The sequence below is a fragment of the Rhodococcus sp. P4_E4 genome, from assembly GCF_056401575.1.
The window spans coordinates 230,686-286,368 of sequence record NZ_JBFUJB010000005.1; the positions used below are offsets into that span (position 1 = coordinate 230,686).

At 62.7% G+C, this 55,683-nt stretch carries 58 protein-coding genes (2 of these 58 cut by a window edge); 28 read left to right on the plus strand and 30 right to left on the minus strand.

Features of this window, described 5'->3' with window-relative positions:
- Together AC1DVN_RS08420 and AC1DVN_RS08425 are read right to left on the minus strand one after the other, a co-directional pair.
- A protein-coding gene (locus tag AC1DVN_RS08420) for a GNAT family N-acetyltransferase (RefSeq protein WP_317832484.1) crosses the window boundary here: on the minus strand, window positions 1-444 show its 5' portion. 108 nt of this gene lie to the left of the window's left edge; only the first 444 of its 552 coding nucleotides appear in the window; it begins with the start codon at window positions 442-444; its stop codon lies off the left edge, out of view.
- Window positions 441-1,124 carry a TetR/AcrR family transcriptional regulator gene (locus AC1DVN_RS08425; protein WP_080909309.1) on the minus strand — a complete coding sequence of 228 codons (684 nt, stop codon included), beginning with the start codon at window positions 1,122-1,124 and terminating at the stop codon, window positions 441-443. Before AC1DVN_RS08425 ends, AC1DVN_RS08420 begins: the two co-directional genes overlap by 4 nt.
- 102 nt (window positions 1,125-1,226) lie before the next feature.
- On the opposite strand from AC1DVN_RS08425, the gene AC1DVN_RS08430 reads away from it, so the two are divergent.
- From AC1DVN_RS08430 to AC1DVN_RS08450, 5 genes are read left to right on the plus strand one after another with little or no spacing between them, the layout of a single operon-like run.
- A complete protein-coding gene (locus AC1DVN_RS08430) occupies window positions 1,227-2,417 on the plus strand; it encodes a lipid-transfer protein (protein WP_007735955.1) in 1,191 nt (396 codons plus the stop codon).
- A gap of 42 nt (window positions 2,418-2,459) precedes the next feature.
- Window positions 2,460-2,891 carry a type II toxin-antitoxin system Rv0910 family toxin gene (locus AC1DVN_RS08435; protein ID WP_019746343.1) on the plus strand — a complete coding sequence of 144 codons (432 nt, stop codon included), beginning with the start codon at window positions 2,460-2,462 and terminating at the stop codon, window positions 2,889-2,891.
- Between the two features lie 7 nt (window positions 2,892-2,898).
- Complete coding sequence (locus tag AC1DVN_RS08440) at window positions 2,899-3,774, plus strand: MaoC/PaaZ C-terminal domain-containing protein (RefSeq protein ID WP_019746344.1); 876 nt, start codon at window positions 2,899-2,901, stop codon at window positions 3,772-3,774.
- A 41-nt stretch (window positions 3,775-3,815) separates the two neighbouring features.
- Window positions 3,816-4,682, plus strand: coding sequence for an SDR family oxidoreductase (locus tag AC1DVN_RS08445; RefSeq protein WP_007735961.1), 867 nt, complete (start codon window positions 3,816-3,818; stop codon window positions 4,680-4,682).
- A 4-nt stretch (window positions 4,683-4,686) separates the two neighbouring features.
- Window positions 4,687-6,885, plus strand: a complete 2,199-nt coding sequence (locus AC1DVN_RS08450) for an acyl-CoA dehydrogenase (RefSeq protein WP_477993702.1) — start codon at window positions 4,687-4,689, stop codon at window positions 6,883-6,885.
- 19 nt (window positions 6,886-6,904) lie between these two features.
- On the opposite strand, the gene AC1DVN_RS08455 is transcribed toward AC1DVN_RS08450, so the two are convergent.
- The 6 genes from AC1DVN_RS08455 to AC1DVN_RS08480 form a co-directional block, all read right to left on the minus strand.
- Entirely contained in the window at window positions 6,905-8,317 is a 1,413-nt protein-coding gene (locus tag AC1DVN_RS08455; protein WP_172932433.1) for an amidase, read from the minus strand.
- Between the two features lie 89 nt (window positions 8,318-8,406).
- Window positions 8,407-8,565 carry a hypothetical protein gene (locus tag AC1DVN_RS08460; protein WP_020905720.1) on the minus strand — a complete coding sequence of 53 codons (159 nt, stop codon included), beginning with the start codon at window positions 8,563-8,565 and terminating at the stop codon, window positions 8,407-8,409.
- Between the two features lie 144 nt (window positions 8,566-8,709).
- Window positions 8,710-9,360 (minus strand): sterol desaturase family protein, encoded by a 651-nt coding sequence (locus AC1DVN_RS08465; RefSeq protein ID WP_477846185.1) that lies wholly within the window; start codon window positions 9,358-9,360, stop codon window positions 8,710-8,712.
- A complete protein-coding gene (locus AC1DVN_RS08470; RefSeq protein WP_477846184.1) occupies window positions 9,357-10,079 on the minus strand; it encodes a FadR/GntR family transcriptional regulator in 723 nt (240 codons plus the stop codon). Before AC1DVN_RS08470 ends, AC1DVN_RS08465 begins: the two co-directional genes overlap by 4 nt.
- Before the next feature lie 54 nt (window positions 10,080-10,133).
- A complete protein-coding gene (locus AC1DVN_RS08475) occupies window positions 10,134-11,105 on the minus strand; it encodes an ABC transporter substrate-binding protein (protein WP_060938702.1) in 972 nt (323 codons plus the stop codon).
- A gap of 53 nt (window positions 11,106-11,158) precedes the next feature.
- A complete protein-coding gene (locus AC1DVN_RS08480; RefSeq protein ID WP_198538398.1) occupies window positions 11,159-12,049 on the minus strand; it encodes a helix-turn-helix domain-containing protein in 891 nt (296 codons plus the stop codon).
- Window positions 12,050-12,201: 152 nt separating this feature from the next.
- Between AC1DVN_RS08480 and AC1DVN_RS08485 the strand changes: the two genes are divergently transcribed.
- Window positions 12,202-13,215, plus strand: a complete 1,014-nt coding sequence (locus AC1DVN_RS08485; RefSeq protein ID WP_060938701.1) for an ABC transporter substrate-binding protein — start codon at window positions 12,202-12,204, stop codon at window positions 13,213-13,215.
- Window positions 13,216-13,227: 12 nt separating this feature from the next.
- Here AC1DVN_RS08485 and AC1DVN_RS08490 read toward each other — a convergent pair whose 3' ends face one another.
- The 3 genes from AC1DVN_RS08490 to AC1DVN_RS08500 are packed head-to-tail and all read right to left on the minus strand — an operon-like array spanning window position 13,228 to window position 17,211.
- Window positions 13,228-14,679: an amidase gene (locus tag AC1DVN_RS08490; protein WP_060938700.1), complete on the minus strand. Its 1,452-nt coding sequence runs from the start codon at window positions 14,677-14,679 to the stop codon at window positions 13,228-13,230.
- Between the two features lie 33 nt (window positions 14,680-14,712).
- On the minus strand, window positions 14,713-15,975 hold the full coding sequence (locus tag AC1DVN_RS08495; protein WP_477993703.1) for an amidohydrolase: 1,263 nt from the start codon (window positions 15,973-15,975) through the stop codon (window positions 14,713-14,715).
- 27 nt (window positions 15,976-16,002) lie between these two features.
- On the minus strand, window positions 16,003-17,211 hold the full coding sequence (locus tag AC1DVN_RS08500; protein WP_020968083.1) for an MFS transporter: 1,209 nt from the start codon (window positions 17,209-17,211) through the stop codon (window positions 16,003-16,005).
- A gap of 99 nt (window positions 17,212-17,310) precedes the next feature.
- Here AC1DVN_RS08500 and AC1DVN_RS08505 point away from each other — a divergent pair, with 99 nt between their 5' ends.
- A complete protein-coding gene (locus AC1DVN_RS08505) occupies window positions 17,311-18,330 on the plus strand; it encodes an Lrp/AsnC family transcriptional regulator (RefSeq protein ID WP_019746357.1) in 1,020 nt (339 codons plus the stop codon).
- 3 nt (window positions 18,331-18,333) lie between these two features.
- Here AC1DVN_RS08505 and AC1DVN_RS08510 read toward each other — a convergent pair whose 3' ends face one another.
- Together AC1DVN_RS08510 and AC1DVN_RS08515 are read right to left on the minus strand one after the other, a co-directional pair.
- Window positions 18,334-19,047, minus strand: a complete 714-nt coding sequence (locus AC1DVN_RS08510) for a TMEM165/GDT1 family protein (RefSeq protein WP_019746358.1) — start codon at window positions 19,045-19,047, stop codon at window positions 18,334-18,336.
- 292 nt (window positions 19,048-19,339) lie between these two features.
- Window positions 19,340-19,867: a hypothetical protein gene (locus tag AC1DVN_RS08515; RefSeq protein WP_019746359.1), complete on the minus strand. Its 528-nt coding sequence runs from the start codon at window positions 19,865-19,867 to the stop codon at window positions 19,340-19,342.
- Between the two features lie 165 nt (window positions 19,868-20,032).
- On the opposite strand from AC1DVN_RS08515, the gene AC1DVN_RS08520 reads away from it, so the two are divergent.
- The 4 genes from AC1DVN_RS08520 to AC1DVN_RS08535 all read left to right on the plus strand — a co-directional run bounded on the left by AC1DVN_RS08520 (window position 20,033) and on the right by AC1DVN_RS08535 (window position 24,640).
- A complete protein-coding gene (locus tag AC1DVN_RS08520) occupies window positions 20,033-21,382 on the plus strand; it encodes a DUF1254 domain-containing protein (RefSeq protein WP_021342411.1) in 1,350 nt (449 codons plus the stop codon).
- A gap of 156 nt (window positions 21,383-21,538) precedes the next feature.
- Window positions 21,539-22,111: an HdeD family acid-resistance protein gene (locus AC1DVN_RS08525; protein WP_019746361.1), complete on the plus strand. Its 573-nt coding sequence runs from the start codon at window positions 21,539-21,541 to the stop codon at window positions 22,109-22,111.
- A complete protein-coding gene (locus AC1DVN_RS08530) occupies window positions 22,101-23,249 on the plus strand; it encodes an AI-2E family transporter (RefSeq protein ID WP_019746362.1) in 1,149 nt (382 codons plus the stop codon). The genes AC1DVN_RS08525 and AC1DVN_RS08530 overlap by 11 nt, the downstream gene beginning before the upstream one ends.
- Window positions 23,250-23,293: 44 nt before the next feature.
- Window positions 23,294-24,640: a YhgE/Pip domain-containing protein gene (locus tag AC1DVN_RS08535; RefSeq protein ID WP_021342413.1), complete on the plus strand. Its 1,347-nt coding sequence runs from the start codon at window positions 23,294-23,296 to the stop codon at window positions 24,638-24,640.
- Here AC1DVN_RS08535 and AC1DVN_RS08540 read toward each other — a convergent pair whose 3' ends face one another.
- The gene (locus AC1DVN_RS08540) at window positions 24,641-25,264 is read right to left on the minus strand and encodes a superoxide dismutase (RefSeq protein ID WP_003944189.1); all 624 of its coding nucleotides are present in this window, start codon (window positions 25,262-25,264) and stop codon (window positions 24,641-24,643) included.
- A 260-nt stretch (window positions 25,265-25,524) separates the two neighbouring features.
- Here AC1DVN_RS08540 and AC1DVN_RS08545 point away from each other — a divergent pair, with 260 nt between their 5' ends.
- The 3 genes from AC1DVN_RS08545 to AC1DVN_RS08555 all read left to right on the plus strand — a co-directional run bounded on the left by AC1DVN_RS08545 (window position 25,525) and on the right by AC1DVN_RS08555 (window position 28,063).
- On the plus strand, window positions 25,525-26,703 hold the full coding sequence (locus tag AC1DVN_RS08545; protein ID WP_153213331.1) for an acyltransferase family protein: 1,179 nt from the start codon (window positions 25,525-25,527) through the stop codon (window positions 26,701-26,703).
- Window positions 26,642-27,355: a peptide-methionine (S)-S-oxide reductase MsrA gene (gene msrA, locus AC1DVN_RS08550; protein WP_141487985.1), complete on the plus strand. Its 714-nt coding sequence runs from the start codon at window positions 26,642-26,644 to the stop codon at window positions 27,353-27,355. Before AC1DVN_RS08545 ends, msrA begins: the two co-directional genes overlap by 62 nt.
- Before the next feature lie 111 nt (window positions 27,356-27,466).
- Window positions 27,467-28,063 carry an Rv1733c family protein gene (locus AC1DVN_RS08555; protein ID WP_269577427.1) on the plus strand — a complete coding sequence of 199 codons (597 nt, stop codon included), beginning with the start codon at window positions 27,467-27,469 and terminating at the stop codon, window positions 28,061-28,063.
- Between the two features lie 15 nt (window positions 28,064-28,078).
- Here AC1DVN_RS08555 and AC1DVN_RS08560 read toward each other — a convergent pair whose 3' ends face one another.
- Both AC1DVN_RS08560 and AC1DVN_RS08565 read right to left on the minus strand, forming a co-directional pair.
- Window positions 28,079-29,008, minus strand: coding sequence for an LLM class F420-dependent oxidoreductase (locus tag AC1DVN_RS08560; protein WP_070384785.1), 930 nt, complete (start codon window positions 29,006-29,008; stop codon window positions 28,079-28,081).
- Window positions 29,009-29,024: 16 nt separating this feature from the next.
- Complete coding sequence (locus tag AC1DVN_RS08565) at window positions 29,025-30,806, minus strand: hypothetical protein (RefSeq protein ID WP_477993704.1); 1,782 nt, start codon at window positions 30,804-30,806, stop codon at window positions 29,025-29,027.
- Window positions 30,807-31,221: 415 nt separating this feature from the next.
- Between AC1DVN_RS08565 and AC1DVN_RS08570 the strand changes: the two genes are divergently transcribed.
- Genes AC1DVN_RS08570 through AC1DVN_RS08585 form a run of 4 tightly spaced genes read left to right on the plus strand, consistent with a single transcriptional unit; the run spans window position 31,222 to window position 34,740 of the window.
- Entirely contained in the window at window positions 31,222-32,181 is a 960-nt protein-coding gene (locus AC1DVN_RS08570; RefSeq protein WP_477993705.1) for a DUF4328 domain-containing protein, read from the plus strand.
- Window positions 32,178-32,942, plus strand: a complete 765-nt coding sequence (locus AC1DVN_RS08575) for a glycerophosphodiester phosphodiesterase (RefSeq protein ID WP_019746370.1) — start codon at window positions 32,178-32,180, stop codon at window positions 32,940-32,942. Before AC1DVN_RS08570 ends, AC1DVN_RS08575 begins: the two co-directional genes overlap by 4 nt.
- An 11-nt stretch (window positions 32,943-32,953) precedes the next feature.
- Window positions 32,954-33,868 carry a DUF5926 family protein gene (locus AC1DVN_RS08580; RefSeq protein ID WP_024487903.1) on the plus strand — a complete coding sequence of 305 codons (915 nt, stop codon included), beginning with the start codon at window positions 32,954-32,956 and terminating at the stop codon, window positions 33,866-33,868.
- Window positions 33,869-33,921: 53 nt separating this feature from the next.
- Window positions 33,922-34,740 (plus strand): alpha/beta fold hydrolase, encoded by an 819-nt coding sequence (locus tag AC1DVN_RS08585; RefSeq protein ID WP_003944129.1) that lies wholly within the window; start codon window positions 33,922-33,924, stop codon window positions 34,738-34,740.
- Here the strand turns inward: AC1DVN_RS08585 and AC1DVN_RS08590 are convergent.
- On the minus strand, window positions 34,737-35,282 hold the full coding sequence (locus tag AC1DVN_RS08590; protein WP_024487904.1) for a ferritin: 546 nt from the start codon (window positions 35,280-35,282) through the stop codon (window positions 34,737-34,739). The two genes, AC1DVN_RS08585 and AC1DVN_RS08590, sit on opposite strands and share 4 nt — an antisense overlap.
- Window positions 35,283-35,436: 154 nt before the next feature.
- A complete protein-coding gene (locus tag AC1DVN_RS08595; protein WP_477993706.1) occupies window positions 35,437-36,363 on the minus strand; it encodes a cation diffusion facilitator family transporter in 927 nt (308 codons plus the stop codon).
- A 179-nt stretch (window positions 36,364-36,542) separates the two neighbouring features.
- On the opposite strand from AC1DVN_RS08595, the gene AC1DVN_RS08600 reads away from it, so the two are divergent.
- Genes AC1DVN_RS08600 through AC1DVN_RS08610 form a run of 3 tightly spaced genes read left to right on the plus strand, consistent with a single transcriptional unit; the run spans window position 36,543 to window position 38,504 of the window.
- Window positions 36,543-37,172, plus strand: a complete 630-nt coding sequence (locus AC1DVN_RS08600) for a M23 family metallopeptidase (RefSeq protein ID WP_446696472.1) — start codon at window positions 36,543-36,545, stop codon at window positions 37,170-37,172.
- 28 nt (window positions 37,173-37,200) lie between these two features.
- Window positions 37,201-37,560, plus strand: a complete 360-nt coding sequence (locus tag AC1DVN_RS08605; RefSeq protein WP_477993707.1) for a BlaI/MecI/CopY family transcriptional regulator — start codon at window positions 37,201-37,203, stop codon at window positions 37,558-37,560.
- The gene (locus tag AC1DVN_RS08610; protein ID WP_084325528.1) at window positions 37,557-38,504 is read left to right on the plus strand and encodes a M56 family metallopeptidase; all 948 of its coding nucleotides are present in this window, start codon (window positions 37,557-37,559) and stop codon (window positions 38,502-38,504) included. The genes AC1DVN_RS08605 and AC1DVN_RS08610 overlap by 4 nt, the downstream gene beginning before the upstream one ends.
- On the opposite strand, the gene AC1DVN_RS08615 is transcribed toward AC1DVN_RS08610, so the two are convergent.
- On the minus strand, window positions 38,505-39,149 hold the full coding sequence (locus AC1DVN_RS08615; RefSeq protein WP_029254185.1) for a DsbA family protein: 645 nt from the start codon (window positions 39,147-39,149) through the stop codon (window positions 38,505-38,507).
- Between the two features lie 126 nt (window positions 39,150-39,275).
- On the opposite strand from AC1DVN_RS08615, the gene AC1DVN_RS08620 reads away from it, so the two are divergent.
- Window positions 39,276-40,217, plus strand: coding sequence for a cytochrome c oxidase assembly protein (locus AC1DVN_RS08620; protein WP_283310317.1), 942 nt, complete (start codon window positions 39,276-39,278; stop codon window positions 40,215-40,217).
- A gap of 11 nt (window positions 40,218-40,228) precedes the next feature.
- Here the strand turns inward: AC1DVN_RS08620 and AC1DVN_RS08625 are convergent, their stop codons facing one another.
- The 5 genes from AC1DVN_RS08625 to AC1DVN_RS08645 form a co-directional block, all read right to left on the minus strand.
- Entirely contained in the window at window positions 40,229-40,774 is a 546-nt protein-coding gene (locus AC1DVN_RS08625; protein ID WP_020905744.1) for a ferritin, read from the minus strand.
- A 37-nt stretch (window positions 40,775-40,811) separates the two neighbouring features.
- The gene (locus AC1DVN_RS08630) at window positions 40,812-41,282 is read right to left on the minus strand and encodes a hypothetical protein (protein ID WP_020968095.1); all 471 of its coding nucleotides are present in this window, start codon (window positions 41,280-41,282) and stop codon (window positions 40,812-40,814) included.
- 99 nt (window positions 41,283-41,381) lie between these two features.
- A complete protein-coding gene (locus AC1DVN_RS08635) occupies window positions 41,382-42,617 on the minus strand; it encodes an LCP family protein (RefSeq protein ID WP_477993708.1) in 1,236 nt (411 codons plus the stop codon).
- A gap of 148 nt (window positions 42,618-42,765) precedes the next feature.
- Window positions 42,766-43,587 carry a CPBP family intramembrane glutamic endopeptidase gene (locus AC1DVN_RS08640; protein WP_069146677.1) on the minus strand — a complete coding sequence of 274 codons (822 nt, stop codon included), beginning with the start codon at window positions 43,585-43,587 and terminating at the stop codon, window positions 42,766-42,768.
- 10 nt (window positions 43,588-43,597) lie between these two features.
- Window positions 43,598-44,377 (minus strand): DUF2470 domain-containing protein, encoded by a 780-nt coding sequence (locus AC1DVN_RS08645; RefSeq protein WP_019746383.1) that lies wholly within the window; start codon window positions 44,375-44,377, stop codon window positions 43,598-43,600.
- A gap of 139 nt (window positions 44,378-44,516) precedes the next feature.
- Between AC1DVN_RS08645 and AC1DVN_RS08650 the strand changes: the two genes are divergently transcribed.
- From AC1DVN_RS08650 to AC1DVN_RS08660, 3 genes are read left to right on the plus strand one after another with little or no spacing between them, the layout of a single operon-like run.
- A complete protein-coding gene (locus tag AC1DVN_RS08650; protein ID WP_069146676.1) occupies window positions 44,517-45,155 on the plus strand; it encodes a hypothetical protein in 639 nt (212 codons plus the stop codon).
- 31 nt (window positions 45,156-45,186) lie between these two features.
- Entirely contained in the window at window positions 45,187-46,101 is a 915-nt protein-coding gene (pheA, locus tag AC1DVN_RS08655; RefSeq protein WP_097388053.1) for a prephenate dehydratase, read from the plus strand.
- Window positions 46,098-46,766: a histidine phosphatase family protein gene (locus tag AC1DVN_RS08660; protein WP_019746386.1), complete on the plus strand. Its 669-nt coding sequence runs from the start codon at window positions 46,098-46,100 to the stop codon at window positions 46,764-46,766. The genes pheA and AC1DVN_RS08660 overlap by 4 nt, the downstream gene beginning before the upstream one ends.
- A gap of 10 nt (window positions 46,767-46,776) precedes the next feature.
- On the opposite strand, the gene AC1DVN_RS08665 is transcribed toward AC1DVN_RS08660, so the two are convergent.
- The 6 genes from AC1DVN_RS08665 to AC1DVN_RS08690 all read right to left on the minus strand — a co-directional run bounded on the left by AC1DVN_RS08665 (window position 46,777) and on the right by AC1DVN_RS08690 (window position 52,969).
- Window positions 46,777-48,879, minus strand: coding sequence for an acyltransferase family protein (locus AC1DVN_RS08665; protein WP_477993709.1), 2,103 nt, complete (start codon window positions 48,877-48,879; stop codon window positions 46,777-46,779).
- Between the two features lie 40 nt (window positions 48,880-48,919).
- Window positions 48,920-49,672: an ESX secretion-associated protein EspG gene (locus AC1DVN_RS08670; protein ID WP_477993710.1), complete on the minus strand. Its 753-nt coding sequence runs from the start codon at window positions 49,670-49,672 to the stop codon at window positions 48,920-48,922.
- 65 nt (window positions 49,673-49,737) lie between these two features.
- Entirely contained in the window at window positions 49,738-51,006 is a 1,269-nt protein-coding gene (locus AC1DVN_RS08675) for a PPE domain-containing protein (protein WP_477993711.1), read from the minus strand.
- 68 nt (window positions 51,007-51,074) lie between these two features.
- Complete coding sequence (locus AC1DVN_RS08680) at window positions 51,075-51,374, minus strand: PE family protein (RefSeq protein ID WP_046377729.1); 300 nt, start codon at window positions 51,372-51,374, stop codon at window positions 51,075-51,077.
- 134 nt (window positions 51,375-51,508) lie between these two features.
- Entirely contained in the window at window positions 51,509-51,859 is a 351-nt protein-coding gene (locus AC1DVN_RS08685; RefSeq protein WP_007736028.1) for a metallopeptidase family protein, read from the minus strand.
- Window positions 51,860-51,862: 3 nt separating this feature from the next.
- Window positions 51,863-52,969, minus strand: a complete 1,107-nt coding sequence (locus AC1DVN_RS08690; RefSeq protein WP_019746391.1) for a septum formation family protein — start codon at window positions 52,967-52,969, stop codon at window positions 51,863-51,865.
- A 70-nt stretch (window positions 52,970-53,039) separates the two neighbouring features.
- Between AC1DVN_RS08690 and AC1DVN_RS08695 the strand changes: the two genes are divergently transcribed.
- The 3 genes from AC1DVN_RS08695 to AC1DVN_RS08705 form a co-directional block, all read left to right on the plus strand.
- Complete coding sequence (locus AC1DVN_RS08695) at window positions 53,040-53,435, plus strand: ankyrin repeat domain-containing protein (RefSeq protein WP_003945404.1); 396 nt, start codon at window positions 53,040-53,042, stop codon at window positions 53,433-53,435.
- A 65-nt stretch (window positions 53,436-53,500) separates the two neighbouring features.
- Window positions 53,501-54,754 carry a serine--tRNA ligase gene (gene serS / locus AC1DVN_RS08700; protein ID WP_477993712.1) on the plus strand — a complete coding sequence of 418 codons (1,254 nt, stop codon included), beginning with the start codon at window positions 53,501-53,503 and terminating at the stop codon, window positions 54,752-54,754.
- 364 nt (window positions 54,755-55,118) lie between these two features.
- Window positions 55,119-55,683 carry part of the coding region annotated (locus AC1DVN_RS08705) for an Ig-like domain repeat protein (RefSeq protein ID WP_477993713.1) on the plus strand (this coding region is incomplete at its 3' end). 804 nt of the annotated region lie beyond the right edge of the window, so 565 of the 1,369 annotated nt are shown.

Genomic DNA, 55,683 nt, shown 5'->3' on the forward strand with positions numbered 1-55,683 from the left:
TGCGATGTTGTCCGGGCTGATGGTCGCTCGAACGATGTGCACTTCGGATTGGCGACTCGCGACGTCGAGAAGTATCTCGAGTGCAGTTCGAGCGTAGCCCAGTCGCCGGAATGCCGGGTCGATGCGATATCCGATCTCCACCATCCCGCGCGCATCGGGGCGACCGTGGAATCCGGCCAACCCCACCGGCGTCGAGGTGCGGGCATCGACGGCGATGCGGGTGATCCACGCGCTGTCGAGTGGGTTCCCGGTTATCTGCGTGCTCCGGTAGCGCCACAAGCCCTGGCATTCTTCGCCGAGGAGATACGGGGTCAGGAGGTTGGGTTCGAGTTCCATTGCGAGAGTGGCGTTGTCTTCACCCAGTGCGTGTAGGGCGAGTGATGGAACCCGGATCAGTTGAAGTCCACGTCCGTCGAGTGCCCAGGGTAGTTCGGTGACTGTCACAGGTCGGCGATCGGAGTCGACAGAGTTATGTCGACGCCGATGCTCCGAAGGTTGCCGTCCAGAACCTGCCAGATGGAGCGCCCGAGGAACTCGGCCAATTCCGCACTGGTCACATCGGAACCCGGCTGGCTGAGCCAACGGTTGACGCTGACGTCGACCAATCCGATGACGCCGAAAGCCAAGGGCTCCGCCATCTTCGACGGTTTGCCGCGGCTGGCGAGGATCGCGCCCAAGAGGTTCCCCAATTGGACGGCGATGGCTGTCTTGGTTCCGGTCACCACTTTCGAACCGGTTGCCCGCGTACTCGGCGAGCCCTTGCCTAAAAAGTGGTGCAGTCGTGGGTATTTCACAATCCACTGGAGGTAGGTCTCGACTGCCCGTGAGATAGCCTCGCCGACCGTACCCTGCGGCGTGAGGGTGGGTGTCAGGTCGGTCATCATCATCTCGAGGATGCGAACTCGCAGCTGCTCGTCGAGGTCGGCTCGATCCTTGAAGATCCGGTAGACAACGGAACGTGGGACGTCGGCGCGCTCGGCGATCTGCTGGACGCCGACGTCGGCGCCACCTTCGTTGACTGCATCGAGTGCTGCGTCGAGGATCCGCGCTTTGCGCTGCTCCTTGTGATCGTTCCAGCGAGTGCTGCGCCCGTCGGGCTGCGCCGACTCGGCTGTTTTTGTCATAAATCGAACGATACTCACCCCGCCATTGACTGGACAAGATGTCTCACATACTTTGGTGGGACAGCGTGTCACACACAGATACCGTTCTCTTCAGGAGTGGCAATGAGTAACAGGGTTTTTGTCGTCGGCGTCGGCATGACGAAGTTCGAGAAGCCGGGAGCCCGCGAGTGGGACTACCCCGACATGGCACGCGAGTCGGGTACCAAGGCGCTCGAAGACGCGGGTATCGACTACACCGAGGTCGAGCAGGCATACGTCGGCTACGTCTACGGCGAGTCCACCGCAGGTCAGCGGGCTGTCTACGAGCTGGGTCTGACGGGCATCCCCATCGTCAACGTCAACAACAACTGTTCGACGGGATCGACCGCGCTCTACCTCGCCACGCAGGCAGTCAAGAGTGGTCAGGCCGACTGCGCACTGGCGCTGGGCTTCGAGAAGATGCAGTCCGGGTCCCTCGGATCCACCTACGACGACCGTGAACAGCCACTCATGCGGCACCTCCTCGCTCTCGCCGAGCTGCAGGAGTTCGCGATGCCGCCCGCTCCGTACATGTTCGGCGCGGCCGGCGTCGAGCACATGGAACGCTTCGGAACCACTGCAGAGCAGTTCGCGAAGATCGCCGTCAAGAACCACAAGCACTCACTGAACAACCCGTACGCGCAGTTCCAGGACGAGTACACCCTCGAGCAGATCCTCGAAGCACGCCAGATCCACGGGCCGCTCACCAAGCTCCAGTGCTCGCCTACCTCGGACGGATCCGGCGCGGCGATCATCGCCAGCGAAGCATTCGTCGAGAAGCACGGCCTCGCTGCTCAGGCGATCGAGATCGTCGGACAGGCCATGGTCACCGACATGAACAGCACCTTCGAGGACAAGAGCGCGATCAGTCTCGTCGGCGCCGACATGACCCGTAAGGCCGCTGAGAAGGTGTACGCGCAGGCCGGGATCACCGCCGACGACGTCGACGTCATCGAACTCCACGACTGCTTCTCCACCAACGAGTTGCTGACGTACGAGGCGCTCGGACTGTGCGCCGAAGGTGACGGCGGCAAGCTCGTCGACGCCGACGACACCACCTACGGCGGACGCTGGGTGGTCAACCCGTCCGGCGGCCTCATCTCCAAGGGGCACCCCCTCGGCGCAACCGGTCTTGCCCAGTGCGCCGAACTCACCTGGCAGCTCCGCGGAACCGCCGACAAGCGTCAGGTCGACGGCGCGAAGGTCGCTCTCCAGCACAACATCGGACTCGGCGGCGCAGTTGTCGTGACCGCATACAAGCCCTACGCACGCTGAATCACACCCACAACCCGCTAGCTACCCACCAGGAGTTTCATCATGGCTTCCGTTTCCGTCTCCGCTGTACTGCCCGCATCCCCCGAGAAGACCTGGGATGCGCTCTCCGACCTGTCTCGCTGGGAAGAGTGGCTCACCATTCACCAGGGCTGGAAGAGTGAACTCCCCACCCAGGTTGCGTTGGGCGCCAAGTTCACCGAGGTCGTCTCCGTGATGGGTATGGCAAACAAGATCGAGTGGACCGTCGAAGAGGTCGAGGTTCCGAAGATGGTCAAGATTGCCGGTACCGGAATGGCCGGCGTCACCGTCGAATTCGTTCTCTCGGTCGAGGCCGACGGTGCCGGTTCGAAGGCAACCGTCGACGCCAGCTTCAAGGGCACCATGATCGTCGGGCCGATCGGCAAGGCAGTAGCCAAGAACGCCAAGGCTGACCTCGAGGCCTCGCTGGCCAAGTTCGCCGAGCTGGTCGGGTAACGGCTCGATGACGACACCGAAGACCAACGCGGTCGAATTCGATACGTCCGGGCTGGACGTATGGACCGATCCGGAGCACTTCGAGGTGACAGCCGAGCGCATCGCTGAATATGCCGCTGCCACCAACGATCCCATCGAGCGACACCTGAAGGGCGAGATCGCTCCACCGGTCTTCGCGGTGGTACCCGTCTTCATGTCGATGGCACCCGCTGCGCTGTCGGTGGCGCCGGTCGAACTGCTGATGAAGCTCGTTCACGGTGAGCAGGACTTCCTGTTCCACCGTCCGATCTACCCCGGTGACCACCTTGTCGCTCGTGCCAAGCCCATCGGATTCGAGGGCCGGGACAACGGATCCACCGTCGTCATCTATGTCGAAACCAAAACCGACAAGGGTGAATTGGTCAACGAGCAGTGGATGACGGCCTTCTTCCGCAAGGTCGACGCAGGCCCCGGACTTGGCGAGAAGGCTCCCGAACACCGATTCGACGACGCTCTTCGCGCGGGTAGTCCCGCAGCGGTGGTGAACCAGCACATCGACGAGGACCAGACGTTCCGGTACTCACCGGCTTCCGGCGATCCGATGCCGATTCACCTCGACGAGGAGATCGCTCGGATGTCCGGGCTCCCCGGAATCATCAACCACGGACTGTGCACGATGGCGTTCACGTCGTGGGGAGCCTTGACCGAACTGGCGGGCGGAGAGACCGAGCGGTTGCGCCGTCTCGCAGTGCGATTCGCGAAGCCCGTGCTCCCGACCCAGGACATCGAGACGGTGTTCTACAAGTCGGGTTCGGCAGACGGAGCCACGTCGTACTCGTACGAAACCAGCGCGGTCGGCGACCTCGTCATCAAGGACGGCCTCGCGGTCATCGCCGACAAATGAGTCTTCATGTCCGACAACTGAACTGATGGGAATCTGAACTGATGGGAAGTCTCGACGGTCGCGTAGCGATCATCACCGGAGCAGGACGCGGCATCGGCCGTGAGCATGCGCTGCTCTTCGCTCGTGAGGGTGCGAGCGTCGTGGTCAACGATCTCGGCGGCGCAAACGACGGATCGGGCGCAGATGCCGGCCCGGCGCAGCAGGTAGTCGACGAGATCGTCGCCGCAGGCGGAAAGGCTGTTGCCAACACCGACAACATCGCCACCTGGGACGGGGCCGAGGGCCTCGTCAAGCAGGCCGTCAGCGAGTTCGGCCGACTCGACGTACTGGTCAACAACGCCGGCATTCTTCGTGACGCCTTCATCGCCGGTATGGACGAGAGCCAGTGGGACGCAGTCATTGCCGTGCACCTCAAGGGTCACGCGGCGACGCTGCACCACGCTGCCGCGTACTGGAAGGACCAGAGCAAGGCAGGCGAGACCGTCAACGCTTCGGTCATCAACACCGCTTCGGCTTCGGGTACCTTCATGCCCAACGCGGGCCAGGGCAACTACGGCGCCGCAAAGGCGGGCATCGCAGCCCTGACTCTGGTGGCCGCTGACGAGCTCGATCGATACGGCGTGCGTGTCAACGCTATTGCGCCGATCGCGCGTACTCGGCTGACGCTGGCGACACCCGGTATGGGCGCGTTGTTCGCCGCCGAGGTCCCCGAGGGTGAGTTCGACGCGTTTGCGCCGTCCAACATCTCCCCGCTGGTGGCCTATCTTGCGGCAGCGGATTGCAAGCTGACCGGCAAGGTGTATGCCGTTCAGGGTGGGGCCATCACGGAACTCGCCGGCTGGCACGGTGTGAACACCATCGAGAGCGAGGGTCCCTGGACCACCGCCGACCTCGCAGAACGTCTGTAAGCGCATGGCACGCAACGCATACGAACTCGGCCTCGGGCTGAGTGAGGAGCACACCGCACTCGCAGATTCGGTGCGGTCATTCGCCGAGCGCACCATCACTACCGAGCAGGTGCGCGCGGCGGTGGAGTCGAGGACCGAGGACAAGTTCCCCGAGTTCTGGACGGCCCTGGTCGGGCAAGACCTTCTCGGGCTCGCGGTTCCGGAAGAACAGGGTGGTCACGGCGCCGGTCTGCTGACCTTGGCGGTGGCACTGGAAGCATTGGGCCGCACTGTCTCTCCCGGCCCGTTTGTTCCGACGGTATTGGCAAGCGCCGTTCTCGGTGCCGCCGATTCCAAGGCGGGACCCGAGTTCCTGCCGGGTCTGATCGACGGAAGTCGTACGGCAGCAGTCGCCTTGGGTGCACCGTTGACGGCCGAGTCGTCGGACGGCGGATACAAGATCACGGGCGCACTCGACGGTGTGCTCGGCGGTGAACACGCCGACGTGCTGCTGGTCCCGATCCAGTTGCCCGAGGGTGTCTGTTACGCGGTGCTCGAGAGCAGCGCAGTCGCGATCACCGTGCAGGACAGCATCGACGTGCTGCGCGGCAGTGCGCGGATCGAAGCTGACAATGTTCAGATCAGCGCCGAACGGATACTCGACGGTCTCACCGAGGCGCGGGTACGGTCCATTGCCGCAGTCGTTCTCGGTGCCGAAGACGTCGGCGTCATGTCCTGGTGTGTTTCCACTGCGTCGGAGTACGCCAAGACACGCGTGCAGTTCGGGCGACCCATCGGCCAGTTCCAGGGCGTCAAGCACAAGTGTGCGCAGATGGGCATTGCGCTCGAGCAGGCACGCGCCGTTGTGTGGGATGCGGCAAGCGCATTGGACAAGGGCGACGACACGGCAGATTTTGCCGCCGATATCGCCGCAGTCATCGTGCCGGACGCCGCAGTACAGGTAGCGCAGGATTGTGTGCAGGTCCACGGCGGCATCGGATTCACGTGGGAGCACGACGCCCACCTGTACTACCGGCGCGCGCTCTCGATCCGCGGCATTCTCGGTACCCGCGAGGATCGTGCCAACCGTGTTGCGCAGCAGGCACTTGACGGTGTCAGCCGGGCTTCGGTTCTCGAACTGCCGCCCGAGGCAGAGGAGATCCGCGGCGGCATCGCGGCCGAGCTTGCCCAGTTGGTCGAGCTTGACGAGGACGACCAGCTCATCGCGCTCGGCGACGGCGGCTGGGTTCAGCCTCACCTGCCGAAGCCGTACGGGCGCAGCGCCGCTCCGCTCGAGCAGATCGTCATCTCCCAGGAGATCAAGGCTGCGGGTATCTCGATGCCGCAGCTCCTGATGGGCACCTGGGCCGTGCAGGCCGTCGTAGCGCATGGTTCGGACAAGCAGAAGCAGGAATTGGCAATACCGACCCTGCAGGGTGAGCTTGTGTGGTGCCAGCTCTTCAGTGAGCCCGGTGCTGGTTCCGACCTCGCGTCATTGTCCACGAAGGCCGAAAAGGTCGACGGCGGTTGGAAGATCACCGGTCAGAAGATCTGGACCACGGTTGCGCAGTTCTCCGACTGGGCAATGCTGATCGCCCGTACGGACGCCACCAAGCCGAAGCATCAGGGCATCACCTACTTCGTGCTCGATATGTCGACACCGGGCATCACCGTCCGCCCGCTGCGTGAGATGACGGGTTCGGCGTTGTTCAACGAGGTGTTCCTCGACGACGTGTTCATCCCCGACGAGAACGTGGTCGGCGAGGTCAACGACGGCTGGAACGTCGCACGTACGACGCTGGCCGGCGAGCGCGTCGCCCTGAGCCAGAAGATGGAGGCGTACGCCTCGGACTCCGATCTACTGAAGTTCGCGAAGTCAGCAGACCTGAGCCCGATCGGGCGCTACCGCGTCGGCGAGCTGGTTGCCGAGAGTCAGGCGATCGACCTCATCGGCTCCCGCGTTGTGCTCAAGCAACTTTCGGGAATCGACGTGAGTACGACGTCGAGCGTCGGCAAGCTGTTGGCGATGAAGATCAGCCAGTCGATCGCCGAGTTCGTCGTCGCCGAACTGGGTGCTGCCGGAGCGGTCAGCATCCCAGGTCAGCCGAGCGACAAGGCGATGGAGCAGCTCATTTCGGGCCGTGCCACCACCATTTACGGCGGCACAACCGAGGTGCAACTCAACGTGATCGGTGAGCGCATGCTCGGATTGCCGCGAGACTGAGGGTATTTACCGGTGAGGCTCAGTCCTGGATTCTTCTCCAGGGCTGAGCCTCTTCCAGTTCGAAGGCCAATTCGAGGAGCGTGCGCTCGTCGCCGAGATCGGCGGAGAAATGCGAAGCCAACGGCAAACCGTTGCTGGTCTGGTGCATCGGTAGCGAAATCGCGGGACCACCGGAGATGTTGTTCAGCGGCGTGAACGACGTGTACGCGATCAACTTGTCGAAGAGTTCCTCGAAAGGCTGAGCGGGAGAGAGGTATCCGAGCTCGGGGGTGGTGTGCCCCAGAGCCGGCGAGAGCACGACGTCGTACTTCAAGAACATGGCGCTGTACTGCTGCTGGAGCCGTCGCAGGCGGTAGAGCACGCGCGGCGTCTTCACCAGGTTCTTCCGGTACAGCGTGTAGAGGCCCTTCGTGAGATTGTCGGTGCCGGACTTGTCGAAGTCGGGCCCGAGCATCTGTTTGCCACCGGTGGAGATGGCAAACGATAAAAAGCCCCAGTAGATGCTGAAGTCGTCGATGAATTCCGGTCCGACTGGCAATGCCGCGTCCTCGACGTGATGGCCAAGGCCGGCAAGGAGTTCAGCCGTAGCTTCGACGGACTTGCGTGTCTCGTCGTCGGTCTTGGTGACCGTCACGGAATCGGTGATCACGCCGACGCGCAGGCGGGTTGAGCTGGGTCCTTCGATCAGGCGAACCGGTGCGAGTCGTGGATTGCGGTAGTAACTTTCGGCCGCTGACATCCATCGTGCGGTGTCGCGAACCGTGCGGGTGACGGCGCCCTGAGAGATCAGCCGGATCGGCATCGACTTGTCGGCCGGATCGGCGATGGTACGGCCGCGAGTGGGTTTGAGTCCGACCAGTCCGCAGGCAGCGGCGGGAATGCGAATCGATCCACCACCGTCGTTGGCGTGCGCGATCGGGAGGACTCCGGCAGCAACCAGTGCGGCAGCGCCACCCGAGGAAGCGCCCGACGAGTAGGCCGGGTTCCACGGGTTGTGCACGGGTTCTTCTGTCATGTACTCGGTGGACGCACTGAATCCGAACTCGGGCAGTCGGGTCTTGCCGATCGAAATGGCCCCGGTGGAGAGGAACTGATTCGCGAAATCGCTGTCAGCCTTGGCGGGGACTGCTGTGAAGGCGGTGCTGCCCTGCTGGGTGGGAAGGCCGGCGCTGTCGGTGTTGTCCTTGATCGCGGTGGGGACGCCGGCGAAGATGCCCGCGGCCGGCCGGTTGCTCCTGGCAAGGGCGCGATCGAAGTCTGTGCAGGCCAAACCGTTCAATTGCCCCTGCACTGCCTCGGCGCGCGCGATCGACGCCTCCATGACTTCCCGTGCGGTCACCTCGCCTGATTCGATCCGGGCGGCGACGCCGGTGGCGTCGAGATCGCCCAGGGCGTCATCGGTGAATGCGTGGACGGGGGTGTTGGGGCTCATGGGGATCCTTGTCAGGCGGAGGCACTCAGGTCGTCCGTCCAGCATATTGGACGGACGACCCTGAGTGGCGCTATCTGTGGATTGCGGTATCAGCTACCGAAGATCGTCACAGCCTGCTCTGCTGCCTGCGGTGCCTGCTGGAACAGGCCCTGAGGGATGAACTGCTGAGGAATGAACTGCTGGGGACCCAACTGCTGGAAGTTCGTGACCATCGGGTGGATGACGTTGTTGAATACATCGTTGAACATGTGTTGTGTCCTTCGGTTACAGCGTTTTTCGAACTTCTGACTCCATCGACACTAAGCACGGTTCGGGTGGGTTTCAACGAAAATCACTGATACTCAGTCAAGTTCAAGTTCATTGCCAGCTAGGGGCCAGGAATCGGCGTTTCTTCACAGCTTCGACGCGGTGCCATGCAGGTTCTTGGCTGTCGGGGATGTCTCGACGGATTTGGGATCGGGGTACGTGCCCAGTACGCGATCGGCCGTTCCCGCGGTGGTGACGGTGAACCAGTAGTGCTCGTTCTTGAAGTGATGGTTGCGATGGTTGCGCCAAACCGACCGGTAGAGAGCAGTTTTCGGCTTGTAGTCACTGTGGATGAGGAAATGAGTCCACTCGTAGCCGAGACCGAGTACGGAAATGCAGGTCAGGAAGGTCAGCCCGAGTTCGACGCGGGGAAATGCCAGGAGTGCGACGGCAGTCAGGACGGGAATAACGATCAGGAGCGTCTGCCACGGAATGAAGATGAGTGAGACGGTTCGCGGGGCGAAATGGTGCTCCCGATGGCTGCGCGCCAGGCGTGAATCGAGGGTGACGCCGGCAATGGTCCGCGGCTTCCAATGGAGAACGAAGACGTGAATGATCCACTCCACGAAGGGGAATGCGGCAAGCATCACGAGCGGAACAAGAGCGTCGGTGATCTGCCAGTTGCCCAGCGTGAAGCGCGCTACCGCGGCGACCACCAACATCGTGCCGATCATCCAGGGCGTCGGTGACTTACGGAACGTTCGTGCTGCATCGGTCAGAGTGAGAGGCTTGCTCATGGTTTCAGTCCTTCCAGGAAGGTGAGAGCATCGCCGATTGCCGTCGTGCCGGTGTGAAGGAGCTGTGCGGCTGACGCCTCGGCAGTTGACTCGTCGTGTGAAGTGATGGCGGAGGCCAGTTTTCGATACAGGTCGGTCTGGCCGACTTCGGCGACCATGACGGAGGCAAGTGCAGTCATCGCCGGTTCGTATGCAGCGCGCAGGCTGTTGAAGATCAAACGGAAGGCAATGGAATCCGCGCTGTCGACGACGACGTCCCAGAACACCAGAGCGCGGTCTTGCAGCTCCGCCGGATCTTCGGTGGCGCCTAGTTGATCCACGGCCGTGTCGAGTTCTCGGGCAGATTCCGCGGAGATGCGACGGGCGGCCAGCACCGCGATCTGCGGTCCCATCAACTCGCGAGTTTCCAGGACGCTGCGCACCACGGTCAGGTCGGGGACGCCGTCTCGAACCAACAACTGGGGGAGAAGCTCGGGTCCGGCCTGGCGTCGAAAATCTCGCACGGACGTGGACTCGCCCTGGCGGACCTCGACGAGCCCGGCCTGGGCGAGCTTCTGAATTGCCTCGCGGACTGCGGGCCGCGAGACACCGAATGCCTCGGCGAGCTTGCGCTCGCTGGGTAGCGCCTCACCCGCGGCCAACTCTCCGGCCAGCACTTTCACTGAAATCTGGTCGAACACTGCGCCGGAAGCGGAGGTACGTGCAACGGGTTGGAACATGTACCGACCGTAAACTCTAACTGGTGAGAGGTCAAGTGGTATGACCAGTTAGCGTCACTGCAGATTGCGAGTGGTGTCCGCCAACTTGTTCAGGAAGTCCGTGTAGGTGAGTGCGAATCCCACCTTGTCGTCGTAGTCGAGCGGTGCAACATTGCCGGCGGCCACGGCTGGAACACGATCCCACGCCGGGTTGCCCGGCCAGGAGTCGAGATTCTGGGCGACGACGAGATCGGCGTCGGCGAGCACATCCGCATTCTCCCAACCGAATTCGGCGCTGTAGCCGCCGATCGCGGCCGACTGAGCGGCGGTGATCGCGTCGTTGGACAAGATCGTGTAACCGAGTGACGACGCTACGTCGACGGTCAGGTTGTTCGGGGTGTTGAACACGAAGAACTTGTCCTCGATCAGCGATACGAAGGCGATCGTCTTGGTCTGCGCGACGGAACCGACGTCGTCGCGGGCAGTGGCGAGAGCGGCTTCGTACCGCGCCTGTGCTGCCGAGGCGGCGGCGGTCTTGCCCAGTAGTGCCAGTTGCTCGCCCATGAATCCCAGAGGCCCGCCGAGTGATTCGGTCTTCTTGTCGGGCGAGCTGCCGTCCTGGATCACCAGAACCGGTGCGATGTCCTCGAAAGTGAGGTTCTGTGACTTGTAGCTCTCGTACCAGCCGACGGAGATGAGGATCAGGTCCGGGTTGTAGCTCAGCACGTCCTCCTTACTGAGATTGCCGCCCAAATGCCCCGCATCGGCCGGGACCTTGGATGCGAGATGGCTCGACTCGTCGTAATCGAGGGCGACGATCGGGTAATCGGCGAGAAGTGCGAACTCGAGGGACGTCCGGGAGTCGATGACAACTACTCGCTGCGGGTCGGCAGGTATCTGGGCGGAGTACCCCGCGAAGCTGTAGTCGATGGTCTCGGCCGAAGGCGAGGGCTGGTCGTCGGACGAGCTGCACGAGGCGAGCGTGCCGATCAGGATCGCGCCGACCGCGAGTGCGATAGACCTGGCAAAACGGCGGCGGTGGTGCATCTGTGGTGTTCTCCAACGTGTTCGGGCAACATGGTTTGCCTTGCCTAACAACGCTAACGTGTCACCCGTGCGGGTTTGGTGCCATTCTGATGCGGTTTCATGACAGGTGAGAACGAGCGGAAGTACGCGGCGGGGGTGTGGCCGATGACCTGCCTGAACAGGTCGATGAACGTTCCAGGGTTGGCATACCCGAGGCCGCGGGCCACGGCGACGACAGGTTTGCCTGCGGCAATCTCGATCAATGCAACGCGGACGCGCACCAGAATTCGCCATTGAGTGAGCGTCGTGCCGGTGTCTGCCTGGAAGCGACGCATCAAGGTCCGGCCACTCACGCCGATGGTGCGAGCCCAGTCGGAAGTGGTGCGGTCGTCCGCCGGATCGGCGATGATCTGCTGGGCAATCGAAAGAAGGTCAGGCGTTCTCGGCAACGGAATGTCGAGACTCGCGGCCTGAACGGGATGGATGAGGTCGATTGCCACCTGCTGTAGCCGTAGTCGCTTCAGGTCGGGCATGGCGTTGTTCTCGTTGTGTAACAACACCTCCCGAAGTGCACCGGTCATGGGTATGCCGACTATCGAGTCCCAATCGGTGTCGATTCGATCCGGCGTCAGGTACGTCGCGAAGATGACGGCGCCGTCGTCGGAGCGGACACGGTGCGCAGTGCCGGCAGGAATCCAGATGCCGAGCATCGGCGGAACCATCCAGAGGTGTTCGGACGCTTCGAGGGTGACGGTCCCACCTGCCGACCACAGCAGTTCATGTTCGCGGTGGGTATGGAAATCCCAGACGCCAGTTGCCGTGCTCTTGAACCGGATGGTGCTGACGGACCACGGCTCCGCGACGATCCGGTTCGGGGTGGACACCGGCTCGTTCCACGTCGACGGTTCCAGGGTCGGCGCTCCCCACAACATGATGCCGGGGAAGTCCTGTCGCGAAGGCGTCACGAACCAAGAACGTACCGGCTTCCGGCCGTCGACCGAGGGGGTGCGCGTATCGATGGCTCGATCGAAACAGTGGTTGGCCATGACGCTTCACCGTAACAGTGCAGGTGAGAGTAATTTTAGGTAGCCCTAATTCGGATACCGTCAGGAAACCCATGACATCACTTCTCTTGCCTACCGCTGATACCGATGCCGAGTTCGCTCGCATCACCGCAGCACTTACCCGACGCGGTTTCCTCGGGGCCGGTGCCTTGGCGGGGATCGGATTGCTCACGGCCTGTGGAACCAGCTCCAGTGAATCGGCCGAGGGCTCGATGCGCACCATCAACACGGCACTGGGGCAGGTGGAGGTTCCCACCAACCCGCAGCGAGTGGTCAGCGCCGATTACTACACGGGCCCCGCGATGTTCGACGCCGGATTCACGCCCGTCGGATTGCCGGTGGACTACGAGAACGCCGACGGTGTCCCGGAACCGTATGCGTCTGCCCTGCGGTCTCTTCCGAAGGTGGGACGCTGGTACGAGCCCAACGCCGAGGCGATAGCGGCTTTGTCTCCCGACTTGATCGTGATGACCAACCTCCTTTCGGAGAACAACCCGGATCTTTACGAGCAGATCCGGTCGATTGCACCGACCGCAGTTTTTGCCGAAGACGGCCAGTACGCGTGGAAGGAGCGCGCCCTCGGGGTCGCGGACGCACTCAACCAGAGTGCGAAGGTTCAAGAGTTGGCAGACCGGTACGAGGCGCGGATCGCGAAGTTCCGCAGCGACAATGCTGACGTGTTGAGCAAGGTGAAGGTCGTCTACACCACGTACTTCGAGGAGAGTGGTTTCTCGCTGTACTCGCCGACCAAGTATCAGACGACGGTCATCAGCGAGGCCGGGTTCGAGTTCAACGACCGCTCACTCGCAATTCCCGCCGGCAGCAACGAGTGGTTCCCGAAGGAGCAGTTGGAGCTACTCGACGAAGCCGACGTCATAATCACCAACAGTGGCAAGGGTCCCATCAACGAGAAGTTGGCGAACGACACCATCTTCCAGCGTCTGCGCGCCGTCAAGAACGATCAGGTGTACTCGTTCGACTACGAGGGCGTCGCGTCGTTCGGTTGGGCCCTGACGTTCCTCGAGCAGTTCCAGTCGATTGCTGAGGAGATCAGAGCCAAGCTCTGATCTCCTCAGCGATCAAGAGGAAGCCGGCGTCACCACATCCAGCCTCGGTTGATGCTGGTCGGTGTATGCCCACGGGCGGATCTTCTCCAGTGCTTTGCCGATCCGGAACACGGTCGGTTCGTCGTACGTATGGCCGACGATCTGGACGCCCGTGGGAACGCCGTTGTGTGCGTGTCCACTGGGCACCGCCAGTACGGGACACCGATTGGCGACGTTGAACGGCAACGTGAGAAGTGCTTCGGCGGTGGTGTTCACGTGCTGGCCCGCAACCGTGAGGCCGTCGAGCAAAGACTCGCCTGCCGGGAAGGCGATGGTGCCCGAAGTCGGGCAGATCAGCGCATCGAATGGAGCCATCGCCTCGGCGAGCTCTCGTTGCATCTGGGTTTCTTTGCGAAGGCCGTCCAGAAATGACATTTCCGCAGCGCCCTTCGACGTGATCGCGACGTTGTCGAGCGTGTAGTCGGCAAGAAGATCACCGTGGACGCGAGCAACTTCCGCGACGGATGCACCCATGATCGTTCCGAAATGGACTTTCACCGCTGCTGCCATCGAATCACGAGTCCACGGCAACTCGATCTCCTCGACGATCGCGCCGGCATCGACCAACGACTGTGCGAGAGCCCGGGTGTTCGCCTCGATGTCAGGCTCGATGGGGAAGTCACCGAGCCGCAGGCACAGGGCAATGCGCATTCCCTCGACCGACGGGTACTCGTGTGGCAGCATGATCGCCGGCCTCAGGGAAGAATGGTCACGCGGATCCGGCCCGATCAGAACGTTGGCCAAAAGAATTGCGTCGTCGACAGTTCGGGCCATCGGACCGTCGCCACGGTAGGAATCCATGGACAGCGGGGCGACCCCGGGAATGCGGCCGTACGACGCTTTGAGCCCGACGGTGCCGGTGAAGCCTGCCGGGCCCCGCGTCGACCCGCCGATATCGGATGCTGTTGCCAGAGTGGTAGTTCCGGCAGCGAGGGCGGCGCCCGCGCCTCCGGATGAACCGCCGGGACTGTAATCGAGGTTCCAGGGATTGCGAGTCACGCCCCACAGTGGAGAGTGCGTGAACGCCGCAACACAGAACTCCGGCGTCGTGGTGCGTGCGTGAATCAAGCCGCCTGCTGCCAGAACTCGATCGATCACCGGTGCGTTCTCGCGGGCGATGTTTCCGCGTGCCGCCAGCGAACCTTCGGTCAGAGACTTTCCGGCAATAGCGTGTTTTTCCTTGGCAGCTACCGGAATTCCCTCCAGCGGCCGCGGATCGGGTCCGTGGCCGAGATATCGGCTCTCAGCTTCCCGAGCGCCGGTCAGTGCCTCGTCGAACATCTCTTCGGTGAAGGCATTGATGTGAGGTTCGAACTTCTGGGTTCGGTCGACGACTGCTTGTAGCAGCTCGACCGGAGACAATTCTCGCGTGCGAAAGTGTTCAATAGCTTCGGTGGCGCTGAGGTAATGCAGGTCGTCTGACATGGCGTTATCTTCCTGGAGAAGTATGTGTAGGAATCACGCGCTTCGCGCAAGGGCGCCCAGTGCGGCCGCAGTCATAGCCGTGACACCTTCGGGTAGTGCCGCGGCCGGATCCGGCGCGAAGCGCGGTGAGTGATTCGAGGGTGTGCCGGGAGGAATCCGTCCCTCGGCGAGTGCGGCGAGAGCTCTTTCGTCGAAACTCCGAAGCGCCGTCCCGCCGAAATGCCAGAATACGGAGGGGCATTGGGCAGCAGTGCCGAAGACTCCGAAGTCCTCGCTGCCTGAAAGCGGTTGCGGCAGGGTGTGCATTCCCAATCCTGCCCGGCGTAGGTCGGACATCACCGTGGACGTTGCGTCCGGAGTGTTGACCGTGGCCGGAAAGCCGTTGTACGCATGAACGTCCGGCTGTTCGGCGGCGCCTGCTCCGTCCGCTTCTGCGCGAGCGATCCGGCCTACAGATTCGAGCATGTGTTCTCGCGACGATGCACTGAAAGTTCGCAGACTGAGTAGTAGTTCGGCGTCGTCGGCAATGATGTTCGCAGCTGTGCCGGCGTGCAATGCTCCCACCGTGAGCACCGGTGCTGTCGGGGTTGCCGCTTCATGAGCGACCAGACTTTGAATGCGCAGCGCGAAAGATGCTGCCATCAACAAGGGGTCGATGCACGCGTACGGCGAGGACGCATGTCCACCACGGCCGTGAAAAACCACTCGAATCGTGTCGGATGCTGCCATCAAGATGTCGGGTTTGCTGACCAGCATCCCAGCCGGAGTCGGGCCCACGTGTTGTCCCAGGCAGAGGTCCGGTCGCGGGAAGCGGTCGAAGATTCCGTCGTCGACCATCGCACGCGCGCCGGACCCGGTCTCCTCGGCAGGCTGGAAGACCGCGACAACAGTGCCGGTGATCGACGTCGGATCCGCGGAAAGTACTGCGCACGTGGCAAGTAGCGCGGTTACGTGGACGTCGTGGCCACACGCATGCATGACGCCATCCGTCTTGGAGGCGTATGACAACCCGGTGTCTTCTGCGACCGGCAACGCGTCCATGTCGGCGCGTAGCAGGATCACCGGCCCGCTGCTCCCTTGGAGAACACCGACGACACCCGTGCCGCCGACTCCGATCGTGACGTCCCAGCCGCCGATCCGCCGAAGCTCTTCGGCAACAAGTGCGGCAGTGCGAGTTTCGTTGCCGGACAACTCGGGGTGTGCGTGCAGGTCCCGGTACAGATCGAACCAGTGCGGCTCGACGGTTCGCAACCGCGACGGGTCTCCGAATTCAAGATTCGAAAGCAGTTGATTCATGGTCGATCTTCTTTCGGTTGGTGATGATCAGTTGGCGGTTTTCAGTTGCACCAGGTTCAGCATCTTTTCTCGGGTCTGCGGCGCTGCCATTACCGCGATGATCGCCACGACGGGCCCGAGCGCGAGCGATACGAACGCCGCTGACCAGGAGAGATGGTCCACGATGAATCCGAACACCAGCGGCGCGACAATCCCGGCGACCATGCCGCCGAAAATGATCATCGACGAGGCGGCTCCGACCACCGAAGAAGGCAGGCTACGAAGTGGGAGTGCAAAACACGGCATGAAAGCGAAAGAGGCAGCGGCAGATCCGAGGGTGACGAGAACGACGAACAAGGCCGTGTTGGAGGCGAAAGGAACTGAAACGAGCATCACGATGCACGCGAGCATGGACGGCACTACGACGATGCGGCTGTTGCCTGCCAGTCGATCCGAGATTCGGCCGCCGATGACGGTGGTCACGGCGGCCACCACGGTTGCCGGGATGAGAAGGAGGCTCGCACTCGAGAGGGCGATTCCACGTTCGTCATGGAGGTAGGACGGAACCCAGGACGACATCCCCCAGATCACGAAGTCGTAGCCGAAGAACATCAAGGCGAAGAGCCACATCGCGCGGGAGCGAAGTACGGTGCGCATGTTGTCCCAGGAGGAATCCGGACCGTGGTCGATCTCCGCCGGAAGTGCGGGCGGGAGCCACAACTTGATGCTGACGAGCGAGAGTACGCCGAGCGCCGCGACGGCCAGAAACATCCCACGCCAGCCGATCAACGGGAGAAGCGCTGCCGCAACGACAATGGCGAGAAGCGTACCGACGGCGTTGGAACTGTTCATCCATCCGGTTGCGGTGGCACGTTGCTCCGGGATGCTGCGTTCGGCAACCAGCTTTACTGCGGCTGCCGGAAACACGCCCTGTGCGAGACCGAAGAGAAAGCGAACAACCAGAAGCGTCCCGAACGACCACGCAAGGGCGGTGAGGCCGGTGAAGACACTCCACGCCACCAACCCGATCAGAGCCATCCGGACTGCGCCGTATCGATCGGCGAGCAGTCCACCAGGCAGTTGGGCCAGTGTGTATGCAATGAAGAACGTGGAGATGATCAATCCACGCTGGGAGTAGTCGAGATCGAACTCCTCACCGAGCAAAGGGAGGGCGAGGTTGATCGCCAGCCGATCTATGTAGTCGATCGCGTAGGCGACGAACAGCAGCGCGACCGTGACTTTGGTGGAGCGAAGCACTGGGCCTCCAAGTGGTGAACCTGTGAAGTGATTCACATATCTTCGGCAAACCGGCAGGGATCACCGGCCAGAATGCAGTAATCCAGCAATACTTGGCAGATGAAGCCGGAATCCGACGCATTTGTGATCGCGGAATCTGATCTGGAGATCATCAATGCACTCCAACTCAACCCCCGCGCGTCGTGGACACAGTTGTCGTCGGTACTCGACATGGATTCGACGACGATCGCCCGCCGGTGGCGTCGACTCGTCTCGAACGGTCATTCGTGGGTCAACGCGGTCGCAATCGGTCGAACCCACATATTCGGCTATCTCCTGATCAGGACCACTCAGGATGCGGTTGCCGACGTGGGGGAGCGGTTACGCGAGCTGGCCTGCGCTTATCTGTTGGCCAGGACGGAAGGTGAGTACGAGTACTTCGTCGGAGTTGTGGCCGCCGACCAGAAGAGTTTGGACGCCTTGGTGTGTGAGCACCTTGCTGCCGATCCTGGAATCTTGTCGATCAGAAGCCGGGTCGGGGTGAAGGTGTACCGAGACGGCTTCAGTTGGGAGCCGGGCGCTCTGGGGCAAGCAGGTCGCGCTCAGCTGGCAACCGCTGCGGCGCCGGCAGATCCGACAGTGTTCCGTGAGTCCGACGGTGCCCTGTTGGAGGCGCTCGGCCGTGACGGACGTGCCAGCTATGCGCGTCTCGCCGCGATTTGTGGAACGAACGAGACTGCGATTCGACGGCGCTTGGCCCAGCTGACTGCATCGCGACAGTTGATTTTCCGCTGCGATGTCTCGCAACAGGCTGTCGGTTCACCGTTCGAAGTGATCTTCGATGTCGCTGTGGACGGTTCCACCGACGAACTCGGCAATCTTGTGTCGAGTTGGCCGGAGATCAGATTGTTGGTGGCGACTACCGGAACAGCGAACATGTTGATCAGCGTGTGGCTGAGCAGCCTCGCGCAGAGTCTTGTCGTCGAGGATCGACTCCGCCGAATCGGTAGTGTGCGGATCCTCGATCGACGTGTCTCGCTGTACCCGATGAAGCGGTTCGGGCAGCTACTCGGACCGAGCGGAGTGGCGGAAGGTCATGTCCCGGTCGCGATTTGGGGCGCCGGCGACGTTATTCGTTGAGCGTCAGTCGATCGGCGTCCGATTGTCGTCGACGAGGTGTGTATCGGAGTCGGTCGCACGGGAGCGCTTCCAGATCATCCGTGCCAGCGCACCCAGTACGGACACTGCCAGGACAACGCCACCGCCGATGATGCCGGCCGACGAGTCGGGGAAGATGCCCTCGAGCAGCAGCCAGACACCGAAGACGAAGAACAGCACCGCGGCGCCGATCTTGATGAATCCGTCCGGGAGGTGCTTGCCCAGTACCGAGCCGACGATGATGGCGAGAGCGTCGGCCGCCACCATGCCTACCGTCGACCCGATCCAGACGCCGATCCAGTCGTTGTCTGTCGCAAGGGTGATGGTGGCGAGCATGGTCTTGTCGCCGAGTTCTGCCAGGAAGAAGGCAGACGCGACGGCGATGAAGGCGGATCGCGTGACGCGACCGGCTTTGTTCTGCTCGTCGTCGGTGAGATCGTCACCGCGCAGGGTCCAGAGGCCGAAGATCAGGAACGCGATCCCGCCGACGATGGAAATTGCCGCGGTGGGGAGTGCGACGCCCAGGTAGTGGCCGACGGCGACCGAGACAAGGTGAACAAGGGTGGTGGCGACGGTGATTCCGCCGAGGACGACCCACCAGCGATATCGCAAGGCAAACGTCATTGCCATCAGTTGCGACTTGTCGCCGAGTTCCGCGACGAAAATGACGCCGAAACTCAAAAGTATTGCGGCAAGCAAGGTTTACTCCTCCGGTCGGTGTAGGTCGGAGGAAAAATGCGAGCCTCCGGCCTGGGCAGGCGCATAGTGCGCTTGTCCGGCCGAAGGTCTCGCCCACCGAGGCCACAGGACCTTCGGTTCGCCAGGCCGGGTGCTTCGCGATCCACACCAGGCGGAGCGCGTCGAACCAGTATGTCGACACAGGCGATTGGGGGCTACTCCCCTTCGTTGCTACCCACGTTAGCGCGGTCGGCTCGAATTGGCAAAGCGCACAGCAAGTTTGGGAGTCCGAACTTATCGCTTACCGCGGCCGTCACGAAGCGAGGAGCATGGCCAAAACAGCGGTGTCGGGATCGCTGATCAAATCGATGCCGACGCGGCTGATCATGGAGACGACCGTGCCGTCCGGCTCTGCCTCCACCCAGGCCGCACGATGCTCCAAGCCCAGGTAGGGAAGTCCTGGCAGTAGTACGCACCCCGACGCGCTTCCCTCGCATTCCGGCAGGCTGGGGGTAGTTTCCGACGGCGGGTGCAGCATGATCAGCGCCGGCGGCTGATGGTCGGAGAAACGGCCGGGTGTCAGTGCAAAATCGCCGAGCACCGGACCTTCGGCAACCACCAGACCGACAGTGCCGGGTTGCGGATCCTCGGGAACGTCCTCACGCACTCCGAAGACCGTCGTCGTCGGCAACAATCCCGGCATCGAGGCCACTCGGACAGCCAGGGCGAGAAGCTGCGCCCACTCCTGGGTGGTGTCCGGCCAGCGGCCGGAAATGACGAAACCCTGCAAAGACCCAGCGGCTTGGAACGGAGAAATGCCTATTGCTTCGTTTCTGTTCATTTCTGTTCCTCCCTCGGTGCTGGGGCAAATCTCGGTCTGACGCGCATGCGTCGGTCCGGCACACCTCGTTGGGTAATCGAAATATGCACCTATTCGGTACTGGCACACAAGACAGGGAGAGTGCCAGCCAGGTTTGCGCTGGTGAGAGCGGTGGTATGCGCAGGCATGACTCTGTCGAAGAACCGTTCTCGGCTCGAAGACCTGGCAACGCAGGCGTGGATCTTCGGGTATCCCCTGTTGATTGCGGCGGTATCGCGTGACGTCATGACGGCGACGCCGACCCCGGTGGCGATGAAAGCCCCGCTCAACCAGTTCGCTTATGCGCGTACGACGCCCGATGCGAGCTTCACCGATGTCGTCTCGCCGAACGCGGACACTCTCTACTCGTCGGGGTGGCTGGACGTCTCGACGGAACCGCAGGTGCTCTCGCTGCCGGACTTCGGCACCCGGTACTGGTTGGTCCCCATCCTCGACGCGTGGAGCGACGTCTTCACGGTACCGGGATCTCGGACGGTAGGACGCACCGGGGGGCCGTACCTGGTGGCCGGACCGAATTGGAAAGGCAACGTGCCCAAGGGTTTGACGCTGCTGCGGTCGCCGACGGCGATGAATTGGATAGTCGCCCGCTACGCGACGTCAGGGGGAACGGACCTGGCCGAAGTGCACAGCCTGCAGGACCGGACGCGACTCACACCACTGTCGGAATGGACGGGTGACCCGAAGGCCTACACGCCCGGAGAAGTTCCGGTGAACTCCGCTGTCGACACGCGCACACCGCCGGTGGACCAGGTGGCAGCAATGGACGGCGAGGCCTTTTTCACCACGCTCGACGCACTTCTCGACGACAATCCTCCGCGTCCGGAGGATACCGAGATGATGAAACAGCTGTCCGACATCGGAATCGGCTCCTCGTTGCCCTGGAAATCGCGTCCGCAAGAGGTGCGTGATGCCCTCGACCGAGCTGCGCGAACCGGAATGGACGTGCTGAGCGAGATCGCCAAGGAGGCGGAAGGCAACCCGAAGAACGGCTGGACGATGCACCGCGGCTTGGGGCATTACGGAACTCATTACGCTCAGCGGGCGCTGATCGTCTGGCTCGGTTTCGGGGCCAACCTCGACGCAGATGCCGTGTACCCGCACGCCACCACCGACGTCGACGGTAAGCCTCTGACCGGTGAGAAGAAGTACGTACTTCATTTCGAGAAGGACGAGCTCCCGCCGGTCGAGGGATTTTGGTCGCTCACGATGATGAACGAGCGACAGTACTTCGTGGACAACCCGATCGATCGATATGCCATCGGCGATCGAAGTGATCTGGTGTTCGCCGACGACGGCTCGTTGGACATCTATCTCCAGCACGAGTCGCCTGGTGGCGAGAAGGAGCGGAACTGGCTGCCGGCTCCGTCCGGTGACTTCAACGTCTTTCTGCGCCTGTACTGGCCGAAGGCTGCAGTGCTTTCGGGATCGTGGACTGCGCCCGGTATTCGGGAAGCAAGTATTCGGGAAGCAGGCTGAAAGTCCCCTCGCTTCGTACCCGAAGAGCACAACTCGGTATCAGCCGCGCGTTTCGATGGGCGGAAAGGTCACGATAGCCATACGATCTGTCGGTATTGCCCTGTTTGAAAAGCTGTTGAATCGGTCAGAGACACCCGCTTGCTTCGGAGGCTACTGATGGTCACGCAGAATCCGTTCGTGCAGTACGGCAAAGAGATCTGGTGGATGATCCTGATCCGCGGAATCTTCGGCGTGATCTTCGGAATCATCGCGCTCGTGTGGCCGGGAATTACCGTGGTGGCCTTGGTTTTCCTGTTCGGTATCTACTCCATTGTCGACGGCTTGATCACGCTCGTTCGAGCCATCCGGGACCGCGAACACCTGAGTTCGTGGGGATGGTGGGTGTTCACCGGCGTCGTTTCGGTGGGAGCCGGTATCGTCGCGCTGGTCTGGCCAGGCATCACGGCGCTGGTACTTCTGTACATAATTGCCTTCTACGCCATCATGTTCGGAATCTTCGGAATTGTCGGCGCCTTCAAGATGAAAGCGCTGCCAGGATCCAGTTGGGGATGGCTGCTCGCCGCATCGGTGCTCGCGGTCATCTTCGGCATCATCCTTCTGATCGCACCAGGCGAAGGCATCATCAGCCTCATCTGGCTGTTGGGTTGGTACGCAATCTTGTTCGGCCTCTTCATGATCGTGGGCGCATTCCAGATCAGAAGCCGGGCAAAGGAAGCCGGTGTTCTCTAGGAAGGGCAAGCCGGCCGCCGCGGCTCCCGCTCCGATCCCCACGCTTTCCGGTAGTGAGAACTGGTCGATCCCGCGCGGTCTGATCGTCCTGCTCGGTCTCGCGGCCACCGTGGTTGCCGTCGGCGGAATGAAGGTGTTCGGCGGCATCCTCGGACCGGTATTCCTGGCCCTCGTGCTGACGATTGCCGTTCAGCCCATTCAGGATTGGTCACAGCGCCGAGGGTGGCCCAAGTGGGTCGGGATGCTCGGCTCACTGGTCACCGTGTACCTGATTCTGCTCGGGTTGGCGGCGTCGTTGATCGTGTCGACGGCCCAGTTGGCGACAATCCTGCCTCAATACTCCGAGGAGATGACCAACCTCCTCAACGAGGGCCGCGACAAGTTGGCCGACTTCGGAGTCAGCACCGAACAGATCCAAAGCACACTCAGCAGTATCGATCTCACGAAGGTCGTGGGCGTACTCGAAAGCGGGCTGGAGGGTCTGCTCGGCATTCTGTCGGATCTGGTGTTCATCCTCGCGCTGTTGCTGTTCATGGCTTTCGACGGCATGAGTATCCGCTCACGGTTGAATGTGCTGTCGGAGCAACGTCCCGAAATCTCCTACGCGCTCTCCACCTTTGCCGCCGGCACTCGCAAATACCTGGTCGTCTCGACGGTCTTCGGCCTCATCGTGGCGGTACTCGACGGTGGCGCGCTGTGGCTGATGGGCATTCAGCTGCCCGTCCTGTGGGCGTTGCTGTCCTTCATCACCAACTACATCCCCAACATCGGGTTTGTCATCGGCGTCATCCCACCGGCGCTCCTGGGACTCCTGCAGGGCGGGCCGTGGCTGATGCTGTGGGTGATCGTCGTCTACTCCGTCATCAACTTCGTGATCCAGTCCATCATCCAACCCAAGTTCGTCGGCGACGCCGTGGGGCTGTCGGTGACGATGACCTTCCTCTCGCTTGTCTTCTGGGCGTGGGTTCTCGGAGCACTCGGAGCATTGCTGGCGATTCCGCTCTCGTTGCTGGTGAAGGCCGTCCTGCTCGACATCGACCCGGCCACACGCTGGGCGGACATCCTGATCAGTGGTCCTCGAACCGAACCGGATGAAGACCCGAAAGAAGAAGCGAAACCGACCCCGGCGCCCACCTAGAACTTCTCAGTGTTTCTACAAGTTGTTGCTTTATCGTCTCGCCCATGAGCGCCGAGAACACCACCGAGAACTCCCACCGCCAGCCGTCACGCCTCGGTCGACGGCTGGCAGTGGGTGGTGTGGCCGCGATTGTCGCGGCTGCGGTGGCGGGGATCGGGTTCGTGATCTTCGCGGGCGGTGCCGATTCCTCGAACACCGTCGCGATCGTGAACGCCGACGCGGGAACCACGCTCGACGGCAAGGAACTTCGGGCCGGCGACACCCTGGTGGACACGTTGGGCAAGAACGAAGACTTCGACTTCCAGGTGGTCGACAACCCCGGCGGGAACTACTTCGCGACGTTGACGGTGCCGGAAGACTTCAGCGAAACCGTCGCGTCGATGTTCGGCACTGATCCCCGCCAAGCCAGTGTCGAACTGGCGGTGAATGGCTCGGACTCGGAGAAGTCCGCCGAGTTGACTCGGGCCGTATCGGCGCAGGTCGGCGCGGACGGAATCAAGGGTTTGCTGGCTCAGACTTCGGCCGCGCGGCGCTCGATCGATCAAAACCTCACCACCGCACAGATTCTGGTCGCCGGCACCAATGAGGCCGGAAAGTCCATCGATCAGGTGAAGGCAGGCGCAGGCACTCTGCTGCCGTATCTCGAGACCGCACGCTCGGGAGCGTTGGAGTTGATGAGCGTGGCGGACCAGGTATCCGGCGTGGTCGATCAGGCGTCGGGGTCGGCGGAAGAGCTGGCCACGCGCGCTGACTCACTGGGCCTGACGCTGGGGGAGGCGTCGTCGTCGACCGCGGAATTGAAGACACGGATCGACACGTTGCAAACTGCGTTGAACGGCCTTCCGATCCCGCCCGACGTGACAGCGCAACTGGCCGGTGTGAGTTCGGATCTCGGTGCGCTGAATGCGCAATTGGGCACCGTTCCGGCACTGTTGGGTGGCTCGGTCGGACCCGATACGGAGCTCGGTGATCTAGTCCGCACCGCTGTCGGGCAGCTGCAAGGCGCGAGCGATCAACTGAGCAGTGCTGCCGGACAATTGAACGACGGACTCATCCCCATCGCCGATCAGGCACCGCAGATGCTCGGCGACGTGACCGATCAGATCACCCAGGGATTCACGACGCTGCAAGGGATCGCCAAGTCATTGGTCACGGGCCTCGACGGCGCAAAATCCGGTATTCCGGCGATGACCACTCCGCAGCAGGTTCAGTTGACCTCGGTGCTGTCGGATCCGGTGGCCGTGAATCAGACCAGCGCGAACAGTGGTGACTCCGGAACTCGCACACTGGCATTGGTCTTCGGAGCCACGACGGTCCTGCTCGGTGGCGCTCTGCTGACGCGAACGGCGGCGCCCCTGGTGAGGCGCCGCCGTTCGCAAGAAGAGCTGTGACTAGACGATCAGACCTGCGGTCTGGGTACGTGCACGGTCGAAGCGAGCCGAAACGTCGTTCCAGTTGACGATGTTCCAGAATGCCTTGACGTAGTCGCCCTTGACGTTCTGGTAGTCGAGGTAGAAAGCGTGCTCCCACATGTCGAGGAGCAGCAGCGGCGTGAGGCCGATGGAGATGTTGCCCTGCTGGTCGTAGAGCTGGACGATGATCAGACGCTGTCCGATCGAGTCCCACGCGAGGATGGACCAGCCGGAGCCCTGGATGGCGTTGGCGTTCGCGGAGAAGTGAGCGCGGAAGAGATCGAACGAACCGAAGTTGTCGTCGATCGCTGCGGCGAGCTCGCCTTCGGGCTTGTCGCCACCGTCAGCGCTGAGGTTGTTCCAGAAAACGGTGTGGTTGGTGTGGCCACCGAGGTGGAACGCCAGGTTCTTCTCGAGCAGGTTGGCCTGCGCTGCGATGGTGTCGTTCTCACGAGCCTCGGCCAGCTTCTCGAGTGCAGCGTTGGCGCCAGCAACGTAAGCCGCGTGGTGCTTGTCGTGATGCAGCTCCATGATCTTGCCCGAGATGTGCGGCTCGAGGGCTGCGTAGTCGTAGGGGAGTTCCGGCAGCGTGTAAACAGACACGAGGGTCCCTTCTTTGCGGGCTGGTGAGCCCTGGTGCTTTAGAGTGCGTCGATCACCGGTCACGGCGTGACGTCACTCGCGTATGTGCAAATCATTCTTCGGGTTTCCACCCAATAACATTCGTACACCGTCCGCAACAGTCCGGCTCAGGTAGTAATCACCAAAGAATAAAGTTTGGTTAACCGAACTTGGTTAGATCTAAGGGTAAGCTAATATGCGCAAATTCGTCGTACAGGTGAACGGAACCTTAAACTTGCGCGATGCCCGCACCAGTTTTCCTCCCGGATTCACCAGAGGCGGCCGCGCCTCGGGTGAATCTTCCGGGCGCTGACCTGCTGCGAGCACTGGCGGTTGCCGCCGTGATCTACTCCCACATCTCTTTTTACGTCATCGACGATCTCGGCTCCGGTTGGTGGGTGATCGACGTCGTTTACGGCGTTCTGATCGAGCCCGCCGAACTCAACCAGCACCTCTCTTTTGTCGGCGTCGCGGTATTCATGATGCTGACCGGCGCTCTGGTGACGCGGTCCGCGATTCGTGACGGCCCCGGAAAGTTCTTGACCAACCGATTCAGCCGCCTGCTGCCCGCATTCTGGGTGGCAACCGCGATTGCCATTCTTCTGGTCCGCCTCGGAATCAACGGAATGTTCAGCGGTCAGGAAGGTATTTCCGATACCGAAGCGTTGATGAGCTTTTTTCTCGGCGGATTCTTTCTCAAACCCGAGGTAGCGGTTCTCGGAGTGACCTGGACGCTCACCGTCCAATTCCTCTTCTATCTCGCCTGCGTCGCGGCTCGACCGATATTGCGTCTGCGTCCAATCGTCATGCCGCTCGCGGGCGGAGCACTGTGCTCATTGGTGCTGCTCTACAACGTCTACGCGCCGTTGCCGTACACCGTGCCGATGCTGTCCAAGATCGCCGCGACGCTGCCGGCTGTCTTCCTCGGTCAGATCATGTACCTCGCGTGGGCCAAGCTCGCTCCCGGCCGCTGGCTGATCGTTGCCGTCCTCGTTCAGATGCACGTCATCATCGTGGCGACCCAGTTCCGCGTCTACTGGGCCGGCGAGCACTACCTGTGGACCATTTCGGTAGTCGCCGCAGCGGTAGTTCTCATCGGCCGCTACGACGGTGTCCCGACGCGCTGGTCAGTCGTGAAATGGCTTTCGACGCGCAGTTACATCATCTATCTCGTGCACACCCTGATCCTGTACCGCGTTGTCGAGAACACCGTTTTGTACGTCGGACCGACGCTGGCGTTCGCGCTGTTCCTTCTGGCAACGGCCGCGGTAGCAGAAATCGGCTACCGGTGGGTGGAGCTGCCCGGCGCCCGCGCGGTCACGGCGTGGCGAAACAGCCGCTCACGCGTAGCATCGAAGCATGAGCTGGTACGACGACATTCTGGGACGAGCGTCCGCAAAATCCACGCTGATCGCGCCTGAGGACGCCCTGCCCGGGCGAGAGCAGAAAATGCCGGTACCTACCGCGCACTACGTCAACGGGCATCCGTTGACGCCGCCGTTTCCGGCCGAACTGCAGACCGTCGTCGTCGGGATGGGTTGTTTCTGGGGCGCCGAGAAGGAGTTCTGGCAGCTTCCCGGTGTGTACACAACCGCTGCGGGTTATGCGGGAGGCTTCACCCCCAACCCGACGTACGAAGAAACGTGCTCCGGACGTACGGGTCACACCGAAGTGGTGCTGGTGGTCTTCGATCCCGCAGTGATCGCCTACGAGCAGATCCTGGCGCACTTCTGGGAGAACCACGATCCGACGCAGGGGATGCGTCAGGGTAACGACCAGGGCTCGCAGTACCGTTCGGCGATCTTCACGACGTCCGCCGAGCAGGAAGAAATCGCTCATGCGTCGGCCGTCGCTTTCGGTGAACGACTTGCCGAAGCCGGATACGGCGCGATCACCACCGAAATCGGTCCGCTGCGCGACTTCTTCTACGCGGAGGATTACCACCAGCAGTATTTGGCGAAGAACCCCGGCGGCTACTGCCCGGTGCATGCCACCGGCGTCAGTTGCCCGGTCGGATTGCTCCGTCAGGATCAGGTTCCGGCGCAGACGGACATCCTTCCGCCGAGTGAATAACTGGACAGGTGTTGGAGGACACATGTGATTCAGCTCGTTAACACTTGCAACTAGATCGAAACAAAGGGAATCTCGATGTAAGAGTGTGTCGTCGAGAGAACTGAGCTAATAATGTCAGGTAGTACGCGAGGAACTGCGTCGCTGCTCCGACGCACCATTCATGTAGGCCACGATCCGATGGTTCGCCGCAGTGATCGGATCGAAGGATTCATGTCCTTCGGTCTGATCATTTTTGCGATTCTTCTGCTGCCTCTCGCGGTATGGGCAGGGGCTGAGACGGCTTCGAGCCAGAACGCACTGATCGCCAAACAATCCGCCGAACTACACAGCATTTCGGCGACGACGACTGCAGACTCGACGCAGACCACCCCCTCGACAGCCGATTACATTGCGCCGACCACCGAAATGGCCAGCGCGCAATGGAACTGGAACGGCGAGGTTCACACGGGTGATGTCACTGTCGACTCGGCGACGCCCGTCGGCACCGAGGTCCCCATCTACGTCAACGATCACGGCGACAAGACCGTAGCTCCGATCACGCAGAGTGCTGCCGACGTCGCAGCCGTGGTCACCGGGGTTTTCACCTGGTTCAGCGTGATGTCCCTGTTGGTCATCGCGTTCATGCTGGTGCGGGTCTTTCTCGATCGTTCCCGCTCGGCCCAGTGGGACCGAGACCTACGCGCGTTCCTCGACGCGAACGCGCTGTAGATCCCGGACCTTTCCTCACTGCAGTTGGGGCATGACCTCGCTTGCGACGAGTTCGAGATGATCCAGATCGGCCAGATCGAGAGTCTGCAGATACACGCGCTGTGAACCGGCCTCGGCGAAAGTGCCGATCTTGTCGACCAGCTCCGAAGGTGTTCCGGCCAGACCGTTCTCACGTAGCTCGTCCACGTCGCGTCCGATCGCTTCGGCGCGCTTCTTGATCTCCGCCTCGTCGCGGCCGCAGCACAGGACGAGAGCGTTGGAGTACACCAATTCGTTCGGATCGCGCTCGTGCTCGACGCAAGCCTGACGAACCCGCGCAAAGATGTCCTTTGTTTCCGCGAGGGACTTGAACGGGATGTTGAACTCGTTCGCGAACCGAGCGGCGAGTGCCGGAGTCTTCTTCTTGCCCGTGCCACCGATCAGGATCGGCGGACCGTCGACCTGGTGCGGTTTGGGAAGCGCGGGAGAGTTCTTGATCTGCACATGCTTACCGTCGTAGTCGAACGTGTCGCCGACCGGCGTACGCCACAGGCCGGTCACTACGTCGAGAGTTTCCTCGAGCAGTTCGAAGCGATCCTTGAGCGCCGGGAACGGGATGCCGTACGCCTGGTGCTCTTCCTCGTACCAGCCGGCACCGATGCCGAGGTCTACGCGGCCACCACTCATCTGATCGACCTGTGCGACCGAGATGGCCAGCGGTCCGGCGTGACGGAACGTAGCCGACGTCACCAGAGTGCCGAGGCGGATGGTGGATGTTTCGCGGGCGATTCCGGCGAGCGTGATCCACGCGTCGGTGGGCCCGGGAAGGCCGTCGGAATTCATGGCGAGATAGTGGTCCGAGCGGAAAAATGCGCCGTAGCCGAGTTTTTCGGCGGTCTGGGCAACAGTCAGTAGTTGTTCGTAGGTAGCGCCCTGCTGGGGTTCGGTGAATATACGCAGCTCCATGACTTCTACTCTGCCACTATTTTGCGGAGGTCGGGACGACGGCACCGACTTGTCCGGCGCCGAAACACAGCGTCAGTCCCGGCGTTGTCGGCGTGATCTTCACACTGTTTCCGTGGCCGACCAGGCGCACGAATGCCGAGTGCAAACCCTGCGTCACGGGTACCGATACTGCGTCACCGGACGCCAACGCAACGTCGATCGTTCCGTCGGTGCTCGCGAGGTAATTGAGCTGAACCGTCCATTCCCAGCCGGCCAGGGGGCCGTCGAGGGGGAGCTCGGTCGGGCCTTCGGCGCGGGTGCCGCAGTTCGGTGCCGTTCCTTCGGGAATCCTTCTCGTCCAGGTCACTTCGGCGTCGACAATCCGTCCGCTGTCGTCGATGGTGCGCAGAATCGGAGTGCTGGAAGAAAATTCGGGGCGATCAGGCAGTGGCGCGAGAACATTGCTTGCCAAATTGTTCGGAAAGGCGACGGGAAGGAGCACTTCGATCGCGACGGGTTGCTCGAGCAGTGAAGCATCCTGATTCTGTGACAACGATATTCGCGCGTTGGCGAGGTAGTCGCGAGTCGGGTTCTCGCGCCAGATGTCGACGAACGTGACGGTCGAGACGAGCGAACTGACCACGAAGAGCGCTGACAGGCCGGCGGCGACTGCGACGGGTATCCGGGCCGGACGCCGCCGAGGTGCAGCGAGAATCAGAGCGGTGGCGAGGGCGAACACCGTCGCCGAATCCGTGAAGTAACGCAAGGTCTGCGCCAACTCGTACGTGGTGTCGGCGTCGGATCGGGTAGCGGTCATCGCCACGACAGAGGCCAGGAAGTACAGCGCCGCGGCGGCCCAGATCCAGGCAGCGCCGCGTCGGGCACGCACGGTCATCACGACCGTCGTCAGCAGCGCGGCCCAGGCCGCGGCCACCAAGACCGTCGGCGGATCGGCCCAGGCGGGGCTGGGGATCCACCGCTCCCAGCGCCAGGGGCCGCCGAGAAGGGTGGGAAGCATCCCCAAAGACGTGCCGTGATGCAGCAGTTCGGTGGACATGGAACGGCCGTTGCCGGTGATCGGAGATTCGACAGTTGTCAGATACACCGGAATCCAGATCGCGAGCACGGCGGCGCAGGCCGTCCACAGGCGTCGGCACTTCGTGACCGCACTTCGTATCGGCGTTCCTTCACCTTGTGTGCGCAAGTACAGCACCAGAAAAGCGAGTGCCACGAACGGAACGAGCACTGCCTTCTCGAAGAACAGCAGAGAGACGACAAAAACCGCGGTGCCCGAGAACACGTAGCGCACATGTCCGGTGCGGTACAGCTTGATCGCGTCGCCACATGCCCAGGCAAGCGCGATCTGAAGCGGCAAGGCGTTGAGTGCGGCCGCCCACCACGAGAACGACGGAAGGGTCAGCGGGACGAAGAGATACAGGATCAGCGGAATCAACAGCGCCGGTCGCCAACCAAGGACCAACCGAAGAGTGCGCAGAAGCGCCAACGACGCCGCGGCCTGGCCGATGACGAGCAGCGTTGCCGACAGCGCCCAGTTGTACGGCGCGATGCGGGTGATCAACCCGGTGAAGAAGAAGGCCGCGGGCATGAAGTGACCGTCGTGGTCGTAGAGCAGGAGTTCGCTCGAGAAGAGAGGGAAGCGTCCTCCGCGGCCCATCAGGATGAGGTCGTCCCAGTAGAAGTAATTGCTCGCGGCAACCCAGGCGCGAATGACGAGCTGACATCCGATCAACACGAACGCGAGCTGCGCGACCCGTTTCGGGGTGAACGTCAGAGTTGGCTCGGGCTGTGGAGAAGTCATCGACGGTCATGCTTCCAGGTGTGTCAAAAACCGACTTCCCGCAAAAAAGGGATAACGGTCTTTTCTGTCTTTTCGGGAGCAATTTCTGAATGGATTGTGAACTTTGCCGGGATAAATGACGCCGACGCCCAAAAGTTCACTGACCTGCGGTGTCAAATTCATCCTCGAGCCTGTGCATCGTTCGCTAACACCTGTCAGCAAATTCTCAGGGTCTTGCCCGTGACCTGTGGATAAAGCCCGATTCATTCATCCAGAACTGTGGATGAACCTGTGGAAACTGTGGATAACTCGAGTTTTTAAGTGGCGGAGGTCACATTATTCGAACAATGCAGGTGAACGCGGTGGAGGTTCGATCACAAATCGGGAGTGAATCCATTTGCTGCCGTTACCGATACGGCGTGACAGAATCGAAGTTGTGAGTGTCGTTCAGGTCTGCGCCCGGTGCGCCGCACGCTGGCCCGTAGTCGGCGGCCCCACGCAGTGGTGCCCGCGCTGCAGCGGCGTCCTGATGATCCCCACCCGCACCGAGATCTACCAACCACCCAACCGTCGAGGCTTCCGCTGGATCGCGCGCTCACCGTCCGACCCACGCGGCGTGGGGGACGCACCAGTGCGTCGTAGCCTCACCACCCCGCGCTACGACGCCGTCCCGCAGTGGGGGCTCCAGGACATCGTCGACACCTCACCGGTGCCGCCCTCGCGAGCGGACCGGATGGCCGACCGAGTCGGGCCGTTGCTGACACTCGCGACAATCCTCTACGGACTCGCTGTGTTCGCCGAACTGGGCAGATACGCGATCCTGGTGCGTAACCGCACCACGCTGATCCCGCAGTGGCTTCTCACGGTCTCCGACGCCGCCGTGTACTTCACTCAGTTGGGTGGACTGCTGATCTCGGTCTTCGCGGCTGTCGCCGGTGTGTGCTGGCTACTTCGTCGGCGTCATGAACACTTCGCAGGTGCCGGGGAATCCGATCCGCGCACAGCGTCGGAAGTTGTCGTCGGCTGCGCTGTGCCGATCCTCAACCTCGTGATGCCGGCGGTTTATCTCTTCGAGTTGGTCCGCCGCGATCCGCGCGGAACTCTGCTGGTGAAGATCTGGTGGGGCTTCTGGGGATTCAGCGCTCTGCTGCTGGTGGTCAACGCGTACTGGCGATCACGCCCGGGGATTCAGGCAATGGCCGACGGGGTTCTGCTGAACGCCTTCATCGCATTGGTCGCAGCCGTCACCGCGGCGTTGACGCTCGTCGTGATCCGACGGATCGAGCGCAAGAGTTGGCGCGGCGAACCCGAATCGGAAACTCGATGGGTGCCAGTGCCGCGCTCGGTGTTGGAAGAGAAGACGGTGCTGGAAGAGAAGGAGACCGCTGCCCTGTGAGCCCAGATCGTCGAGGTCCACTCGTCGTTGCGCACCGAGGTGCGTCGGCTGCGCGGCCGGAGCACACCCTCGCCGCCTACGAACTGGCCCTCGAGGAGGGTGCCGACGGGCTCGAATGCGACGTCCGGCTCACCCGCGACGGGCACCTGGTCTGCGTTCACGACCGCAAGGTCGATCGCACCTCCAGTGGCACGGGGATCGTCAGCGAGATGACGCTCGATTCGCTGAACGCTCTGGACTACGGGTCGACGAGCGAACCGGCCGAACTGCTGACTCTCTCCGACCTCATCACCCTCGCCCTGGATTTCGCGCGCCCGGTGAAGCTGTTCATCGAAACCAAGCACCCAGTGCGATTCGGCGGCCTGGTCGAAGCAAAACTTCTCGCGGAACTGCACCGCTTCGGGATCGCGTCGCCGCCGTCGGCCGATCACTCTCGCGCTGTGGTCATGTCTTTCTCGGCTACTGCGGTCTGGCGAGTGCGTCGTTCGGCACCGCTGCTGCCGACGGTCCTGCTCGGTGACGCGTCGCGATACCTCGGCGGTGGTGCGTCGACGGCTGTCGGCGCCACGGCGATCGGGCCGTCGATCAAGGCGCTGCGCGAACATCCCGATCTGGTCGATCGGGCTGCCGCTGCGGGTCGCGCGACGTACTGCTGGACCGTCGACGACAAGGCGGATGTGGACCTGTGTCGTGAGCTCGGGGTCAGTTGGGTGGCCACCAACCATCCCGGGCGCACGAAGCAATGGCTGGGCAGCGTGTAGATTTTGCCCTCGTGGCCAAGAAGAGCAAAAGAAACAGTGGACCGAAGCAGGGCAGCGCACGCGCAGAGAAGCTGGCGGCACGCCAAGCAGAGCGTGAAGCCGCTGCCGGCGCAGTGAACCGCCCGTTCGAGGGCCTTGCCGCCGAGTGCGATCTGGTCGCGCTGCGCGAATTCGTTCCGTCCGCCACGGCACCGTTGCCGGTCATCGGCTCCGACCGTCCCGTCACGTTGGCGACGGTCCTCCCCGGCGCTGTTGCCGCCCTCGTCCGCGACGAGGGCGAGACGGCCACCGGATTTGTCGGTGTCCAGGTTCAGGCGCACTCTGCAGACCTCGGCGCAGACCTCGCCGCTTCGGTGAACTGGATCAAGGACGCGGCCCCCGGCGACGCGCTTTCTGCCGCGAACCCCGATTCCGAGACACCCGCCGTCACCGAGGTTGTCGATCCATCGGCTCTGCTCGACATCACGGTGCACCAGAACTTCAACTGGTGGATTCCGGAAGGCGTCGAAACCGATCCTGAGGTTGCCGCCACCGTGCAGCACGCCAACTCGGCGATCATGCCCTCTGCACGCCTCGAAGGAGACGGCCTCGTTGCCGCGTGGTGGGTCGACGCCGGCGAGAAGGCGCACCTGCGTTGGGTTCGCCCCGAGAGCGAAGACGACCTGATGCTCGCGTTGGCGCGCGTGCACGCGACCGGTGGACTGCACCTGGGTGAGGGCTCGCGCTACGCAGGCTCGTTCCGCACCCACGGCCTGTTGGTCCCCGTCTTCGACCTCGACCGCGAAAAGCATGCAAACGAGTGGGTAGCGGCAACCGTCGAGCTCGGTGAGCGTCTTGCCGAGGCTCTGGCCGTCGACGCTCCACTGAACTCGGCCGAGCTGCGCTCGCGCGACGGCCTGCGCGGACGCCAGGTCACGCTGCGCTGATTTTTTCGCCAGAACTATAGGCGTTACGCAAAGTTACGGTTAATGTTGGCGGCATGACTTTGTCGCACGACATCTCCGGTAGCGGTCCCACGCTTGTGCTCGTCCATGGCATCGTCCATCGACGGCAGGCGTGGGATTCGCTTTTGGACCAGCTGACGCCGTATCGCCGTGTGGTCACGGTCGACCTGCCAGGTCACGGAGAGTCCCTGCTACCCGAACTCGGTCCGGACGTCATGGGACAGCTGATCGACGACGTCAGTGAGTTCGTCAAGGAAGTGACTCCGGCGGGGGAGCGTGCCCACGTCGCCGGAAACTCACTCGGCGGATGGATTGCACTCTCGCTGGCAGCGCGCGGAGACGTCGCGTCGGCGACAGCTCTTTCGCCGGCCGGGTTCTTTGTCAATCACCTCGATCAGGTGCGGGCGATCAACACGTTCCGTGCACTGCGCGGCACGGCCAAGCTCATGGGCGATGGTCTGCCACGTGCATTGCGGTACAAGCTGATTCGCTATCCGGCGCTCGCCGCGTTCTTCGCTCATCCGAGTCATGTCGGTTATGCGGCGGCGTTGGCCGACTGCCGTTCGCTCGTGTCCAACGAACTCGTCGATCTCGGTCTCGAGATGGACTTCGTGTTGCCGCCCATCGTGGATCCCACTGTGCCGGTGACGGTTGCGTGGGGTCGACGCGATCTCATTCTGCCCGTGTACCAAGCGCAGCGCGTGAAAAAGCCGTTCCCGCAGGCGAAGTTGATGGTTTTGCCCGGACTCGGGCACGTACCGATGACAGATGCCCCCGAGCTGATCAGTTCGATCCTGCTGGCAGGAAGCGAACCGTTCGGCTCGAGGGCAAAATCCGTGAGTGCTGCAGGCTAGATGGTTCCGCCTGCTGCGTTCGGCGCACCGGTGGTGTCACCGACGGTGCTCATCTCGCGGGACACGAAGTCTTCGAGGTCGAACAGGTTGGCGCCTGCGCGGTCCGCGATGGTGAGAAGTGTTGTCATGCTGGCAACTTCCTCGACCTGCTCCTTGAGGAACCACTGCATGAACTGCTCGCCGAGGTAGTCGCCTTCTTCGCGGGCAGTGCTCGCGAGCTGGACGATCTGCTCGGTGACCGTCTTCTCCTGCGTCAGCGCGAGAGCGATGGGCTCACGGGCATCCTTGAAGTCGGCCTTCGCGGCGTCGACGCCGGTGAGTTCGACGTTGATGTCGCGATCGAGGAAATACTGAACGATCATCATGGCGTGGTTACGCTCTTCCACAGCCTGCTTGTAGAAGTGCTTTGCCAGCTGTGGCAGGTCCGCATTGTCGAAGTAAACCGCTGTCGCGATGTACTGATGCGAAGCGTTGAACTCGTTGCGAATCTGGTCTCGGAGTAGTGCGTGGAATTTGGTCATGTGAGTCTCCCCAGAAGTCATGAATTCCAAGATAGTGCAGGTCAGAGGCCCTGTCATCCCAGTCTGACCTTATTGTGGTAAGCGTTCCCAAACTAAAGAAGACCTAATTTCTTTTCGAATTCGGTGCGGTTATCCATTGGCCCGAAAGCGAATGTTTCATTTAGGAATGTCCTTTTCACCAGGCGAGTTCCGTGCATTTACCGTCACTTCCCTGGAGTTCCACCTGCACAGTGGCGTGCTCCAGTTCGAATACCTCGGCCAGCAAGGTTTGGGTGGCCGCGAGCACCGTAGTGGGATCGGCGTCACTGGCCGCGGTGACGTGAACGGAAGCAACTTCCATCCCCGAGGTGAGTGTCCAGACGTGCAGATCGTGCGCGTCGACGACTCCCGGGAGTGTGTTGATCTTCTCGACTATCGCGGTGACGTCGATGCGCTCGGGAGCCTGCTGGAGCAAGATGCGGACGGCATGGCGGCCCAGGTTGAAGGCGCGCGGCAAGACGAAAAGGCCGATGGCGACGCCGATGACGGGGTCGGCGTAGCGCCAACCGAAAGCGAGCGTGACCAAGCCGCTGACGAGGACGCCGATGGACCCGATCATGTCCGCCATGACTTCGAGGTAGGCGCCGCGGATGTTGATGCTTTCCTTCGCGCCGCTGCGGAGCATCAGGAAGGCGATGACGTTCATCGCCAAACCGACGACGGCGACTATCGCGACGGGGAGGCCGGGAACCTCGGGCGGATCCGAGAATCGGCTGGCAGCCTCGTAGAGCACCCACCCGGCGACTGCGAAGAGCAGGATCGCATTGGCCAGTGCCGCAAACACTTCCGTGCGGTACATGCCGAAAGTGCGATCCGGGCGCCGTGCTGCGCGCTGTGCGACGAGGATCGCGGCGAGCGCCATGAAGATGCCGAAGATGTCGGTGAACACGTGCGCCGAGTCCGAAAGCAGCGCCAGTGACGAGGTGAAGAAGCCGACCGTCACCTGTAGCACGAACGTCACCAACCCGAGGCCGGCGGCGATCCACAGTTTGTTGACATGCTTGCCGCTGTTGCTGGTCGCAGCCTCGGCGGGAGAGATTCCGTGCCCGTGTCCGTGTGACATCGAAGGTCCTTTCGTCGACGTCAGCCTAGACACATATGCATATATGCGCAATAGTGCATGTCTTAAAAACTATGCAACATAGTTGTAAGGTGGCGGCGTAGACCTTCATTTGTCATCGACGCGAGGACCGAGAAGTGGGAAGACATCGAAAATCCGAGCCGATCAGACCCGGCGGGCGCATGGCCGCGGTTTCCGTGGCGACGGGCGCAATCCTGGCGTCCGGCACTTCCATCGGGCACGCATCGCCGCTTCCAGTTGCAGCGGAAGGTCCAGCGCTGGTGTCGATGCCGGAGATACTCGACCTTGTTCGGACGACGGATCTTGCCGGGATAGCCGAACAACTCGGTAAAACGAGGCAACTCGAAGCCGAACGGGCGGCGTTGGCGTACGAGGCAGAAAAGCCGCGGGTGATGGCCCCCGTCAGCGGGACGATGACGTCCAACTTCGGTCCACGCTGGGGAACAACCCATTACGGTCTCGACATCGCAAACTCGATCGGTACGCCCATCGTCTCGGCGACCGACGGTGTTGTGATCGAATCCGGTCCCGCCGCGGGATTCGGGCTCTGGGTCCGCATCCAGCAGGACGACGGGACCGTCGGCGTCTACGGGCACATCAACGAGGCGCTCGTGGTTGCCGGTCAGAAGGTGCGGGCGGGTGAACTGATCGCGACCGTCGGCAATCGTGGACAATCGACGGGACCGCACCTGCACTACGAGGTGTGGCAATCTGACGGGCAGAAGACTGATCCGCTCGCGTATCTGAATTCCCGGGGCGTGTCGTTCGGGGAGAAGGCCGCGAGCGGCTGAAGTTCTGTCACGACGCGATGGAGGAGCTATGCAGGGGCTGGGCGGACTCGAAGCCGAGGTCATGGATGTGATCTGGCAGTCCGACGACGCGCTCTCGGTCAAGGATCTGGTCGAGATCTTGGGTGAGCGTCGACAACTCGCGTACACCACCATCCTGACCGTCGTGACTCATCTCTACGACAAGGGCTGGGTGAGTCGTGAGAAGAAGAGTCGCGCCTACTTCTATCGGCCGAGTCGCAGCCGTGAAGAGGCCACATCCAGGGCACTGCGCGAATTGTTGGACAGCAGTTCCGATTCCGCTGCCGTGCTGTTGCACTTCGCGAAGACCGTGACGGACGCTGAGAACGAGGCCCTGCGCCGAGGACTTTCCGGGGAAGGTGCGCAATGACACTGGCCTTGCCGATGCTTCTCGGTGCGGTATTCGTCGGATTTTTGGTTCCGAGAGCGTTACGGGCCGTTTCCTCGACGTTGTCACCGACGGTGCTGCTCGCGGCGTGGCTCGGCAGTATGGCGTCGGCTCTCTATCTCGCTCTCTCCGCGGTCTTGGTTCTGGTGTGGCCGAGCCACGCGCCGGTCGAGGGGCTGGTCGACGGTATCGCTCGGTGTTTCAGCGCCTTCGCGCACGGCACGAGTTCATGGGTGGGTGAACTGATCACCGGCACAGCCGTTGGTGTGGTGGGTTTGATCGCTGTTCGGATCGTGCTGGCCGGCCGCAAACAGGCACGTGAGCACGCGAGAGTCCGAGATTTCCATCGTGATGTTCTCTCGATCGTCGCGCGCCGCGACAACTCGGAGTCCGACGTGTTGTGGTTGGATCATCCGCTGCCGATGGCCTACAGTGTCGCCGGAAAGCCTGGATTTGTTGTTGCGACACAAGGCTTGTCATCCGCTCTTACCGGGGGCGAGCGTGACGCGGTCCTCGCGCATGAGCGTGCGCACCTGAGCGGCGGTCATCACCGAATCGTCGGTGCCTGTGAAGTCTTGGCCGCTGTTCTGCCGGGAGTGCCGTTGTTCGCGGCGGCACCTGCTTCCGTCGGCGCGATCGTGGAACTGTCGGCGGACCGGCACGCCGCTCGCGTCACCAGCCCGGCTGCAGTGCGTTCCGCCCTTGCCGTGGTGTCGAAATCGCCGCTTCCTCAGCCGGACTGGAGTTTGGGCGATCGCGGCGGCGCGACCGCAGTGCGATTGCGTTCCCTGGTCGACGGCGACGTGGCGTCGCCTCGGCGACTGACGTGCGCGGTTGCGGCGTGCGTGCCGGCGGCCATCACGACGGCCGTTGCCGCAGCCGTGACGGTGGCCGTCTCCGCCGGTATCTGCGCTGTTCTGACCTGATCATTGCTCCAAGGCTGAGTCGATCTGGGCTTTCAGATCTTCGTAGCTCGGCATCTGGGCCAGCTTCACGTCGTTGAGGAACAGCGTCGGGGTGCCCTGGACGCCAAGGCGTTTGCCCTCGTTGAAGTCGCGCTCGACCCGCTCGCGGACGCCGCGGCTGCTGAGGTCGGATTCGAATCGGGTCATGTCCAGGCCGAGATCTTGTGCGTAGGAGCGAAACAGTGCCTCCTGCGATTCGGCGGATTCACCCCACTGCGACTGAGTCTCGTACATCCGCCGATACATCTCGACGAACTTGCCCTGGCGAGATGCGGATTCGACGACCTGCGCCGCGAGAGTGCTGTTGGTGTGACTCGGAATCGGAAAGTATCTGATGCCGAATGTGATTCGATCCTCGTACTCGGCTCTGATTCGCTCCATCGTCGGGTACAGCGCGAGGCAGGCCTCACATTCGAAGTCGAGGAACTCGACAAGATTCACTTTGTCGTCAGCGGCCGAGGTCAATCGGTACGCGTCGTCGGTCAGGACGGCGGTGGATTGTGCTGCCCGATCGGTGCTCTCGTTGTCCGCCCTGATCGGATCTACGGTGATGAACGTGATCAGTGCTACCGCGAACAACGCGATCAGGGCGGCGGATATCTTCATGCTTCTGGACACTGCTGTGTACCTTGACCTTCCGTCGAATACTTAAATACTATCCAACATAGTATTTAGGTGTAGAGTCGACGGTACCCGAAAGGATTCGAAGGAGGGTTCGCCCGTGAATCGGAGGTGAACGGTCTGGCGCCGCCGTCGATCGGACAGATGTTGACCTGGGACTTCTCGTCCCTGTCGCCTATTGTTCTGCTGGGAGCTGTTCTGGCGCTTTGGTATTGGTGGTCAATGCACCGTGTGCGTGCGCGGGGACGGCTATGGCCCTGGTATCGAACTGCGTGTTTTCTGGCCGGATGCTTGCTGTTGATCGCCGTGACCGGTTCGAAGGTCGAAAGTTACGGGAACGAACTCTTCAGTGTCTGGATGTTCCAACATTTGACGCTCTCGATGGCGATCCCGCCGCTGTGGGTGCTGGGCTCGCCAGGACTGTTGCTACTGCGTTCGACGTCGCATCGAGGTCCCGGGAGAAATGTTCTGGCGCTTGCACTGTCGGCATTGCGCAGCCGTCCGGCACGGTGGATGTTGCACCCCGGGTTCACGATCCCGGTCTTTCTGTTCAGCTACTACGGGATCTACCTGTCGCCGATCTTCGACGCCGTCTCGGGATTGCCGGCCGGACACGTCTTTCTCGAAATCTTCTTTCTCGCCAGCGGTCTGCTCTTCATCATGCCCGTGCTCGCCACCGGACCACTGCCGGTGCGGCAAAGCTATCTCGGCCGGTGTTTCGACCTTTTCGTGGAGATGCCGCTGCACGTGTTCATCGGAGTCGTTCTCATGATGGCGACAAAGCCGCTGCTGACCACGTTCGTGAATCCGCCTCCCGAGTGGGGCGTGGACGTGATGCAGGACCAGCAGTTGGCCGGTGCCCTTGCGTGGTCGTACGGTGAGCCCGTCGCGCTGGTGGTGGTCGTGATCTTCGCGATGCGCTGGAACCGGGACGACAAACGGATGAATGCCGCCCAGGACCGCCGCGCCGAGATCGACGGCGACAGTGATCTGGAGGCATACAACAACTTCCTCAGATCACTGAGCGCCGCCGAGCGGCCGGAGACTCGGTAGGCCGGTGGCCCTCAGACGCCGCCGCCGGCGGGTGTCGGCGCCATTGCGTCGGCAGCTGCCGGTGTGTTCATCTCGCGTGCGACAAACGTTTCGAGGTGGAAGAGGTTGTCGCCGGCACGGTCGACGATGGTGAGAAGTGTTGTCATGCTTGCAACTTCCTCGACCTGCTCCTTGAGGAACCACTGCATGAACTGCTCGCCCAGGTAGTCGCCGGTATCGCGCGCGGTGCGCGCCAACTGCGTGATCTGCTCGGTGACCGTCTTCTCCTGCTCGAGTGCCAATTCGACCGGAGCCCGGACACTGTCGAACTTCGTCACGACGTCGTCGACACCCGGTACGTCCACGTCGAGGTCGTTGTCGAGCAGGTACTGGATCATCATCATCGCGTGACCGCGTTCCTCGGTGGCCTGGCTGTAGAAGCGCGCGGCCATCTGCGGAAGATCGTGTGCATCGAAGTACACCGCTACCGCGATGTACTGCTGCGATGCAGTGAACTCGTTACGGATCTGCTGACGCAGCAGAGTGGTGAATTCGCTCGAGTTCTTCGCCTGTGTCATCCCAACAGATTACTGGGTCGGCGGCACGGACAGGGAGCTACTTGTTGTCGAGCTGATCGATGATGAAGTCGAGAGTTTCCGGCCGGTATCCGTAGACGAACGAGTCCTTTTCGCCGACGTACCAGTCGCCGCACTGGAAAGAACTGCCCTTCTCGACCCCCGTCGGCCACCACTGTGCGGACAGCGATGCCGGACGAGTTTCGACGGTAGGTCGTGCGATGCAGCTGTTGTGATCTATCTCCGTGATGTTCGCAGTCATGCGCAGGATGCGTTCGTTGCCGGTGGTGCGGATGACCTCGTCGATACCCGTCGCGCCGGCGGGAACCCAACTCGGCAGTGTGTCGATTCCGTTGGATGCTTTTGCAAAAGAGAAGGTTTCGGTTTTCTTGTATGCCTTCGACTCGTCGAACTTGTCGAAGGTGCCCGAGCAGGACGTGGCCAGTAAAGCCGCTCCGGCCGAGGCGGCGATGACGGCGGCGGTGCGGAATCGGCGGTGTGCTGTGTTCATACCTTCACGGTATTTTTCCGCCGGCCGTTCCGCGTCCTGCCGGAAAGCGATTTGTTCGCTCGGCCTGTCCTCCCGGGGTACTACCGAAACTCAGGGCAATCACCCCGTGGTGATCAGATCCTGCGGAATCTGCTGATCGTTGGCCAGGGCGTCGAAGAATTGCGAAGCGCGTGCCTTGTCCCACAACAACACGTTGCCCGACCCGTCCACGTCCTCGAAACCGGCGACGGGAACCGTCGTGGTGGTCATCCCGCCGCGAAGCGCCCAGGCGAGTGAGGCCAGATTCCAGATGTGATCGCCCTCGTCGACCTGCAAAGACTTGGCCGTATCGGAGACGAGCGGCCACAACCGGAACGGATTGAGGAACGTACTCGGACTCGTCGCCTTCGACAGCAACGCCGACATGAACTGGCGCTGGTTGTTCATGCGGTCGAGGTCTGCGAGCGCGGTTGCTCGGGTCCGCACGAACCCGAGTGCATCCGAACCCTTCAAGTCCTGGCATCCAGCGGGGAGGTTGATTCCGGCCAGCGGATCGTCGATCGCCTGCGTCAGGCATACATTGACGCCACCGACGGCGTCGACGATGCCGGCGAACCCGCTGAATCCGATCTCGGCATAGTGGTCGATGCGAAGTCCGGTTGCCTCCTCGACGGTCTGCACCAGCAAGGGGGCACCACCGAAAGCGAAGGCGGCGTTGATCTTGTCCGAGCCGTAGCCGGGAATCGGAATGTACGAATCGCGAGGGATGCTGACCATCGTCGTCTTCCCGCTCTTGGGAACGTGGACCAAGATGACCGTGTCAGTGCGCTTGGGGCCGGTGTCACCACCTGTCGCAAGCGCTTGCTCCTGCTCGGGTGTGAGTCCCTCACGACTGTCGGAGCCGACGATCAGCCAGTTCGTGCCCGGAGTATCGGCGACGCGTCCCGCGTAGTCGGGCAGCGCGTCGATTCGATTGAGCGAACTGTCGACGTAATAGACCGCGCCGGCCAGCGCGAGCAGCAAGACCAACAACGTGATGCCGATACGTTTACCCCAGCTACGACGCTTGCGTGGGCGTCGCTGCTTCGGGGGTTCAGGAGGGCGAGGCGGGGCGTTCGGCGGGGTTCGGCGCGGCGGCGCGGGTGCGTACTTCGCCTGGCGTTGCGGATCCTGACGCGGCGGCCCCTGCCTGCGGGGGTCGTCCTGGAACGGCTGCGGGCGTTGGGTCGGCGCCCAGTCCTCACGCCTGGGTTGCTGCGGCGCTTCTGGTGGGACCTGTGACCAGGCCTGATTGGCCGGATTCTGCTGCGGTGGACGTCCGTCGCGGCGAATGACCGTCGGCCCTTCGGGCGGCATCGGGGGGCGCCGCTGCGGGGGTGGGCCCTGACGGGGTGGCATCGGTCCACGCGGGGGCGGCTGGCGCCGCGGAGGTGGCCCTGGCGGCTGGCGCCGCGGAGGGCGCTGAGGATATTCGGAGTCGCCGGTCACCAGTTCACGGTACCGGTCACGGCAGCCAGGAGACGTGATCGCGCAGGAGGGCGTAACCGATGAACGCCACCATGTCGATGAGCGCGTGGGCGATGATCAGCGGCCACAGCTTGCCGGTGCGCTGCCAGTATCGACCGAACACGAGCCCCATGATCACGTTTCCCACACCGCCGCCGAACCCTTGGTAGAGGTGATAACTACCGCGCAGGAGCGAGGACGCGAGCAGAGATTTGTTCTCGCTCCAGCCGAGTGTTCGGAGGCGAGTGATCAGGTAGGCGACGACCAGTACCTCTTCGGCGCCCGAGTTTGCGATTGCGGACAGTACGAGGATCGGAACCCGCCACCAGTGGTCGTCGAGCGCGCTGGCTTGGACGGTGAGGTTGATGCTCAGTGCCTGAGCGACGAGGTAGAACAAGAGTCCGGGGAGGCCGATCACAGCGGCGAGGCCGAATCCCGGAGCTATGTCGCGACCGAATCGAGGTTTGGGAGTCAGGCCCGCAGCACGTGGACCGATCCCCGAACGCCACAGTAGATAGAGTCCCAGCGCTGCCCACGCGAGAAGCTTTGCAACGCCGAGTAATTGGCGCGCCAGGTCGATCCAGTCGATGGCAGCTCGCGACGGGTTGAGTGCAACCGTCTGATCCGAGAGCGCAACCGGCGTCGCCAAGGATTCGGCGAGCGAAAGGATCCCGGACAATCCGCTGAGCCCGAAGGTGACCAGCAGAACGATGGTGATCTCGATCCGGATTCCGCGTCTGGCGGCGGGATCTAGTTCCGGGCCGGTTCGAACGGGAGACGGCGGCCGTAACCAGGTGCGGACGGTTTCGCGGGCATTCACCCGCGCAACGCTAGCCGTTTGCAGCGCCACCCGATCGGAGGCCGTTGAGGAAAGGGCACCCGACCAGCATTCGGATGGCGCGGCTCAGTGCGGGAGCGTCGTCGACGGGGTTGGCGAACGGCATCCACACGTCGCGGTCACCGGTGTGATCCTCGACCCGCAGGCGCAGTCCGTAGCGGTCGATGCCGAGTGGGCGAACGCGTCCGGTGCGCATGTACGGGGGAAGCTTGCGCACGAGCAGGTCCACGAGATCGCGGTGGTCTTCGTCGAGATGCTGCAGCCACGCCGTCTCCATTTCCCAGAAGGGATCGGGGCTGGCGTTCAGCAGTTCGTCCACGGCGACGGGCTCTGCGCCCGTCGAGTCGGCGACAACGGCCGAGGCCAGGCTCAGGCGAAGGAGGACCGAGGTGTGGCCGATGTCGAGGAGCCCCGGGTGGGGATGTTCGGATGCGACGTCGTCGGCGAGAACGCGTGCCTCGTAGTCGGGCACGGCGTGTAACGAGCCGCGAAGCCACACGAGGGAGCGCACGGGCTCACGCAGACGCAGTGGTGCGTGATCGGTGATCTCGAGGACGGCAGGCAGTCCGCCGCCGCCGGAGTTCCAGGCCAGGGCCGCAGCTGCGGAGGCATGTGGGACTGCAACGACGACGTCACCGTTCGAACGCAGGTGATGCACCGACGTGACGGTGGGATCGCTGCCTTCGATGGCGAGAACTGCGTCCTGTGCGCGCACACAGGCGCTGCGGACGCGTTCGGCGGTGGACGGGCCGGTGCTGGTCTTCGTTGCCATGCTGCCCCCTTGGCGGGTGTTCTCTCGAACTCCATCGGATGATGAGGTAACCCTAACCTAAGGCGCTTCGGTGTGAATCGCAAGACTTTTGCGCAACTCGCGTGGAATCCGCCGCCTGCGCCGGGGTTACGGTTTGTCTGTGGCCATTCCTCTTTCACTCGGGCTGCCCGCCCCGAGAAACTCGCGCGGACTTCTCGAAGCACTCTTTCTCCCGGTCGTTCCGGCTTCGGCGCTGGTCGGTGGCGAAGCAGCAGGCCGGGTTGTCGTTCGCCTCGATATCGATCCGGAAGAACTGCGTGCGGACACGGAAGCGTCGTACGAGGCCGTCCGTTTCGACGTCGACGTCACCACCGACCAGATCGACGACGCGATCGCGCTACGTCTGCCCGCTCCGCTCGCGGTGTACGTCGACGGCGGCGAAGAGGATCTGACACCCGCCGAAGCGGCGCTGCGCCTGTGTGAAGGTGGACGGATCCCCGGACTCGCCGCCGGTCGTACGCCCACCGAAGTGGCTGATTTCCTGGCGGTACTCGCGCACGAGTCCGTCGGTTTCGTAGCCCGCGCAGCCGACGGCGACGAGGTGATCGCCCTACTGTGTGGCACCGTCGCTGCACTGCGCGGCGACGACGTGCGCGCCGCGATAGTCGATCCGAAGCCCGAAAAACTCGCCGCGCTGATCCCGGAAGCCGCGTCCGCGATGCGCGAGGTGCTGCTCACGATCGAGGTCGCGGATCTGCCTGCGGTGGAAACGGCTCTGCGTGCCGCGGGTTTGCAGTGACCGGCGTGGGTCGATGCGTAATCTTTTAGGCGTGCCAAGAATCGCGTATTTCGGTCCGTCGGGAACCTTCACGGAGATAGCTCTCGCCCAGTTGGAGGCTGAGGGCGCGTTCGGCGAAACCGTCGAGCGAGTACCGGCCGGCAGTCCGCCGGCGACTCTCGACATGGTTCGCGACGGTTCCGTGGACGGGGCCGTAGTTCCCTTCGAGAACTCGGTGGAAGGCGGCGTAGCTCCGACGCTCGATTCACTCGCTCTCGGTTCGCCCCTGCAGATCGTCGCCGAAACCGATCTGGACGTGAGTTTCTCCATCCTGGTTCGGGCCGGGACCACCGCCGACCAGGTCCGCACGATCGGCGCGTACCCGCATGCGGGCGCACAGGTCCGCGGTTGGATCTCCGAGCACCTGCCCCAGGCCGAGGTGGTGTTGGCCTCGTCCAACGCCGGTGCGGCGCTGGACGTGCAGGCCGGAACGGTCGATGCCGGTGTGTCCACGGCTTTGGCCGGTCAGATGCTCGGACTCGACAGCCTGGCGGACAACGTCGCCGATGTGGGCGGCGCCCGTACACGCTTCGTGCTGGTCACCAAGCCGGCTCCGGTTCCCGAACGGACCGGTGCCGATCGCACCGCGCTGGTGCTTCACCTCGACAACGCTCCAGGCTCCCTGGTGCGCGCACTCTCCGAATTCGCCGCTCGCGGTATCGATCTGACTCGGATCGAATCGCGTCCGATGCGAACGGAATTGGGTACGTACCGGTTCTTCGTGGACTGCGTCGGACACGTCGAGGACTCGCTGGTGGCCGAGGCGATGCGTGCACTGCATCGGAAATCCGGAGTCCGCTTCCTGGGGTCGTGGGCGACAGCGAATTCGACCGGGCCACAACCTCCTTCGGACGAAGAAGCGATTCGGTGGATCGACGAACTCAAGCATGGAGGGGGAGAACGATGACCGGAAGGCTCATCCTCGTTCGGCACGGTCAGACGGAGGCGAATGTCGCCAAACGTCTCGACACCGCTCTGCCCGGAGCAAAGCTCACGCCGGAAGGGTTGGCGCAGGCCGAGACGTTGGGCATCGGCCTGGCTTCGGCTCCTCCTCTGGCGCTCGTATCGTCCTTGGCTTTGCGTGCCCGGCAGACAGCAGGTTTTGTGGAGCAGGCCGCCGGTGTATCCCTGGATGTGCGGGACGGACTGCACGAGGTCCAGGCCGGTGACCTCGAGGATCGCACCGACGAGGCCGCGCACCGACTGTTCATGGAGACGTTCCATCACTGGCACACCGGCAACCTCGGCGCTCGCATTCCCGGCGGTGAAACGGGATACGACGTCCTGGAACGGTACGTCCCCGTCGTCAATGCGCTGCGCGAAGAATTTCTCGAAGGCTCACGAGACGGCGGCGACATCGTCGTGGTGAGTCATGGTGCTGCGATTCGTCTTGTCGCCGCCCAGCTTGCCGGTGTCCCCGGACTGTTCGCAGCCAACAACCACTTGGCCAACACCGAGACCGTCGAACTGTTGCCCTCAGCTGATGGCGGCTGGGAGTGCCTACGCTGGGGAGCCGTCAACCCGCCGTTCGAGCACCGACTCATCCCCGGCGCCGACGACGTGATGGGCTGACCGGACTGCTTCACCACCAACCGGTCTGGACGCTCAGTTGGCGCCCGAGTTCAGCGGAAAGTGTGCTCACGTAGCTGGCTGTCAGGTGGTGGGAATCGTGATACACCAACACATTTCCCTCCACGACGCGGCACAACTCCGGTCCGCACACACCGTCGCTGAGATCGAGTAGGCGGACGTTGGTCAGATCGGCAATTGCCGACGGCGCCGGATTGACGTCGCTGAGCATTTCGGACCGTGGCATCGCGCAGTGATCGGGTGACGTGGTTGTCGCCAGACAGTCGATCGCGCGGTAGGCGACGCCGTCGTGGTGCAGCCAGGGGGTATCGCGGATGGCGAGGACGTCGATACCGTCGCGCTCCAGTTCCTGCCAGACGTGAACGTACGACTCTGGCGTCACGTCACCAGGGCCGTCGGAACTCGGCCTGGTTGCCGTCGTGAACACGAAATCGGGTGAGGCGTCGGCCAACTCGGTCAGCACTCCACGCGACCAGTCGACACAATCCGGATAGTCGTTGTCCGACAACGTCTGCATGGAGTCGACGGTGAGCGGGCAGCCCATCTTCAGATACGTGTCGACGCGGAACCCGTGACTCTTGCCGAGTTCGTCGAGCGCAGTGAGCCAGTGCTCGGAGTGCGAACCACCCGCGAGCGCGATGGTTCTGTCTGCATCGGCGTCGCCATAGGTGCAGTGGACGACGTCCCGCTCGAGAAAATCGGCGATACAGCCGTCGAGCGTACTGGCCGGAAGGTCCAGTGGCGCATCGAAGATCGAGGGAACCATCGACGCCTTGGGTACTTCGGCACCGTCGGTGAGCGCGAGTGCGCCGGGATGGGTCGGGAGGTCGAGGGTGTCGACCGCCCGCTGGCCCGTCGTCTGGCTGCTCGCGTACGACTGCCAGGCGACCGAAGCGGCGAGGACCGCGGCAGCGGTGACGACGCATGCCAGGACGGTGTACCGGCGCGAGCGGCCTCCGCGCTCCACCGGAACCTCGACCAGGCGCCGGAGTGCAAGCGCCCCCGCGACGGAGAGGGCGATGATCAGTGCCCCGCCGAGCAGGCCGGCTTCGGGGCGTCCGGAGATCACGAGTGCAAACACCAGAATCGGCCAGTGAATCAGGTACAGCGCGAATGCGAACGAGCCGAGCCACGTCAGTGCCGGATGGGCGAGCGTCTTCGACGTCCAAGGTGCGTCGTCGCCGACTCCGGACAGTATCAACGCAAGAGTGGCCAGCACCGGTACCAGCGCCCACGGGCCGGGGAACTGCTGGGCGCCGTCGAGCACTATGCCGCACAACAGGATCGACGAAAGCCCCGCCCAGCCGATCGTCGCTCTGACCGAGAACGGCAGGGATGCGATCTGCCGACTGCGCGTGCTGGTCATCAGAACGGCCAGCAGACCACCGAGGGCCAATTCCCACAACCTGGCGCCGGAGTCGTAGTACGCCCAGGCTTGGTGACGCGAAGATTTGGCGAGTGCGTAGAGAAAAGATCCTGCGGTCAGAACCAGAAGGGTGACCGCGAGTGACGGGCGGAAATAGTTGGGATTCACGCGTGAAGCCACATAAGCGATCACGGAGACGAGTGCGATGGCCAGGAGATAGAACTGACCTTGCACGGCCATCGACCACAGGTGCTGCAGGGGAGTGACCGAGCCGTCGGCGGCCAGGTAGTCGCTTGCGGTGCTGGCGAGCTGCCAGTTCTGGAAGAACCCGAGCACCGCGATCAGTTGATCGCCCAGATCGGCCCAGCGTGTGCGTGGCAGCAGCAACGCGGTCCCCAGTGCGGTCAAAATGCTGACCACCGCGATCAGGGGGAACAGCCGCAGAAACACCCGCCGCAGTGCCGGGACCGGGTTGAGTGAACCCCCGGCTTCGGCGCGTCGAACCAGTGAGCCGACGAAGAAGTATCCGGACAGAACCAGGAAGACGTCCACCCCGCCCGATACCCGTCCGAACCACACGTGGAATACGACCACCAAACCGATGGCGAGGCCACGCAGTCCGTTCAGGTCTTGTCGGTGCGGTGTTGTTGCCCGTACTTCGTTCGGCCGGTCGATCGTGGCGACCGAGCCTTGTTCGCCCGGTGACGACGGTTGACGCGAGAACTGCATGCTGAAGTAAGGCTCCGGGCGTTGAAGGGACGCCCCGAGGTTACCCGGAAGTCTCCGGCGTCGATTCCTCGAGTTCGGTTACCAGCGCGTTCACGGCTTGTCGCAGGCGATGGAGTGTTCCGGAACTGATGGACGTCCACTCGGTGCCGTCGGCAGCCCGAGTAGTCGAACCCACGAGCCGCCCGGCCAAGGTGTCGTACACAGTCACTGCGCCGGTCATGAGCGTCGTCGCTCCCAAACTGTGTGGTATTCCAACCAATTCGGCGAAGGCAGTGCATGTGACGATTGCGCTACCCAGTTGGCGTGCGTCATCTTCGAGTATCCCGGCGTTGATCAAGGCCGAGCTCACGCTGTCTGCATCCGGGCCGGCGCCGAATGCCAGGCTGAGCATCTCGGTCGGTGCGTTGATCACGGCAATCGGCATTGCTTCGGCGCTGCCGAGCGCGGTGACAACGGGTGCAGCTGGTTCGGTGGTGACACTGCGTAATGCGAACGAAGAATCGGTTGAAGTTGCTTCGACACAAAGGAACTCGCCCTGTGCGACGCAGAGGCGTGAAATCCTTCCACCGACATGCCGACGCAGCGCCAACTCCCACTTGGGGTGGGTCAGGACGCGCAGGCGGGCACTGAGTTCGTGATGGATCTCCCCGCCGGGGAGGAGATCGCGCTCGGAGAGTGAATCTGCCGCGGACTGCATCGCCGTATGGTGAGCGCTCGCACTGGCGTGAACCGTCGCGCCACCGAGAACCACGGGAAGCGCATCGAGCCCGAGTCGCTCACGTACATAGTCCATTTCGTCCTGTGACAGGGCGACGACAGGCAAATTCCACCCATCAGGTGAGGTGCCGAGGTCCACCATCAACGCTCTGCAGTTTCGAGTGCGCCACCGATCACGGACGGGATGACTGTTCGGCCGTCGGCGAAGTGCTCGAAGTGCTTCAGGTAATCAGGTGTGTCGTGCTCGGTCTCGTCTTCAGATTGGGCCGCATGACGGCCGCCGGCGATCGGCGCAGATCCGCCCGCGGTTCGGGACGGATCCACTTTGACGGTATCCACGGTGCCCTGAACCGGCGAGGTCACGGGGTTCTGGCGCGCGGCGCTCTGGCCGGTGGAGGGATCCGGAAGAGCGTGCCGGCCGGTGCTGCTGCTCGACGACGAGCCCGCGAATGCTCCGGCTCCGGTGGTCGCGGAAGCTGCGCTGACCTGTGCCGTTGCCCGACTTGCCGACGGGGTGCCGAACAGTGATGGTGTGGAAGCGCCGAGTCTCGCGCCGCCGAGCCCTGCGCCACCGAGACCTGCGCCGCCCAGTCCGGTGAGTCCTGCTCCGGCCGTCGCGAGAGTTGATGCGGCAGTGGTGGCGCCCGTGACGGCGGTGGTCGCGGCACTGACGGCGGCCGACGCTCCACCGGAGATGGCACCGGCCTGTGAGGCAGCGGCGGCAAATACCGGGTTGGAAACTACGGATGCGACAGCAGCGGTTGCGGCGCGCACGGGATCCGCGATTACGTCAGCGAGCGTTGATGCCGCTTGCGCGACGGACTGTCGTGCGGCGTTGCCTGGGCTTTCGGCCGAAGCGGATGCCCCAGCTGTGGGTTCCGCGATGGACGGTGGTGAGTCGAAGTTCTGCTGCACGGCCAGATGCGTCGTTGCGGCGTCGTACGTTTCCATCGTCACCGCCGCTCGAATTTTGAGTGCTTCTTCGGCAGCCTCGGCGGCAGCGGCCCCGCCGACCAGGGCCCCGCCGATGGAGTACGCGGCGACCTTGGCCGCTTGAACCGCCGCGATCTCCGCCAGGGACGGCATGGCCAGGGTGGCGACGGTGTAGGAACCGAACTGCACTTGGGCTTTACCAGCGGTTTCTCCCGCGAGCAGCGCGGCCGAGGCAGCCCATTCCTGGAACGGTGCGAACTTGCTCAACGCGGCATCCGCGGCTTCTCCTGACCACCCGGTGCGAAGGTCCGCCATCACGCGAGAGATGGACGCAGCGGTGTCGGTCAGTCCGGACGACACGGTGGACCAGGCCCCGGCCGCCACACCGAGAGGGACCGGCCCGGCCCCGGCGACCAGTGCTGCAGAGTTGGGTGCTGCGCCCCGTGGATACCAGATGACGCCGGTGATGCCGACCATTGTTCTTCCCCCCAGGAAGTGTGACTGTGTTGCCGAGTTGCCGAGTTGCCGAGTTCGATTTCTGTCGATCAGATCGGTGCGACTGCCAGGCTGGACTTGGTGAGCTGGTCTTCGAGCTCGTAGGCAGCTGCATTCTTGCGCAGAGCTGCCGCAGCCGCGGTGAGCTCCTCGATTGCCCGATCGGTGGACGAGGCAAGGCTGCCCGAGATGGTGTTGAAGTAATTTGCCGCGCTACCGGACACTTCCTCGGATCCGGCTGGGAGAACGCGTAGCGTCGGCTGCGCAGTAGAGACGATTCCGCGCAATCGCGTCGCCGCAGACTCGAGTTCCATTGCGGCGGCAACTAGGGCTTGAGGGTCGACGTACATAGTGCCGAACTCCTTCCTGACCAGGGCGGATAAGTGGCCGGGAGGTCGTGCACACAGCCGTAGAAATCCCCCCCGCACATAGTTTGATGCATGCCGGCCGCTTTTGGTTCCCCCGAAATCGGACGACTTTGCCCTCAGCCCCAGCCGAGTTCGTGCAATCTGTCTTCTTCGATACCGAAGTAGTGCGCGATCTCGTGGATGACGGTCACGGCAACCTCGTGAACAACCTCGTCCTCGGATGCACAGATGTCGAGTATCGAATCGCGGAAAATAGTGACCGTGTCCGGCAGGTACCCACCGTAATGAGAATCCCGCTCGGTCAGAGCGACGCCCTGATACAAACCGAGCAGCCCCGGTTCTTCCTCGTCACGTGCTTCGACAAGCACCACGACGTTGTCGATGGCCTTGGCAAGTTCGGGCGGAATCAGATCGAGCGCCTCGCCGACCAGTTCCTCGAACCGGTCGGGCGTCATAGTCACCGTCATGGCTTACGACGGCGGAGCTGCGCCGGGCAACGGCGTCGGCAACGACCGACCTTCCGGTGCAGCGGGTGGCGGGACCGGAGCGGCGCCGTTGATCAGGATTTCGCCCTTGGCGCTTCCGGTGATCGCGGCAAACCCGCCGGTTTCGACCTCTTTGCCGATCGAACAATTGACTCGGCGGCTACCGGCCAACCAGCTTTCCAGTGAAATGTTGTCCCAGAACAGCGTCAGCGTCTTGTCGCGAAGCGCGTCAGCGGAACCAAGGTACTCGTTGGACGCCTGAGTGCAGACGCCCTCGAGGTAACGGTCCTGATCTTCGACAGACGGCATTGCGCCCGGGAACTGAGTGCCGAGGTCGATCACCGAAATAACCTCGTATGCATGCGGTTTCGCGCAATCGACCGGATCGGTCGGGAGGTTCTGGTTGATGCCGATGCACGTGCCGACGTCCCACACGTTCGACTGGTCCTGGTCCGCCACGCGGCCCACGAACGGTTGTAGTTCGCCGGTCGTGGTCGAGAACTGCAAGCCGCAACGCAGTGCGCGCTCGCCCGAAGCCCAACCCGATTCGCTCGGGAACATCAGGCCGACGCTGAACTTGCCCTTGGGATCGAACTTCGAATCGAGGTAGGACATGACGATGGGTGTGCAGTGCTCGTCGCGGAGTTCGGCGAATCGAAGGGCGCCCGGGTACCGGGAACCGGGGCCGAACTCGGCGCCGGGGAACACCGACAGGTCGAGTGGTCCGGCAACCTCGAAGCGGTGTTCAGTTCCGCACTGAACCTTTGACATGTCCGTGCGGTCCCCGCCCGACTCGGTCGCAGGCGTCCAGTTGAGGCAGTCGCCGGCCGCAGCCGCGGTGAAGGCGTCGTCGCGAGTAGATCCCGTCGCTGCTGGACCGCCACCACTGACACTGACCGAGGACGAGTCGTCCTTGTTCAATCCGCCGGAAATCGCGATCGTTGCGATCGCGGCGACCACCGCACCTACCGCCACAGCAGCCAGGACCCGACGGGTGCGACTCGCTGAGACAGTTTTCTTCGCCGGCGTCCCCTGGGGATCTGCCGGATCTGGCGACTTCTCGATCTTGTCTTCGGACATCGATTCCATCATGCCTGTTGCCGTGGCGATATCGAACCTTCACTACAAAACTCACAAACGCGTCTGTGAGTATTTTGTAGTCATGAGCGAAAACACCCCACTCGATCCCGAGGCTGTCGAGCTGGCGGGCCGGCTCTTCGACATGGCACGAACCGGCGACGCGGCCGGGCTGGCGTCGTACGTCGATGCTGGAGTTCCCGTCAATCTGACCAACGAGAGTGGCGACACGCTCGTCATGTTGGCGGCGTATCACGGTCACGCTGACGCCGTCGTTGCCTTGATCGAGCGCGGCGCCGACGTCAACCGGCCCAACGACAAGAACCAGACGCCCCTCGCCGGGGCCGTCTTCAAGGGCGAGGATGCGGTGGTGAAAGCGCTGGTGAGCGGGGGAGCCGACCCGAAAGGCGGACACCCGACGGCCGTCGACGCGGCTCGGATGTTCGGACGCGAGGACTACCTGAGTCTGCTCGAATCGTGATCTCCCCCTCTCCGACGTGGACGTGACCGTCGGCGAGCTGCGGTGAGTGGGTAAAGTTCGAAGTCGTGATTGACCTCAAGTTTCTCCGTGAGAACCCCGAAATCGTCCGCGAGTCGCAGCGCACCCGTGGAGAAGATCCAGGACTGGTCGACGCTCTGCTCGAAGCCGACGCGTCCCGACGCGCTGCCGTTCTGACCGGAGACAACCTCCGCGCAGAGCAGAAGGCCTTCGGCAAGAAGGTCGGACAGGCATCTCCGGAGGAGCGTCCCGCGCTGCTCGAGGGTTCCAAGGAACTGGCGGCCAAGGTCAAGGAAGCCGAGGCCGCGCAACACGAGGCGCAGGCCGCGCTCGACGCCGCACACCGCGCGATTTCCAACGTCGTACAAGAAGGTGCGCCGGCCGGCGGCGAGGACGATTACATCGTGCTCGAACACGTCGGTGAGATTCCGAAGTTCGACTTCGAGCCGAAGGATCACCTCGAGCTGGGTGAGTCGCTCGGCCTGATCGACATGGAACGCGGCGCCAAGGTTGCGGGTTCGCGCTTCTACTTCATGACCGGCTACGGAGCCATGCTCCAGCTCGGACTGCTGCAGTTGGCTGCGCAGAAGGCGATCGCCAACGGATTCACGATGATGATTCCGCCGGTGCTCGTACGCCCGGAAATCATGGCGGGTACCGGCTTCCTCGGTGCTCACTCGGACGAGATCTACCACTTGCAGGATGACGACCTGTACCTTGTCGGAACTTCCGAGGTACCCATGGCCGGCTACCACTCGGGCGAGATCCTCGAACTGAACGAAGGCCCGAAGCGTTACGCCGGTTGGTCCTCGTGCTTCCGCCGTGAGGCCGGTAGCTACGGGAAGGACACCCGCGGCATCATCCGTGTCCATCAGTTCGACAAGGTCGAGATGTTCACGTACTGCCGTCCCGAGGATGCCGACGCCGAACACCAGCGTCTCCTCGGCTGGGAGCGAGACATGTTGGCCGCCATCGACGTTCCTTACCGCGTGATCGACGTCGCCGGCGGAGATCTCGGTTCTTCGGCTGCGCGTAAATTCGACTGCGAGGCATGGGTTCCGACGCAGGGCACCTACCGCGAGCTGACATCGACGTCCAACTGCACGACTTTCCAGGCCCGCCGCCTCGGAGTTCGGTACCGCGACGAGAACGGCAAGCCGCAGACGGCTGCCACTCTCAACGGCACCCTGGCAACGACGCGCTGGATCGTGTCGATTCTCGAGAATCATCAGCAGGCCGACGGCTCGGTGCGAGTGCCCGAGGCATTGGTGCCGTTTGTCGGCACGGATGTGCTTCGCTGACACGCTGAACCAACACCATCAGGGCCGCGACGGACTCCGTCGCGGCCCTGATTCGTACTTTCGTACTGGTAGGTTTGGAACTTTTTCTGAACTGGCGGAATATCAAATTTTTCCCGCCGATTGACGAGTTGACCACCAAAAGCGTTGTCGATAGACCGCTTTGGCGTTAGTTTTGCGTTCAATCGGGCTTCCATACCCTGCTTTTCCATCCCCCGTCAGGTGATGTGAGGGTGAGTCCGGGGTGAATTGGACAAGTGTCTTGCCAAAAGTAGTACACGTACTAGTTTTTTCGTTATGTTGTGACGGCGCGCACACGTTTTGTCCGAATCCACTGCTTATGTTTGCCCTTCCGAAGGAAGTGCCCATGCCCCAAATCTCTCAGTTGCGGCGATTCGCCGTGCCCATAACCGGAACCGCCATGGTCGCGGGGATGCTGCTGATCGGCACGCCCGCATCCGCCGCGATCTCGACCACCGGTTTCAAAACAGCGTGTGTCGCAGGCTCCATCATCGGAGACGTCCACAAGGTCACCGACAACCTCATCACGGTCGACGCACCCGCTTCTGTCCAACCCGGCGAGACTTTCACCTACCGAATTCAGCCGAGCGGAACGTCGTATCCGGACAAGGATTCCGGCGCGACGACTACGAACCTGTCACGTCTCAAGGTCGACTACGCAATCCCGGCCAACGCGACGTTCGTTTCCGCGGCCGTCGTCGCGGGCACCTCGGTCGGACTCGACAGCGTCGCACCGAACGTTCTCAGGGTCAACGACTCTGGCAACGTCGACGGTAGCGGCGGGATCCTTCGGCTGTCCGGAAACAACCAGGTGATCGGCAACAGTCCGACGACGAGTACCAACTCGGAGGGAGGTATTCGAGTACCGAAGTCCAAGAAGAACCTCGATGGCTCGACAAACGGCAACGGAG

Bases quoted from the DNA above. Each gene is read 5' to 3' on its own strand.
- AC1DVN_RS08425 (WP_080909309.1), bottom strand. From the start codon at position 1,124: ATGACAAAAACAGCCGAGTCGGCGCAGCCCGACGGGCGCAGCACTCGC.
- AC1DVN_RS08430 (WP_007735955.1), top strand. From the start codon at position 1,227: ATGAGTAACAGGGTTTTTGTCGTCGGCGTCGGCATGACGAAGTTCGAG.
- AC1DVN_RS08435 (WP_019746343.1), top strand. From the start codon at position 2,460: ATGGCTTCCGTTTCCGTCTCCGCTGTACTGCCCGCATCCCCCGAGAAG.
- AC1DVN_RS08440 (WP_019746344.1), top strand. From the start codon at position 2,899: ATGACGACACCGAAGACCAACGCGGTCGAATTCGATACGTCCGGGCTG.
- AC1DVN_RS08445 (WP_007735961.1), top strand. From the start codon at position 3,816: ATGGGAAGTCTCGACGGTCGCGTAGCGATCATCACCGGAGCAGGACGC.
- AC1DVN_RS08450 (WP_477993702.1), top strand. From the start codon at position 4,687: ATGGCACGCAACGCATACGAACTCGGCCTCGGGCTGAGTGAGGAGCAC.
- AC1DVN_RS08455 (WP_172932433.1), bottom strand. From the start codon at position 8,317: ATGAGCCCCAACACCCCCGTCCACGCATTCACCGATGACGCCCTGGGC.
- AC1DVN_RS08460 (WP_020905720.1), bottom strand. From the start codon at position 8,565: ATGTTCAACGATGTATTCAACAACGTCATCCACCCGATGGTCACGAAC.
- AC1DVN_RS08465 (WP_477846185.1), bottom strand. From the start codon at position 9,360: ATGAGCAAGCCTCTCACTCTGACCGATGCAGCACGAACGTTCCGTAAG.
- AC1DVN_RS08470 (WP_477846184.1), bottom strand. From the start codon at position 10,079: ATGTTCCAACCCGTTGCACGTACCTCCGCTTCCGGCGCAGTGTTCGAC.
- AC1DVN_RS08475 (WP_060938702.1), bottom strand. From the start codon at position 11,105: ATGCACCACCGCCGCCGTTTTGCCAGGTCTATCGCACTCGCGGTCGGC.
- AC1DVN_RS08485 (WP_060938701.1), top strand. From the start codon at position 12,202: ATGACATCACTTCTCTTGCCTACCGCTGATACCGATGCCGAGTTCGCT.
- AC1DVN_RS08490 (WP_060938700.1), bottom strand. From the start codon at position 14,679: ATGTCAGACGACCTGCATTACCTCAGCGCCACCGAAGCTATTGAACAC.
- AC1DVN_RS08495 (WP_477993703.1), bottom strand. From the start codon at position 15,975: ATGAATCAACTGCTTTCGAATCTTGAATTCGGAGACCCGTCGCGGTTG.
- AC1DVN_RS08505 (WP_019746357.1), top strand. From the start codon at position 17,311: ATGAAGCCGGAATCCGACGCATTTGTGATCGCGGAATCTGATCTGGAG.
- AC1DVN_RS08515 (WP_019746359.1), bottom strand. From the start codon at position 19,867: ATGAACAGAAACGAAGCAATAGGCATTTCTCCGTTCCAAGCCGCTGGG.
- AC1DVN_RS08520 (WP_021342411.1), top strand. From the start codon at position 20,033: ATGACTCTGTCGAAGAACCGTTCTCGGCTCGAAGACCTGGCAACGCAG.
- AC1DVN_RS08525 (WP_019746361.1), top strand. From the start codon at position 21,539: ATGGTCACGCAGAATCCGTTCGTGCAGTACGGCAAAGAGATCTGGTGG.
- AC1DVN_RS08535 (WP_021342413.1), top strand. From the start codon at position 23,294: ATGAGCGCCGAGAACACCACCGAGAACTCCCACCGCCAGCCGTCACGC.
- AC1DVN_RS08545 (WP_153213331.1), top strand. From the start codon at position 25,525: ATGCCCGCACCAGTTTTCCTCCCGGATTCACCAGAGGCGGCCGCGCCT.
- msrA (WP_141487985.1), top strand. From the start codon at position 26,642: ATGAGCTGGTACGACGACATTCTGGGACGAGCGTCCGCAAAATCCACG.
- AC1DVN_RS08555 (WP_269577427.1), top strand. From the start codon at position 27,467: ATGTCAGGTAGTACGCGAGGAACTGCGTCGCTGCTCCGACGCACCATT.
- AC1DVN_RS08560 (WP_070384785.1), bottom strand. From the start codon at position 29,008: ATGGAGCTGCGTATATTCACCGAACCCCAGCAGGGCGCTACCTACGAA.
- AC1DVN_RS08565 (WP_477993704.1), bottom strand. From the start codon at position 30,806: ATGACTTCTCCACAGCCCGAGCCAACTCTGACGTTCACCCCGAAACGG.
- AC1DVN_RS08585 (WP_003944129.1), top strand. From the start codon at position 33,922: ATGACTTTGTCGCACGACATCTCCGGTAGCGGTCCCACGCTTGTGCTC.
- AC1DVN_RS08590 (WP_024487904.1), bottom strand. From the start codon at position 35,282: ATGACTTCTGGGGAGACTCACATGACCAAATTCCACGCACTACTCCGA.
- AC1DVN_RS08595 (WP_477993706.1), bottom strand. From the start codon at position 36,363: ATGTCACACGGACACGGGCACGGAATCTCTCCCGCCGAGGCTGCGACC.
- AC1DVN_RS08600 (WP_446696472.1), top strand. From the start codon at position 36,543: ATGGCCGCGGTTTCCGTGGCGACGGGCGCAATCCTGGCGTCCGGCACT.
- AC1DVN_RS08605 (WP_477993707.1), top strand. From the start codon at position 37,201: ATGCAGGGGCTGGGCGGACTCGAAGCCGAGGTCATGGATGTGATCTGG.
- AC1DVN_RS08610 (WP_084325528.1), top strand. From the start codon at position 37,557: ATGACACTGGCCTTGCCGATGCTTCTCGGTGCGGTATTCGTCGGATTT.
- AC1DVN_RS08615 (WP_029254185.1), bottom strand. From the start codon at position 39,149: ATGAAGATATCCGCCGCCCTGATCGCGTTGTTCGCGGTAGCACTGATC.
- AC1DVN_RS08625 (WP_020905744.1), bottom strand. From the start codon at position 40,774: ATGACACAGGCGAAGAACTCGAGCGAATTCACCACTCTGCTGCGTCAG.
- AC1DVN_RS08630 (WP_020968095.1), bottom strand. From the start codon at position 41,282: ATGAACACAGCACACCGCCGATTCCGCACCGCCGCCGTCATCGCCGCC.
- AC1DVN_RS08635 (WP_477993708.1), bottom strand. From the start codon at position 42,617: ATGCCGCCCGAAGGGCCGACGGTCATTCGCCGCGACGGACGTCCACCG.
- AC1DVN_RS08645 (WP_019746383.1), bottom strand. From the start codon at position 44,377: ATGGCAACGAAGACCAGCACCGGCCCGTCCACCGCCGAACGCGTCCGC.
- AC1DVN_RS08660 (WP_019746386.1), top strand. From the start codon at position 46,098: ATGACCGGAAGGCTCATCCTCGTTCGGCACGGTCAGACGGAGGCGAAT.
- AC1DVN_RS08665 (WP_477993709.1), bottom strand. From the start codon at position 48,879: ATGCAGTTCTCGCGTCAACCGTCGTCACCGGGCGAACAAGGCTCGGTC.
- AC1DVN_RS08670 (WP_477993710.1), bottom strand. From the start codon at position 49,672: ATGGACTATGTACGTGAGCGACTCGGGCTCGATGCGCTTCCCGTGGTT.
- AC1DVN_RS08675 (WP_477993711.1), bottom strand. From the start codon at position 51,006: ATGGTCGGCATCACCGGCGTCATCTGGTATCCACGGGGCGCAGCACCC.
- AC1DVN_RS08680 (WP_046377729.1), bottom strand. From the start codon at position 51,374: ATGTACGTCGACCCTCAAGCCCTAGTTGCCGCCGCAATGGAACTCGAG.
- AC1DVN_RS08685 (WP_007736028.1), bottom strand. From the start codon at position 51,859: ATGACGGTGACTATGACGCCCGACCGGTTCGAGGAACTGGTCGGCGAG.
- AC1DVN_RS08690 (WP_019746391.1), bottom strand. From the start codon at position 52,969: ATGATGGAATCGATGTCCGAAGACAAGATCGAGAAGTCGCCAGATCCG.
- AC1DVN_RS08695 (WP_003945404.1), top strand. From the start codon at position 53,040: ATGAGCGAAAACACCCCACTCGATCCCGAGGCTGTCGAGCTGGCGGGC.